General features: G+C 63.1%; 55 protein-coding genes (1 of these 55 running past the window's edge). 28 read left to right on the forward strand and 27 right to left on the reverse strand.

Annotated elements, in window-relative coordinates:
• Positions 1 to 85: 85 nt before the first annotated feature.
• From QP934_RS05245 to otsB, 3 genes are read left to right on the forward strand one after another with little or no spacing between them, the layout of a single operon-like run.
• Positions 86 to 1,528, forward strand: coding sequence for a trehalose-6-phosphate synthase (locus QP934_RS05245; RefSeq protein WP_340419067.1), 1,443 nt, complete (start codon positions 86 to 88; stop codon positions 1,526 to 1,528).
• Positions 1,525 to 2,046, forward strand: a complete 522-nt coding sequence (locus QP934_RS05250; protein WP_198492049.1) for a hypothetical protein — start codon at positions 1,525 to 1,527, stop codon at positions 2,044 to 2,046. The genes QP934_RS05245 and QP934_RS05250 overlap by 4 nt, the downstream gene beginning before the upstream one ends.
• Before the next feature lie 18 nt (positions 2,047 to 2,064).
• Positions 2,065 to 2,847, forward strand: coding sequence for a trehalose-phosphatase (otsB, locus tag QP934_RS05255; RefSeq protein WP_340419066.1), 783 nt, complete (start codon positions 2,065 to 2,067; stop codon positions 2,845 to 2,847).
• A 25-nt stretch (positions 2,848 to 2,872) separates the two neighbouring features.
• Here otsB and QP934_RS05260 read toward each other — a convergent pair whose 3' ends face one another.
• Complete coding sequence (locus tag QP934_RS05260) at positions 2,873 to 3,970, reverse strand: LacI family DNA-binding transcriptional regulator (RefSeq protein WP_337887608.1); 1,098 nt, start codon at positions 3,968 to 3,970, stop codon at positions 2,873 to 2,875.
• 50 nt (positions 3,971 to 4,020) lie between these two features.
• Here QP934_RS05260 and QP934_RS05265 point away from each other — a divergent pair, with 50 nt between their 5' ends.
• The 5 genes from QP934_RS05265 (at position 4,021) to QP934_RS05285 (ending at position 8,531) form a co-directional block, all read left to right on the forward strand.
• The gene (locus QP934_RS05265) at positions 4,021 to 5,016 is read left to right on the forward strand and encodes a metal ABC transporter solute-binding protein, Zn/Mn family (RefSeq protein ID WP_419126977.1); all 996 of its coding nucleotides are present in this window, start codon (positions 4,021 to 4,023) and stop codon (positions 5,014 to 5,016) included.
• Positions 5,016 to 5,717: a metal ABC transporter ATP-binding protein gene (locus tag QP934_RS05270; RefSeq protein ID WP_337888662.1), complete on the forward strand. Its 702-nt coding sequence runs from the start codon at positions 5,016 to 5,018 to the stop codon at positions 5,715 to 5,717. The genes QP934_RS05265 and QP934_RS05270 overlap by 1 nt, the downstream gene beginning before the upstream one ends.
• Complete coding sequence (locus QP934_RS05275; protein ID WP_419126978.1) at positions 5,695 to 6,609, forward strand: metal ABC transporter permease; 915 nt, start codon at positions 5,695 to 5,697, stop codon at positions 6,607 to 6,609. Before QP934_RS05270 ends, QP934_RS05275 begins: the two co-directional genes overlap by 23 nt.
• Before the next feature lie 11 nt (positions 6,610 to 6,620).
• Entirely contained in the window at positions 6,621 to 7,457 is an 837-nt protein-coding gene (locus QP934_RS05280; RefSeq protein ID WP_340419063.1) for a hypothetical protein, read from the forward strand.
• Between the two features lie 63 nt (positions 7,458 to 7,520).
• On the forward strand, positions 7,521 to 8,531 hold the full coding sequence (locus QP934_RS05285) for an HNH endonuclease signature motif containing protein (RefSeq protein ID WP_419126979.1): 1,011 nt from the start codon (positions 7,521 to 7,523) through the stop codon (positions 8,529 to 8,531).
• Positions 8,532 to 8,534: 3 nt separating this feature from the next.
• Here QP934_RS05285 and rlmB read toward each other — a convergent pair whose 3' ends face one another.
• The 7 genes from rlmB to QP934_RS05320 all read right to left on the reverse strand — a co-directional run bounded on the left by rlmB (position 8,535) and on the right by QP934_RS05320 (position 13,573).
• Positions 8,535 to 9,482 (reverse strand): 23S rRNA (guanosine(2251)-2'-O)-methyltransferase RlmB, encoded by a 948-nt coding sequence (gene rlmB / locus QP934_RS05290; RefSeq protein ID WP_419126980.1) that lies wholly within the window; start codon positions 9,480 to 9,482, stop codon positions 8,535 to 8,537.
• A gap of 22 nt (positions 9,483 to 9,504) precedes the next feature.
• Positions 9,505 to 10,893, reverse strand: a complete 1,389-nt coding sequence (cysS, locus tag QP934_RS05295; RefSeq protein WP_419126981.1) for a cysteine--tRNA ligase — start codon at positions 10,891 to 10,893, stop codon at positions 9,505 to 9,507.
• A gap of 45 nt (positions 10,894 to 10,938) precedes the next feature.
• Complete coding sequence (locus tag QP934_RS05300; protein ID WP_419126982.1) at positions 10,939 to 11,541, reverse strand: hypothetical protein; 603 nt, start codon at positions 11,539 to 11,541, stop codon at positions 10,939 to 10,941.
• A gap of 15 nt (positions 11,542 to 11,556) precedes the next feature.
• Entirely contained in the window at positions 11,557 to 11,697 is a 141-nt protein-coding gene (locus QP934_RS05305) for a hypothetical protein (RefSeq protein WP_161798931.1), read from the reverse strand.
• A 95-nt stretch (positions 11,698 to 11,792) separates the two neighbouring features.
• Positions 11,793 to 12,275, reverse strand: a complete 483-nt coding sequence (ispF, locus tag QP934_RS05310; RefSeq protein ID WP_198492058.1) for a 2-C-methyl-D-erythritol 2,4-cyclodiphosphate synthase — start codon at positions 12,273 to 12,275, stop codon at positions 11,793 to 11,795.
• Positions 12,268 to 13,017: a 2-C-methyl-D-erythritol 4-phosphate cytidylyltransferase gene (gene ispD, locus QP934_RS05315; RefSeq protein WP_419126983.1), complete on the reverse strand. Its 750-nt coding sequence runs from the start codon at positions 13,015 to 13,017 to the stop codon at positions 12,268 to 12,270. Before ispD ends, ispF begins: the two co-directional genes overlap by 8 nt.
• A complete protein-coding gene (locus tag QP934_RS05320) occupies positions 12,989 to 13,573 on the reverse strand; it encodes a CarD family transcriptional regulator (protein WP_005325718.1) in 585 nt (194 codons plus the stop codon). Before QP934_RS05320 ends, ispD begins: the two co-directional genes overlap by 29 nt.
• A 191-nt stretch (positions 13,574 to 13,764) precedes the next feature.
• Between QP934_RS05320 and QP934_RS05325 the strand changes: the two genes are divergently transcribed.
• Positions 13,765 to 14,349: a hypothetical protein gene (locus QP934_RS05325; RefSeq protein WP_419126984.1), complete on the forward strand. Its 585-nt coding sequence runs from the start codon at positions 13,765 to 13,767 to the stop codon at positions 14,347 to 14,349.
• A 69-nt stretch (positions 14,350 to 14,418) separates the two neighbouring features.
• Entirely contained in the window at positions 14,419 to 15,789 is a 1,371-nt protein-coding gene (gene radA, locus QP934_RS05330; protein WP_419126985.1) for a DNA repair protein RadA, read from the forward strand.
• A gap of 3 nt (positions 15,790 to 15,792) precedes the next feature.
• Here radA and QP934_RS05335 read toward each other — a convergent pair whose 3' ends face one another.
• Positions 15,793 to 16,497, reverse strand: a complete 705-nt coding sequence (locus tag QP934_RS05335) for a hypothetical protein (protein ID WP_419126986.1) — start codon at positions 16,495 to 16,497, stop codon at positions 15,793 to 15,795.
• 64 nt (positions 16,498 to 16,561) lie between these two features.
• Positions 16,562 to 17,176 (reverse strand): carbonic anhydrase, encoded by a 615-nt coding sequence (locus tag QP934_RS05340; protein ID WP_419126987.1) that lies wholly within the window; start codon positions 17,174 to 17,176, stop codon positions 16,562 to 16,564.
• 35 nt (positions 17,177 to 17,211) lie between these two features.
• On the opposite strand from QP934_RS05340, the gene QP934_RS05345 reads away from it, so the two are divergent.
• Entirely contained in the window at positions 17,212 to 18,072 is an 861-nt protein-coding gene (locus tag QP934_RS05345; protein ID WP_049377888.1) for an A/G-specific adenine glycosylase, read from the forward strand.
• A gap of 56 nt (positions 18,073 to 18,128) precedes the next feature.
• Here QP934_RS05345 and QP934_RS05350 read toward each other — a convergent pair whose 3' ends face one another.
• Positions 18,129 to 18,299 (reverse strand): DUF4236 domain-containing protein, encoded by a 171-nt coding sequence (locus tag QP934_RS05350; RefSeq protein WP_080970400.1) that lies wholly within the window; start codon positions 18,297 to 18,299, stop codon positions 18,129 to 18,131.
• Positions 18,300 to 18,372: 73 nt separating this feature from the next.
• Here QP934_RS05350 and QP934_RS05355 point away from each other — a divergent pair, with 73 nt between their 5' ends.
• A complete protein-coding gene (locus QP934_RS05355; protein WP_419126988.1) occupies positions 18,373 to 19,569 on the forward strand; it encodes a lipase family protein in 1,197 nt (398 codons plus the stop codon).
• A 92-nt stretch (positions 19,570 to 19,661) separates the two neighbouring features.
• Here the strand turns inward: QP934_RS05355 and QP934_RS05360 are convergent, their stop codons facing one another.
• Positions 19,662 to 22,424, reverse strand: a complete 2,763-nt coding sequence (locus tag QP934_RS05360) for an ATP-dependent Clp protease ATP-binding subunit (RefSeq protein WP_419126989.1) — start codon at positions 22,422 to 22,424, stop codon at positions 19,662 to 19,664.
• Between the two features lie 219 nt (positions 22,425 to 22,643).
• On the opposite strand from QP934_RS05360, the gene QP934_RS05365 reads away from it, so the two are divergent.
• Positions 22,644 to 23,828, forward strand: a complete 1,185-nt coding sequence (locus tag QP934_RS05365; RefSeq protein ID WP_419126990.1) for a serine/threonine protein kinase — start codon at positions 22,644 to 22,646, stop codon at positions 23,826 to 23,828.
• Positions 23,829 to 23,883: 55 nt separating this feature from the next.
• On the opposite strand, the gene QP934_RS05370 is transcribed toward QP934_RS05365, so the two are convergent.
• Entirely contained in the window at positions 23,884 to 25,305 is a 1,422-nt protein-coding gene (locus QP934_RS05370) for an MDR family MFS transporter (protein WP_419126991.1), read from the reverse strand.
• Positions 25,306 to 25,417: 112 nt separating this feature from the next.
• Between QP934_RS05370 and QP934_RS05375 the strand changes: the two genes are divergently transcribed.
• The 4 genes from QP934_RS05375 (at position 25,418) to crtI (ending at position 30,016) form a co-directional block, all read left to right on the forward strand.
• Complete coding sequence (locus tag QP934_RS05375) at positions 25,418 to 26,854, forward strand: GuaB1 family IMP dehydrogenase-related protein (RefSeq protein WP_049377893.1); 1,437 nt, start codon at positions 25,418 to 25,420, stop codon at positions 26,852 to 26,854.
• A 135-nt stretch (positions 26,855 to 26,989) separates the two neighbouring features.
• Positions 26,990 to 27,565 carry an Abi family protein gene (locus tag QP934_RS05380; RefSeq protein WP_419127026.1) on the forward strand — a complete coding sequence of 192 codons (576 nt, stop codon included), beginning with the start codon at positions 26,990 to 26,992 and terminating at the stop codon, positions 27,563 to 27,565.
• Positions 27,566 to 27,600: 35 nt separating this feature from the next.
• Complete coding sequence (locus QP934_RS05385) at positions 27,601 to 28,476, forward strand: phytoene/squalene synthase family protein (RefSeq protein ID WP_419126992.1); 876 nt, start codon at positions 27,601 to 27,603, stop codon at positions 28,474 to 28,476.
• 10 nt (positions 28,477 to 28,486) lie between these two features.
• Positions 28,487 to 30,016 (forward strand): phytoene desaturase family protein, encoded by a 1,530-nt coding sequence (gene crtI / locus QP934_RS05390; RefSeq protein WP_419126993.1) that lies wholly within the window; start codon positions 28,487 to 28,489, stop codon positions 30,014 to 30,016.
• Positions 30,017 to 30,077: 61 nt separating this feature from the next.
• Here crtI and lysS read toward each other — a convergent pair whose 3' ends face one another.
• On the reverse strand, positions 30,078 to 31,655 hold the full coding sequence (gene lysS, locus QP934_RS05395) for a lysine--tRNA ligase (RefSeq protein WP_005325682.1): 1,578 nt from the start codon (positions 31,653 to 31,655) through the stop codon (positions 30,078 to 30,080).
• A 189-nt stretch (positions 31,656 to 31,844) separates the two neighbouring features.
• On the opposite strand from lysS, the gene QP934_RS05400 reads away from it, so the two are divergent.
• The 6 genes from QP934_RS05400 to QP934_RS05425 all read left to right on the forward strand — a co-directional run bounded on the left by QP934_RS05400 (position 31,845) and on the right by QP934_RS05425 (position 39,722).
• Positions 31,845 to 33,947 carry a PhoX family protein gene (locus QP934_RS05400; RefSeq protein WP_419126994.1) on the forward strand — a complete coding sequence of 701 codons (2,103 nt, stop codon included), beginning with the start codon at positions 31,845 to 31,847 and terminating at the stop codon, positions 33,945 to 33,947.
• 226 nt (positions 33,948 to 34,173) lie between these two features.
• Positions 34,174 to 35,886 (forward strand): carbon starvation protein A, encoded by a 1,713-nt coding sequence (locus tag QP934_RS05405; RefSeq protein ID WP_419126995.1) that lies wholly within the window; start codon positions 34,174 to 34,176, stop codon positions 35,884 to 35,886.
• On the forward strand, positions 35,870 to 36,127 hold the full coding sequence (locus tag QP934_RS05410; RefSeq protein ID WP_198492073.1) for a cory-CC-star protein: 258 nt from the start codon (positions 35,870 to 35,872) through the stop codon (positions 36,125 to 36,127). The genes QP934_RS05405 and QP934_RS05410 overlap by 17 nt, the downstream gene beginning before the upstream one ends.
• Positions 36,118 to 37,059: an ArsA family ATPase gene (locus QP934_RS05415; RefSeq protein ID WP_419126996.1), complete on the forward strand. Its 942-nt coding sequence runs from the start codon at positions 36,118 to 36,120 to the stop codon at positions 37,057 to 37,059. Before QP934_RS05410 ends, QP934_RS05415 begins: the two co-directional genes overlap by 10 nt.
• Before the next feature lie 49 nt (positions 37,060 to 37,108).
• Positions 37,109 to 38,407 (forward strand): aminopeptidase C, encoded by a 1,299-nt coding sequence (locus QP934_RS05420; protein WP_419126997.1) that lies wholly within the window; start codon positions 37,109 to 37,111, stop codon positions 38,405 to 38,407.
• 13 nt (positions 38,408 to 38,420) lie between these two features.
• Positions 38,421 to 39,722 (forward strand): aminopeptidase C, encoded by a 1,302-nt coding sequence (locus QP934_RS05425; protein ID WP_419126998.1) that lies wholly within the window; start codon positions 38,421 to 38,423, stop codon positions 39,720 to 39,722.
• Positions 39,723 to 39,734: 12 nt separating this feature from the next.
• Here the strand turns inward: QP934_RS05425 and QP934_RS05430 are convergent, their stop codons facing one another.
• From QP934_RS05430 to dacB, 13 genes are read right to left on the reverse strand one after another with little or no spacing between them, the layout of a single operon-like run.
• Positions 39,735 to 40,355 (reverse strand): GNAT family N-acetyltransferase, encoded by a 621-nt coding sequence (locus QP934_RS05430; RefSeq protein WP_419126999.1) that lies wholly within the window; start codon positions 40,353 to 40,355, stop codon positions 39,735 to 39,737.
• A complete protein-coding gene (locus QP934_RS05435) occupies positions 40,355 to 41,257 on the reverse strand; it encodes a pantoate--beta-alanine ligase (protein WP_419127000.1) in 903 nt (300 codons plus the stop codon). The genes QP934_RS05430 and QP934_RS05435 overlap by 1 nt, the downstream gene beginning before the upstream one ends.
• Positions 41,254 to 41,928: a hypothetical protein gene (locus QP934_RS05440; protein ID WP_337888572.1), complete on the reverse strand. Its 675-nt coding sequence runs from the start codon at positions 41,926 to 41,928 to the stop codon at positions 41,254 to 41,256. Before QP934_RS05440 ends, QP934_RS05435 begins: the two co-directional genes overlap by 4 nt.
• Entirely contained in the window at positions 41,929 to 42,966 is a 1,038-nt protein-coding gene (locus QP934_RS05445) for a DUF6779 domain-containing protein (RefSeq protein WP_419127001.1), read from the reverse strand.
• 5 nt (positions 42,967 to 42,971) lie between these two features.
• A complete protein-coding gene (locus QP934_RS05450; RefSeq protein ID WP_340419038.1) occupies positions 42,972 to 43,445 on the reverse strand; it encodes a DUF3180 domain-containing protein in 474 nt (157 codons plus the stop codon).
• Complete coding sequence (gene folK / locus QP934_RS05455; RefSeq protein ID WP_419127002.1) at positions 43,442 to 43,927, reverse strand: 2-amino-4-hydroxy-6-hydroxymethyldihydropteridine diphosphokinase; 486 nt, start codon at positions 43,925 to 43,927, stop codon at positions 43,442 to 43,444. The genes QP934_RS05450 and folK overlap by 4 nt, the downstream gene beginning before the upstream one ends.
• A complete protein-coding gene (gene folB / locus QP934_RS05460) occupies positions 43,927 to 44,307 on the reverse strand; it encodes a dihydroneopterin aldolase (protein WP_049377907.1) in 381 nt (126 codons plus the stop codon). Before folB ends, folK begins: the two co-directional genes overlap by 1 nt.
• Before the next feature lie 3 nt (positions 44,308 to 44,310).
• Complete coding sequence (gene folP, locus QP934_RS05465; RefSeq protein ID WP_419127003.1) at positions 44,311 to 45,273, reverse strand: dihydropteroate synthase; 963 nt, start codon at positions 45,271 to 45,273, stop codon at positions 44,311 to 44,313.
• A gap of 37 nt (positions 45,274 to 45,310) precedes the next feature.
• Positions 45,311 to 45,904 carry a GTP cyclohydrolase I FolE gene (gene folE / locus QP934_RS05470; RefSeq protein ID WP_005325658.1) on the reverse strand — a complete coding sequence of 198 codons (594 nt, stop codon included), beginning with the start codon at positions 45,902 to 45,904 and terminating at the stop codon, positions 45,311 to 45,313.
• A complete protein-coding gene (ftsH, locus tag QP934_RS05475; RefSeq protein WP_419127004.1) occupies positions 45,904 to 48,252 on the reverse strand; it encodes an ATP-dependent zinc metalloprotease FtsH in 2,349 nt (782 codons plus the stop codon). Before ftsH ends, folE begins: the two co-directional genes overlap by 1 nt.
• Before the next feature lie 12 nt (positions 48,253 to 48,264).
• Positions 48,265 to 48,852, reverse strand: a complete 588-nt coding sequence (hpt, locus tag QP934_RS05480) for a hypoxanthine phosphoribosyltransferase (protein ID WP_198492084.1) — start codon at positions 48,850 to 48,852, stop codon at positions 48,265 to 48,267.
• A 12-nt stretch (positions 48,853 to 48,864) separates the two neighbouring features.
• Positions 48,865 to 49,812, reverse strand: a complete 948-nt coding sequence (gene tilS, locus QP934_RS05485) for a tRNA lysidine(34) synthetase TilS (protein WP_419127005.1) — start codon at positions 49,810 to 49,812, stop codon at positions 48,865 to 48,867.
• Positions 49,802 to 51,088 carry a D-alanyl-D-alanine carboxypeptidase/D-alanyl-D-alanine-endopeptidase gene (gene dacB / locus QP934_RS05490; protein ID WP_419127006.1) on the reverse strand — a complete coding sequence of 429 codons (1,287 nt, stop codon included), beginning with the start codon at positions 51,086 to 51,088 and terminating at the stop codon, positions 49,802 to 49,804. The genes tilS and dacB overlap by 11 nt, the downstream gene beginning before the upstream one ends.
• Positions 51,089 to 51,170: 82 nt before the next feature.
• Here dacB and QP934_RS05495 point away from each other — a divergent pair, with 82 nt between their 5' ends.
• The 5 genes from QP934_RS05495 to QP934_RS05515 all read left to right on the forward strand — a co-directional run.
• On the forward strand, positions 51,171 to 51,644 hold the full coding sequence (locus QP934_RS05495; RefSeq protein ID WP_086588261.1) for an inorganic diphosphatase: 474 nt from the start codon (positions 51,171 to 51,173) through the stop codon (positions 51,642 to 51,644).
• 240 nt (positions 51,645 to 51,884) lie between these two features.
• The gene (locus QP934_RS05500; protein WP_419127007.1) at positions 51,885 to 52,706 is read left to right on the forward strand and encodes an endonuclease domain-containing protein; all 822 of its coding nucleotides are present in this window, start codon (positions 51,885 to 51,887) and stop codon (positions 52,704 to 52,706) included.
• Positions 52,707 to 52,759: 53 nt separating this feature from the next.
• Entirely contained in the window at positions 52,760 to 53,056 is a 297-nt protein-coding gene (locus QP934_RS05505; protein WP_419127008.1) for a rhodanese-like domain-containing protein, read from the forward strand.
• A 37-nt stretch (positions 53,057 to 53,093) separates the two neighbouring features.
• A complete protein-coding gene (locus QP934_RS05510) occupies positions 53,094 to 53,552 on the forward strand; it encodes a MarR family winged helix-turn-helix transcriptional regulator (RefSeq protein ID WP_005325642.1) in 459 nt (152 codons plus the stop codon).
• A protein-coding gene (locus QP934_RS05515) for a Pls/PosA family non-ribosomal peptide synthetase (RefSeq protein WP_419127009.1) crosses the window boundary here: on the forward strand, positions 53,553 to 57,029 show its 5' portion. 447 nt of this gene lie beyond the right edge of the window; only the first 3,477 of its 3,924 coding nucleotides appear in the window; the start codon lies at positions 53,553 to 53,555; its stop codon lies beyond the right edge, outside the window.

Raw genomic sequence — 57,029 nt, forward strand, 5'->3', positions numbered from 1 at the left:
ATAGTGGTCAGGGTCTCGTGGGCTCGTAGATGTGTATAAGAGACAGGAAAAAGTCCACTAAGAAGTCTTAAGTTATTCTTGCACCATGAGTGAGCGTGGCAATGACTTCGTGGTGGTGGCCAACCGCCTGCCGGTAGATCTGGAGACTCGGCCTGATGGCAGCCATACCTGGACGCCCTCGCCGGGCGGTCTGGTCACCGCATTGTCTCCAGTCCTCGAATCACAACAGGGTTGCTGGGTGGGCTGGCCCGGTGTGGCCGATGCCGCACCAGAGCCTTTCCGCACCGATGCCGGCGTGCTGCTGCACCCGGTCAAGCTCACCGAGTCCGATTTCGAGGGCTTTTATGAGGGCTTTTCTAATGCCACCCTGTGGCCGCTCTACCACGATCTCATCGTCACCCCCACCTATGACCGCGATTGGTGGCACGCCTATCGCGAGGTCAACCTGCGTTTTGCAGATGAAGTAGCTGAAGTCGCCGCCGAGGGTGCCACCGTGTGGGTACAGGACTACCAGCTGCAGCTTTTACCTGGCATCCTGCGCCAGAAGCGCCCCGATCTCACCATCGGATTCTTCCTGCACATCCCCTTCCCTTCTGCCGATCTCTTCCGCCAGCTGCCCTGGCGCGAGGAGCTCGTGCGCGGCTTGCTCGGCGCGGATCTCATTGGCTTCCACTTGGAGGCCAATGCCCGCAACTTCTTGGAGCTTGCCCGCCGCCAGGGCCTCAACGTGGAAGGCGAGGCCAGCACCCGCGAGGTCACCGCGCATATTCGCCTGCCGCAGGGGCGCACCATTGGCGTGGGCGCCTTCCCCATTTCCATCGCCGCAAAGGACTTTGCCGCATTCACCGCGGAGGATGAAAGGGACGTCGCCAAGCTGCGCGAAGAACTGGGCTCACCCAAGCGCATCATCTTGGGCGTGGATCGCCTCGATTACACCAAAGGCATCCTGCAGCGGCTGACCGCCTTTGAGGAGTTACTGGACACCGGCGTGCTCGACCCGGAAGAGGTAGCACTGGTGCAGCTAGCCACGCCGTCGCGCGAGCGCCTCGACCACTACAAGGCCACCCGCTCCAAGGTGGAAGAAGCCGTTGGCCGCATCAACGGGCGCTTTGCCCGTGTGGGCCACCCGGTGGTCCACTACCAGCACCGGGGCGTGGCCAAGAGCCTCCTGCGCTGCTACTACCGCATGGCCGATGTCATGCTGGTGACCCCCTTCAAGGACGGTATGAACCTGGTGGCCAAGGAATACGTGGCCTGCCACGACGATGGCTCGGGCGCGCTGGTGCTCTCCGAGTTCGCCGGCGCGGCCGATGAGCTCAGCCAGGCCTACCTGTGCAATCCCTTCGATATCGAGTCCGTCAAGGCCGCCTTGCTCAATGCGCTCAAGGCGCTTGACGACGCCCCCTCCACCATGACCCAGCGCATGCTCACCATGCACCGGCAAGTCACCGAGCACGACGTGCAGCTATGGTCCCAGTCCTTCCTGGGCTGCCTGCGCCAAGCCGAAGAACAGGGGGCGGGCGCATGATGTCTCGCTTTCCCCGCCTGGCCGCAGCGCCCATTGCCGCAACCTGTGCCGCCGCACTACTGGCCGGCTGTGGCTCCAGCGACGAGGAACCGAAAGCCCCTGGCGATGAGCAGATCCTGGACAAACAGTGGCAGGTAGTCTCCATCAACACCACCCCGGATGCGGCCTCCACCATCCCGGAGTCCATTCCGCAGGCACCCACGTTGAGTTTTGGTGAATCCACGATGGTGGGCACCACCGGGTGCGCCCAAATGGTGGGCAAGGTGATCTATTCCGCCGATGATGAGCGCCAAAACATCCGGGAGGGCAACCGCCTCCACTTTGATGAGGTGGAGTTTGACGAGACCGCCGAAGATTGCCACGGCGCGTCCGTGTGGGCCGATAACCTGCTACGCAACCTGATTTCCGCGGACCACGATTTCCACTACACCGTCAATTCCAATAACCAGCTGGTCTTGGAACTGGTGACAGATGAGGTGGACTCGCCCTCTATCAAGCTGGTTTCCCTCGGCGGTTAGTTGCGTAGGCTGGAAGCCATGACGCTTTCAACCACCATCAAGGCCCTTGCCGCCGCCGAGCACCTCGCGGTGGTCTCGGATTTCGACGGCACGCTCTCCCCCTTCGCCACGGCTATCTATGAGGTCGAAATGAACCAGGAATCACTGAGCGCCCTGGATAAACTGGCCCACCTGCCGAATACCACCGCGGCCGTTCTCTCCGGCCGCCATCTCGAAGGTCTCCAGCGCGTGTGCCCGCTGCGCGAGCCCGTTCTCTTTGGCGGCTCCCACGGTGCCGAATCCTCCTGGGAGGAGACAGATCTGACCCCCGCGATGCGCGAGCACCTCGCCACCAAGGAAGCCGAGATTCGCGAGATCATGGAGCGCTTCCCCGGCGCGGATATCGAGGTCAAGCCCTTCCAGCGCGTGTTGCACCTGCGCGCGCTCGAGGATTCCGATCCAGAGGCTGCCGCCCAAGCTTATGAGGCCGGCCTCGCGCTCGATCCGGGCGGCTTCCCGCGCACGGCCGGCAAGTCCGTCGTGGAGTTCTCCGCCACCCAGGCCACCAAGGGCGCGTGGATTGAAAACCTGCGCGAGCGCACCGGAGCCACCGCCGTGGTCTTCTTGGGCGATGACGTCACCGACGAGGATGGCTTCCGCGCCCTGCACCAGCCACCAGACGTCGGCGTCAAGGTCGGCGAGGGCGATACGGCGGCCGTAGTGCAGCTTGCCGACGTCGACGCCGTCGCCCACTTCCTCACCGTACTCGCCGCCGCCCGCGCGGCCCATGTCGGCCGTCCCAACAACGGCGGCGCAGCCTAGCACAGCGCTGTGGAGTACAGCGCTCCTAGCGCGGCGGCGCCACCGTCCGCCCCGCCGCGAAGCTGGTCTGCAGCACGCGCCGTAGCACCGCAGTTTCGCTCGCGTCCGAACCCTCGGCGCCGGCGATGAGCTTAGCGAGCATGTGGCCGGCGGCCGCGCCTTTGGCTTTATTGGGTTGGACGATCGTCGTCAAGCCAAGGCGTTGCGCCGCATCAATGCCGTCGAAGCCGGTAACGGATAGCTCACCGGGAATGTCGATGCCCCGCTCGCGCGCATAGGTCATCACACCCAGCGCCATCGAGTCGGTGGTGCACAGGACGGCGGTGAGATCGGGGTGGGCGTCGAGAAGCAACTGCGCGGCCGCCCGCGTGGTGTGCGCATCGTTGATGTGCTGGGTGACCACGGGCACGGTCTCCGGCGCGATGCCCGCCCGCGCAAAGACGTCCATGGCCCCCATGACTCGGGCGCGCTGCACGTGCATATCGGCGCCCTGTAGCTCACCCCACGAAATGGGGCCATCGTGGCGCTCGCGTTTGAGGCGAATCGCCAGCACGCCAATCTTGCGGTGGCCGGCCTCCACCAGCGCGCGGGCGGCCGGGGCAATCGCCGCGCGGTCATCGATACCTACGAACGGCAGGCCCGAATCCGTTGGCTGATCGCAGACCACCACCGGCAGGCCGCGGCCGCGCGCCGCCTCCAAGTAGGCATCCCCCGCCGCCACAGAATAGACCACAAAGCCATCCACCGCGGCCGAGCCCACCAGGCTGGCCGCCTCCGCCTCGCCCTCCGGTCCGGCCGGGATGAGGGTGAGCGTGGTCTGCGCGCCGGCCGAGGCCTCTGCCATTCCAGCCAAGAAATCCACCGAGGCCATATCCTCGAAGGCATAAGAGAGGTGCTCGGTCAGCAGCACGCCCACCGAGCCCGCGCGACGGGTGCGCAGGCTGCGGGCCGTGGGGTCCGGCCCCGGGTACCCGCGCGCCTTCGCCGCCGCCAGGATGCGCTCGCGCGTTGCGGTCGAAAGCTGATCCGGTCGACTATAGGCATTGGATACCGTCGTGCGCGAAACACCCAGCTCGGCGGCCAGCGAGGCCAGCGTCTTGCGGGTGGGGCTGCGTTTCACCATGACCGCCAGCATACCCCGCGGCCGTATTTTCAATACATATTCAATTGACAATGGTTCCCATCAAACGCACACTGGAAACTATGCATACCTCACTTCGCGCATCCGCAGCCCTCCTCGCGGCCGGTGGCCTCTTGCTGACCGCCACCGCCTGCTCTTCCGACTCCGAGGACTCGGCCGCCGAGCCGGGCGCCCAGAAGAAAATCTCCATCGTCGCGTCCACCTCCATCTGGGCCGACGTCGCCCAAGCCGTGGCCGATACTGCCTCCGGCGTGGACATCGAGGTCAAGCCCATCGTCGAAGGCAACGGCGTCGACCCGCACCACTTCGAGCCTTCCGCGGCCGATATCGCCAAGGCCGAGGACGCGGACCTGCTCGTGGTCAACGGCGGCGGCTACGATTCCTGGATTTACCAGGCCGTCTCCGACCAGGACAACATCATCTCCGCCCTGCCGCTCACCGACCACGGCAAGCTGGCCGATGACCCCAATGTCGTGACCATCGACGCCGCCAAGGCCACCGCCAAGAAGGACCCGGAGAAGGTCACCAACATCGAGGGCAACGAGCACATCTGGTACGACCCAGCGGCGCTTGACGAGGTCGCAGGAAATATCGCTGACCAGATCAACGAGCTCAATACCGATGCTAATGCCAGCACCGAGCGCGTGGATTCCCACGTCGACCGCCTGCGCGACAAGCTCAAGGAGCTGCCGGGCGACCTCTCCTACGCGCAGACCGAGCCGATTGCGGATTACATCATGAAGTACACCTCCGGCAAGGACGTCACCCCTGAGGGCTACCGCAAGGCCACCATCTCCGAGGGCGAGCCCACCGCGGCCGACCTCGCCGCCTTCACCAAGGCGATTAAAGAGGACAAGGTAGACCTGCTTATCTTTAACCCACAGACCGAAACCGATACCGCCGGCCGCATCAAGTCCGCCGCGGAGGATGCGGACGTCTCTATCGTCGAAATCGGCGAGACCCCGCCGGATGGCAAAGAATTCTGGACCTACTATGACGAGGTCACCGATTCCCTGGGGCAGCTCTAGTGCTCATCCATTTTCATGACGCAGCGGTTGCCCCGCTGTGGTCCAGCCTTAACCTCGCCGTTGACCGCGGCGAGTTTATCGCCGTTTTGGGCCCCAATGGCGTGGGCAAATCCACCCTGCTCGGCACCATCTTGGGCACCCGCAAGCTCACGGCCGGCAGCGTCGACGTTAACTGCCGCGTGGGCTTCATCCCACAGCAGCGCATGTTCCCGGCCGACTTGCCCCTGCGCGCCCGCGACTTAGTCTCGCTCTCACTGGCACACGGCGCTTTCCGACGCCGCCGCCCGCCCCGCCGCCGCGTCGACGAGCTCCTCGCCGAGGTGGGCGCCACTGGCCTACGCGACCGCCGCGTCGGCCAGCTTTCCGGCGGCCAGCAGCAGCTCATCCGCCAAGCCCAAGCGCTGGCCAATGACCCCGAGCTCATCCTCGCCGATGAGCCGCTGCTCTCGCTCGACCCGGCGCGCCAGCAAGACACCGTGGACAAGCTGGATGCGCTGCGCCGCGAGCGTGGCACTTCCATTATCTTTGTCACCCATGGCATCAACCCCGTACTCGGGGTGACCGATAAGGTGCTCTACCTCGCCCCTGGCGGCCATACCTTCGGCACGGTGGATGAGGTCATGCGCTCCGATGTCCTTTCCGAGCTCTACGGTTCCAAGGTCAACGTTCTAAACGTCGATGGGAGGCTTATCGTTGTCTAGCTTTATGGAAGACACCCAGTACCTTCTCAGCGTGGATTTTGTGCAATCCTCGCTCATCGCCTCCGCACTGCTGGGCATCCTGTCCGGCGTGATGACCTCGCTCATCGTGCTACGCCAGATGTCTTTTTCCGTCCACGCCACCTCCGAACTCGCGCTCATGGGTGCCTCGGCCGCGCTTCTCTTCGGTCTCAACCTAGGCTTTGGCGCCGTGGCCGGTGCCATCGTCGCCGCCATTATCCTCGCCGTGCTGGGCTTTAAGGGCCAGCAAGACAGCGCCATCGGCGTGGTCATGAGCTTTGGCTTAGGCCTCTCGGTCCTGTTTTTGCACCTCTACCCTGGAAACGCGAATACCGCGATGACGCTTTTGACCGGCCAGATCGTCGGCGTATCTTCCGCCTCGGTCTGGCTTCTGGCCGCAACCACCGTAATCATCCTCGCCGCCGTCGCCATCCTATGGCGGCCCATGCTCTTCGCCTCGGCCGACCCGGTCATGGCCCAAGCGGCCGGCGTGCCCACCCGCTTCATATCCGTCGCCTTCGCCGTACTCGTAGGCTTGGCAGCCGCACAGTCGGTACAAATCGTCGGCTCGCTGCTCGTCATGGCGCTGCTCATTACCCCGGGTGCGGCGGCCGTGCAGATTACCTCCTCGCCCCTGCGCGCGGTCATGTGGGCCACCATCTTTGCTGAGGTCTCGGCCGTCGGCGGCTTTGTCTTGTCGCTCGCGCCCGGCCTGCCGGTCTCGGTTTTCGTCACCACGATTTCTTTTGTCATTTACCTGGTGTGCCGCCTCATTGGCTGGCAGCGAAATAAAAAGGCGGTGCGCGACGAGGTCGCCGCTAGGCGCTTCCACGCCGACTGCCACAGCACCGCCGAGGAGCACCACGCCGACTAGACTGGACGGCTATGCACGTACACCGCCGCACCGCGGATGTGGATGGCCGCACCCGCCGCTTCCTCGTCATCGCGCCGGATAACCCCGGCCCGCGCCCGGACCTCTTGCTCTTCTTCCACGGCTCGCTGCAGTCCGGCAGCGTGATGCGCCGCTTTACTAACGGCACCTTCGACAAGCTTGCCGACGCCACCAATACCGTCCTCGTCTACCCCGACGGCGTCGACCGCCATTTCAACGATTGCCGCAGCATCCTGCCCGTCACCGCCCGCGCGGAGAACGTGGACGACGTTGCCTTCGCCGCCTTCCTCGTCGAGGAGATGCGGCGCGAATTCGGCACCGCCCGTACCTTTGCCTGCGGCTACTCCAACGGCGGGCAGATGGTGCTCCGCTTGCTTTTCGACGCCCCCTTTAGCCTCACCCGCGCTTGCATCTTCGCCTCCACCCTGGGCGAGGGCGATAACCACGCGCCCAGCAACCCGGCCGGCTACCGGCCCACGCCGCTGCTGTTTTTCCACGGCACCGCCGACCCATACGCGCCATACGAGGGCGGGGTCGCCGGGCTGGACGCCGAGCGCACCCGCGGCCGCGTGCTTTCCGCGCCGGCCACCGCCGAGCACTTCGCACTGGCCAATGCCTGCCAGCCACCCCGCGACTACCACCCCACCGCGGATGTCACCGCCACCGCATACGACGGCGATTTCCCCGTCGAGCTGTGGACCATGAAGGGCCTCGGCCACGTGATTCCCTCTAGCATGAAAACCGACCCACGCATAGGCCCAAATACGGATTCCTTCCGCGCTGTGGATAAGGTTCGCGAGTTCTTCGGCCTCGACGACGCCCAGGCCTAGTTATCCACACCCGCACCCAACGCACCGCGCGCCGGCTTGCACCCGCACTTAACGTGTGGAGCCGTGAACGCGCTACAGAAATTCTTGACAGGCCTGGCCGCCGGCATGGACATTATCGCCGACTGCCACGGCCTTACTAAGCGCGCGCTTATCGACGCCGGCTGCCCCGACACCACCGCCGCCCGCCTCCTTGCCCTCGCCGCTACCTACTTCGGCCCCACCGCCTTTAGCCGCCTCCAGCGCGAAACCGCCGCCGCAGCCCGCACCAACGAGCACAGCCTCACCGCGCTGCTGGCCATCGAGCGCCACGCCACCAAGCTGAAAAATAAGCGCCAGGCCTGGGCGCTGCGGCGGGAGCTATGTGGGATGAAGGGGGATGCGTCGGACGTCGATAAGCAGGGGCGCAAGCGCGTGCGTGAGATTAAAGGCCCGCCGCAGCGCACACCCGGTGTCAAGCTCTATCGTCGCGCCGATGGCCCCTGGACCATGACAATTACCGGCAAATCTGCGGACATCGCGGATATGCACGCCGCGCTTGATAAGGACGCCCCGCTCGATTCGGTGCGCAAGATTTTCCAAGGCACCGCCGCAACTTCCCCGGCGGTCGTGACCACCAATGTGGTGCTGCGTCTAGACGAACTCGACCGTGTCGTCGACACCGCGGGCGATGACATCACCCTGCAGCTCACCAATGGTGCCCGAATGACCGGCGCGGACTTGGTGCGCCGCGCATTTACCGCGCACGGCTACGTCACCTTGATCCACCCCGTGAAGGGCCCGGTAAACCTGTACCGCAGCGAGCGGCTCGCCTCGCCGAAGCAGCGCACGATGGCCGCCGCGGAAAATCCCACCTGCCCGTGGCCGCAGTGCAACTGCCCCGCCGATGAGTGCCAGGTCCACCACCTCACCGCGTGGCGCCACGGCGGCGAAACAAACCTCGAAAATCTCACCATCGCCTGCCCGTATCACAATGGCGTCAACGACGATGACCCCAACGCTCCGCCGCTACGCGGCCGCCTAGCCCGGGTAAATGGCACCATTAAGTGGCTGCCGCCCTGGGCGGAAAACGGCTAGAGACTACTGGGCCGCGCGGCGCTGGCGTGCGAATTCGGAGAGCACGGAGCCGGCCGCGACGGAAGCATTGAGGGACTCGACCCAGTCCGTCATCGGGATGGACATGATGACGTCACAATTCTCGCGCACGAGGCGGGAGATGCCCTTGCCTTCGGAACCAATGACGATCACCACGGGATCCGTCGCGCCGTTATAAGTATCCAGCGTGTGCTCGCCGCCGGCATCCAGTCCGACGACCTGGTAGCCACTCTTTTGGAATTGCTGCACGGCGCGGGTGATATTCGTCGCGCGGGCAACCGGCAGGCGCGCCGCCGTGCCGGCCGAGGTACGCCACGCCACGGCGGTTACGGAGGCGGAACGGCGCTCAGGAATGATGACGCCATCGCCACCGAAGGCTGCCACGGAGCGGATGACCGCGCCGAGGTTGCGCGGGTCGGTGATGTTATCCAAGATGACGAACATGCCGGGGCGTGCGTTCTCGGCCGCACGGGCGATGAGCTCATCGACGTCGGCGTACTTATACGGCGGGATCTGCAACCCGATGCCTTGGTGCATGCCGTTTCCGGTCATGCGGTCCATCTCGTGGCGCTGCACCTCGATGATGGGGATATTGCGGGTATTGCACATGGCCACGGCCTCGGACAGCCGCTTGTCGTTGCGGGTACCGGCCACGATGTAGAGCGTGGTAGCCGGCACCTTTGCGTGCAGACACTCGATGACCGGGTTACGGCCCACGACCATCTCGGCGGTCTCCTTCTGGTGGCGGCCGGAATTGCGGCGCTCGCGTTCCAACTTGGCCTTGTGCTTGGCGTGGTAGATGCGGTCCTCTGCCTTGGGCGTCGGGCCCTTACCGGCCAAGCCCTTGCGGCGCTGGCCGCCGGAGCCCTTGGTTGCGCCCTTCTTATTGGTCTTGCGGATTCCCGCGCCACCGCGGCCGTGGGTACGTGCCATAATTTATGTCCTTTCGGAGTGCTTAACGCTGCGCCAGCGACCAGGTCGGGCCGTCTGGGGTATCGGTGATGGTGATGCCGGCGGCCGCGAGGCGGTCTCGGACGGCGTCGGCAGTAGCGAAGTCCTTGTCCGCGCGCGCCTGGGTGCGCCGCTCCAGCTCAGCTTGTACCAGCGCATCCAGCGCGGCATCCGCCCCGCTAGCTTGCGCTCCATCTTCCCACTCCAGCGGGTCAAAGCCAAGTACGTGCGCCATCGCGCGGACCTGGCCAGCCAGCGTGCGCGCCTCGGCCTCATTGCCGGTCGCGAGCGCCTTATTACCGGCTCGGACGGTGGTGTGGATTTCCGCCAAAGCTTTAGGCACACCGATGTCATCATTCATCGCGTCTGCAAAGCCCTGCGTCCACTCGCCCAGCTCTAGATCATCGAAGTGAGCGAGGAAGTCCTCGATGCGGCGGTAGCCAGCGGCGGCCTCGGTCAGCGCTGCCTCGGAATACTCCAGCACGGAGCGGTAGTGTGCCGAGCCCAGGTAGTAGCGCAGCTCTACCGGGCGCACCAGCTCCAGCATATTCGGGATCGAGAGCACGTTGCCCAACGACTTCGACATCTTCTCGCCCGACATCGTCACCCAGTGGTTGTGCATCCAGTAGTTGGCGAACTTATCGCCGGCCGCATGCGACTGCGCGATTTCGTTCTCGTGGTGCGGGAACTGCAGGTCTAGGCCGCCGCAGTGGATATCGAAATTAGAGCCCAAGTAATAGGTGGACATGGCCGAGCACTCTAGGTGCCAGCCAGGGCGGCCGTCGCCCCACGGGGTAGGCCAGCTGGGCTCGCCCGGCTTCGCGGCCTTCCACAGGGCAAAGTCCTGTGCGCCGCGCTTGGCGGAATCCTCGCCTTCGCCCTGCTCCATTTCCTCTACCTTGTTGCCGGACAGCGAACCGTAATCAGATCCTTCGGCCTTGGTCCAGGCGGCGACATCGAAGTAGACGGAGCCGTCGGCGGGGTAGGCAAAGCCGGCGTCGATAAGCCGCTGCATATAGTCGACCATCTGGGTGACAAAGCCGGTCGCACGCGGCTCAACCGAAGGCGGGATGACGCCCAGGGTGTTATAGGCCTTAGTGAACTCGCGCTCATAGGTGGACACCCACTCCCACCAGGGACGATTATTCTCGGCCGCCTTGGTGAGGATCTTGTCATCGATATCAGTGACGTTGCGCACCAGGGCTACGTCATAGCCTTGGGCGAGCAGCCAGCGGCGCAGGATGTCGAAGGCGACGCCGGAGCGCAGGTGCCCGATGTGCGGCTGGGCCTGCGGGGTGGCGCCGCACAGATAGATGGAAGCGTGGCCGGGGCGAATCGGCTCGAAATCGCGTTGGCTGCGGGTGGCTGTGTCATAAATGCGCAAAGTACTCACGCCACCCAGTCTAATTGACGCGTGCACTGGAGTCGCTGACTAGCCCTAGCTGGGATCAGCAACCACAAAACCTAGGCTTCGCAGAGTCGCGGCCGCTACGTAGGGGTTATCAGCAACTGCGGCAGCAAGCTGTGTCTCCAGCCACTCCTGACGGCTTGCGTGTAGCGCTCCCTCCCAACCAGGACGAGCATGAAATCCGCACTCTTTAAAAAGGAATGAAGAATATTCCTCTACCGAAACTCTAAACCGGCTGCCCCCGACAGGAAAATGGATGTCTTCGATCCGACCTTTCTTTCGGGAATTTTTCATACCAAAGAAATTCTTCATCAGTGCGGGGCTCAATAACCCTGCGACGCCAGAATGATGAATGTGAGCTGTAGGCGCACCCTTATTGTCGCGCTCGTATTCAAACCTCACTCCAGGCGCGGTGCCAACACGAAGTTCGAATTTGCTGGACTTGATACTCAAATCCCGTCCGTTTCGTGACGGTGTGGTGTGAAACCGGACGACAGATTCAAATAGGACGCTAAATTCCACCAGTCGTGAAAGCTCCATAGCCCCAGCGCCATAGACCAATGGGACGTGCAGGTGCAATTTGTAGACGTGGTCAAAGAATTTCTCAGTTTCCCGTTGAACCTGACTCATCATGGGAAGCTGCCCACTCTAGCTATCAAGAAGCAGTTCGACGCGACGCAGTTCGTCATAGAGGCCGCGCTCTTCTGGGGAAAGACGACCAGCGGCAGCTAGATCGCTAAGTTCCTCAGTGGTCAACGGACCACCGGCGGCATCACAAAAAACATGCATTAGTTCTTCGCGCCGCCTCCGCAAAGACCGCGTATCAGTAACACGCATTTTCAAAGTCATGCCATCCTCCTGCCACGACCTTACTTCAGCTGAGGCTAGGCGCGCCAGACGACGGCCGTGGCAACCGCCGCACGGCCCTCCTTACGGCCGGTGAAACCTAGGTGGTCCGTCGTCGTGGCAGAGACGGACACGGGGGCACCGAGGATCTCGCCCAACACAGCCTCGGCCTCTGCGCGGCGCGGGCCCATTTTGGGGGTTTGGCCGATAAGCTGCGCGGCGGCATTGCCGATGATGAACCCTTCGGATTCGAGCAATTCCCGGCATTCGCGCAGCAGTTTCGCTCCGGATACGCCGTCGTATTCGGGCCGGCCGACGCCCACGAAAGAGCCGAGGTCGCCGAGGTGGGAGGCGGATAAGAGGGCGTCGACAAGCGCGTGCGCTACCACGTCCCCATCGGAGTGGCCCTCGCAGCCATCCACGTCCTCGAAGAGCAGGCCGGCGATCCAGCAGTCCTTGCCGGCCTCGATCTGGTGGGCGTCGGTGGCGATGCCAACGCGCGGGATAATCGGGTTAGTCATGGGTCTCCTCGGTCAGGGCGTGGGCCAGGGTGAGATCGATGGGCGTGGTGATTTTGAACGCCAGGGTATCGCCCGGCACGGTCGCTACGCGCTCGCCGTGCCATTCCATGAGGCTGGCGTCATCCGTGGCGGTAAATTCGGGCTGCTGGGCCCAATAATCGAGGTTGGCCTGGCGCAGCGCGGACAGGCGGAAGGCCTGCGGGGTTTGTACGGCGCGCAGGCGGGAGCGGTCGGGCGTGCTCACCACGGCGTCGGCCGCGACTTCCTTGATGGTATCGGCCACGGGAACCACGGGCACGGCCGCGGGGGCGCCTTCGAGCACACGCTTGGCGACGTCCCGCACCATCGCCGGCGGGGTCAGCGCCCGGGCCGCATCGTGGATGAGTACCACGGCGTCATCGTCGGGGATTGCCTGGAGTCCGGCCCACACGGAATCGGCGCGCTCGCTGCCGCCGTGCACGAGGCGGATAGGCGCGGCGTTTGTAGCGCTTTTTGCGCCTGCGGTGTCGATGCGGCCGATTATGCGGGCGGCCTCGGGCTCCATGTCTGGGCTGACCAGCACAATAACCTCATCGACTACGCTGGAGGCCAGCAGCGCGCGCACGGAGCGCTCGAGGAGGGTGCGCCCGCGCAGCTCGACATAAGCCTTGGGCACCTCAGCACCGAGGCGGGTGCCCTGGCCGGCGGCCGCGATGAGCGCGATGACGCGCGGTTTAGTCTTCGTCGTCGAAGGAGAGGTCATCGAGATCGATGTCGTTGTCGATATCGGTGGTGATGGACTTATCGTCTACCAATCCGGCCGCGCGGTGGCGCTCGATGGTGGCATCGATCTCTTCCATCATGGTGTCGGCCTTCTTCTCATCAACCGGCTTGGCCAGCGCGAGCTCGCCCACCAGGATGGTGCGGGCCTTGCCCAGCATGCGCTTCTCGCCGGCCGAGAGGCCACGGTCCTGGTCGCGACGCCACAGGTCGCGAACGACCTCGGCGACCTTATTGATATCGCCGGAGGCCAAGCGCTCCTGGTTAGCCTTATAACGGCGGGACCAGTTGCCAGCCTCTTCAACGTCCTCGTCACGCAGCACGGAAAAGACCTTTTCCAGGCCCTCCTTGCCCACGACGTCGCGCACGCCGACGTTATCGGCGTTCTTGATGGGCACGCGGACGACTAGGTCGGACTGGTTGATGTGTAGCACCAGGTATTCCAGCGTCTCGCCACCCATCTCGCGGGTCTCGATATCCTCGATGACGGCCGCACCGTGGTGCGGGTAGACGACGACCTCGCCGACCTTATACTCCATTGCCACTCCTTGTTTCCCGTTTTATCCCGGTTGACTAAGGCCGTCATTTTATCACGAGCGGCCGCCCCGCCTGCGGATACCCCCGTATACCCCCACGGTCTACCCGCCCGGTTTGGGACAAACTGTGTACTTTAATGCGAAAGGGACTAGGCTAAAGCGTTGACAAGCCCTGTGATCGCAATTGATGGAGGATGCTCAACGTGCAGTCCCTGAAGTCCGCCGCCCGCCGCGGTGCCATTATTTCCGTTACCGCCGTCTCCGCTCTGGCGCTGGCTTCTTGCTCGGCGGGTCAGGTCACCCAGACCGCCGATAAGGTGGCTGCGGTCGATGGCGCTTCTGCAAGCACGGATGATAACAAGGTTGCTGTTCGCGATGTCACCATCTTGGTGGAGCCGGATGGCAGCGCAGCGTTGAAGTTTAGCGCGGTCAACCAGGGCTATGACACCGACGTCGTCTCCTTGGAGTCCGTAAAGGTCGACGGCCAGCGCGTAGAGATGGACAAGGCTCAGCCGCTGCACCGCGACCAGTCCATCATCGCGGATTCCCAGAAGAACTTGGACGCCACCACCCAGCAGGATTCCGAGAGCGTCCAGTACATCGCCACCAAGCTGAAAAACGATGACTTTGGCTATGCCGGCGACCGCCCAGTTACCTTCGAGTTCTCCAATGGTTCCGTCGACGTGGACGCCACCATTGCCGCCACCCAGATGCAGTCCGGCGAATTCGACCGCGACGTCGAGTCCGCTGAGGGCTACTCCGAGACCCCGAAGAACTAAGCCGCAGCGCTTCCGCCCCCAGCCTCCCTTTCCGGGCTGGGGGCGTTTATGTGTTTTAGGCTAGAAGCTATGGCCAAGAAATCTCGCCCCATCCATACCTGTTCCGAATGCGGCTACGTCTCGCCGAAGTGGCTGGGGCGCTGCCCCGACTGCGGGTCCTGGGGCACGTTGGAGGAAAGGGCGCCGGTGGTGGCGGGGCCGGGGACTGCGGGGGCGTCGGCAAGCAAGGGCGTAGCGCCGTCGAGCCCGGCGCAGCCGATTACCAAGATTGGGGCGCAGGCGACAAAGACGGTGCGCACCGGCATCGGCGAGCTCGACCGTGTGCTAGGAACTGGCATCGTGCCCGGCTCAGTGGTGCTCATGGCCGGCGAGCCGGGCGTGGGCAAATCCACGCTGCTGCTGGAAGTAGCCTCGCGGTGGGCCCAGCTCGGCCGTACCGTGCTCTATGCGACGGCCGAGGAATCCGCCGGCCAGGTCCGCTCCCGCGCCGAACGCACCGGCGCCCTCCAGGAATCGCTGTACTTGGCGGCCGAGTCCAACTTGGATGCGGTCTTTGGGCACGTGGATAAGCTCAAGCCGAGCCTCATCATCGTCGATTCGGTGCAGACCATGCACGCCGTGGGCGTAGAGGGCGTATCCGGTGGCGTGGCGCAATCGCGCGCGGTGACAGCCGCGTTGACCTCCCTGGCGAAGTCCACCGGCATTCCGGTGCTGCTGGTAGGCCACGTGACCAAGGATGGCAACGTGGCCGGCCCGCGCGTGTTGGAGCATCTTGTCGACGTCGTCTTAAACTTCGAGGGCGACCGCCAATCCAGCCTGCGTATGCTGCGCGGTATTAAGAATCGCTTTGGCGCCACCGACGAGGTGGGCTGCTTTGAGCAGACGGCCGGCGGCATTCGGGAAGTTGCAGACCCCTCAGGGCTCTTCCTTTCGCACCGCGGCACGACGCCGGATGGCTCGGCCGTGACGGTCGCGATGGACGGCGTGCGGCCGATCCTGGCGGAGGTGCAGGCGCTCACCGTGGACCCAGTGGCGAAGAACCCACGGCGCGTGGTGACCGGGCTAGATTCCAACCGCGTGCCGATGGTGCTCGCGGTGCTGCAGGCGCGCGCGGGCCAACGCACCAACGATAAGGATGCTTATGTCGCCACGGTGGGTGGCATGCGGATTACGGAAACCGCCACGGATCTGGCGGTGGCGCTGGCAACGTGGTCCTCGCTGCACGAGCAGCCGCTGCCGGCCAAGACGGTGGTCATCGGCGAGGTGGGCCTGGCCGGAGAGTTGCGGCCGGTGCCCAATGTGGAGCGGCGCTTGATGGAGGCCGCGCGGCTGGGCTATAAGAACGCGATTGTCCCACGCGGGGATATCGAGCCGGTCGAAGGCATGCAGGTGCGCCAAGTGGCGACGCTGGGGCAAGCCATCGCCGCGGTGTCGGGGTAGCGCCTAGCGCAGGGTGAAGTCCTGCGGCGGGGAGGAGTTATCGCCGATGACGGTGTGGGCGAAGTAGGCCCCAGGTTCGGCCACGGGGCGGTCGGTACACTCGCCCGGCTTGGAAGCCTGGCGGGACCACTCGGCCTCGAATTTCACGTCCCTGCCGGCCGGGAAAGTCTGCGAGCCGGTCTGCACGGAGGCATAGCAATCCGTATCGGACCACACGCGCTCGTTGTCGGCCATCTTATAGACCTCGAAGCGCAGCAGGTTCTTGTCTAGGTCGATCTTGCAGTCCGCGGCCGTGGGGTTGGTGACCGTCATAAAGAACTTCGGCAGCTCGCCTTCCGGCACGGAGTAGTTCAGCATGGAGGTGCGCACCTGGAGGTCCGCGAGATCGCAGGTCTTCTTGGCTGCTTCGGAGCTTGCAGGCGCAGCGCTCGACGGCTCACTTTCGGCCGCCTTGCTTTCCGATGCCCCCTCGGACGCGGCGTCTGCAGCCGTCTCCGAGGCAGCCTCGGAGGTCTCCGGGGCGGCAGAAGACGAGGTCTGCTCCGGCGTGGGCGCAGGGGCGGCGGTATCGGCCGACTCATCGCTGCTGCCCCCGAAGGCGGCCACGGCCGCCCAGATCAGCACCACGGCCAGCACGAGCACGATGATGAGCGCCGCCACGCGGCGGCGCTTGTAGATCTCTTCAGGTAGGGGCTTTTTCTGCGTCACGCTGTCAATTTTAAGCGGTGGGTGCGGGCCGGTGCGCTAAGCCGGCGCCGCGTGTCAGGCTGGGTTATTCCACCCCGAAGGTCTGCAGGGTTTCCACGCTGGAGTCCTCCAGCAGGTAGCGCGCGCCGACAACGCCCAAGGCGCCCTCGTCCAATAGGCGGCGCACGTTGGGCACGCTGGCCACCAGCTGGGCGACGGTCTGGCGGGTGTGTTCCCGCTCGACGTCGTCAGTCGTGGCCTTAGGACCTGCCACCAGGGCGGAGGCGGCGACCTTCTCGATAATGGGTCGCTGCAGGCCGGTGGGTAGATCGCCGCCGGCCACGAAACCGGTAGCCGCGCCCACCGCGCCACAAGATTGATGGCCGAGGACCACCAGCAGGTTGGGTTTGAGGGCGGCGAGGGCGTAGTCGAGGGAGGCTACGACGGCGTCGTCAAGAATGTGGCCCGCGGTGCGGATGACAAAGGCATCGCCGAAGCCGATATTGAAAACGTGCTCGATAGGGGCGCGGGAATCGGAACAGGAAATGACCACCACGCGGGGATCCTGGCCGTGGGTTAGACCCTCGCGGTTATAAATCTCGCGCACGTCGACGGTCTCGCCGTCCAGCACGCGCTGATTTCCCGCCTTAAGGGCCTCCCATACGGCCTGCGGTTCGTGGGCAACATTACGTAAAGGCATAGGCCACATTCTAATGCCCTAGACTATCTCCCACGATGGATTCGCAAGCTCTTCTTTCCTGGTTCGATGCCAATGAACGCGACCTGCCGTGGCGCCGGCCTGGCACGAGCGCGTGGGGTGTGCTGCTCAGCGAGGTCATGAGCCAGCAAACCCCGGTCGCGCGCGTGGCTCCGGTGTGGGAGGAATGGATGCGGCGCTGGCCCACCCCGGCTGACTTTGCCCAGGCCACCCGGGCGGAGGTACTGCGTGCCTGGGGCAAGCTGGGCTATCCGCGGCGTGCGCTGCGCCTGTGGGAGTGCGCGGCGGCCATTGGCGAGGGTGAAGTGCCGGCGGACGTCGATAAGCTGCTGCGCCTGCCGGGCATCGGTGACTACACCGCGCGCGCCGTGGCGTGCTTTCACTTTGGGATAAACGTGCCCGTGGTCGATACCAATGTGCGCCGGGTGTATGCGCGCGCGGAGGACGGTAGGTTCTTGGCGCCGCAGCCGTCGAAGCGGGAATTAGCGGCCGTGGCGGAGCTGTTGCCGGCCGAGAATGGGCCGCGTTTTTCGGCCGCGCTCATGGAATTGGGAGCGCTGGTGTGCACGGCGAAGAATCCTTCCTGCGAGCAGTGCCCGCTGCGCGCAAGCTGTGCGTGGCAGCTCGCTGGCCGGCCGCAGCCCAGTGCAGAGGAGCAGGCACGGGCGAAAAAGCGTGTGCAAAAATTCGTCGGCACGGACCGGCAGGTGCGCGGCAAGATTCTGGACGTGCTGCGCGCGGCGGAGCGGCCGGTGCCGCAGTCCGAGATTGACGTGGTCTGGCCCGATGCGGCACAGCGCTCCCGGGCGTTGGCTTCGCTGCTTGCCGACGGCCTCGCCGAGCAAAACGACGCCGGCCTGTTCCACCTACCCATTTAGAGGGTTAATAATGGCCGGCTATAATCGCAGGTCGCGATCCAGGGAGTGTGTTCTGGTTAACGCCAGCGGCCGCGGAAATTGAATCCGCCCGGCAGGTTCACCCACATGCCGCCGCGGGAATTAAAGGTGACCGGCCCTACCTTGGTAGACATCGACGCACCGGATCCGGAGACGTTGATCCAGCTATTCTTGCCGGTCTTTTTTCTTGAACGATACTGAAGTCCCATAAGCATTTATTTTAGCAATTCCACTTCCACCGTTCCTACTGCGCAGTAGGTTTTGGGCATGGAAAAGATTTGTATGAGACTCCTCACAATTTGTTCACTAATCCTCGGGTCGCTCCTCCTACCGCCGGCCGCGAATGCGGCAGTAACCTCGACCTGGCCTTCGCCGCACGTGCTCGATGGCGTCGGTCGCGGGCAGGTATTCACGTATGACACCACTACGGATGATGGTCGGCCGATTCAGGCCTCGGCAACCTTATACGAGCCGAATACACCGTGGCGCGGCAAAGGCGAGCGGCCCACCATCATCTTCGCGCCTGGTACCCGCGGCGCAGGCGACCAGTGCGCGCCGTCGCGTGCCGGCATGGGCCTGGGTTCGGTAGGGCTGAGCAAGGTCGGCTCCCCCACCATCAACGCGAACTACGAGTACGGCTTCTACATGGGTGCGCTCCAGCATGGTGCCCGAGTCATCGTGGCAGACCTCATCGGCCTTGGCATGCCAGGGCACCACACCTACGTCAATCACATTGAAGAAGCACACGCCATGCTTGATGCCGCCCGCTCCGGCCTAGAGCTGGCGCGCGCTCCAAAGGATGCCCCTATTGGGTTTGCGGGCTATTCGCAGGGCGGCGGAGCCTCGTTGGCCGCCGCGGAATTCGCCGATTCTTATGCACCCGAGCTGAACGTGGCCGGTACCTACTCCGGCGCCCCTCCGGCCGACCTACCAAAGGTGATGAAGGCCATCGACGGCTCCTCCATCGTCCATGTGCTGGGCTACGCCATCAACGGCTTTGCTGAGCGCGACCCCAAGTTCCGCGATGCGGTCCTAGAAGAGCTCAATCCACGCGGCATTGATTTCCTGCGTTCGGCAGCCACCAGCTGCACGGGTGACTCCATCCTCATGTGGGGCTTTAGCAATACCCGCCAACTCACCCGCACCGGGGAATCGCTATCCGAGCTCGTAGAGCGCAAGCCTGTCATCAAGGAAACCTTGCTGCGGCAGAATCAGGGCAAGCACCCGCTCAGGGGCCCAGCGATGATCGCCAGCTCGCCGCACGATGACCTCATCCCGCACGAGCAAGTTCGGTCTACAGCGGGGGCGTACTGTCAGATGGGCGGGACCGTGGACTTCATGGCCGCGCCTGGTACCGCAACGATTCCGGGCGCCGGCGCCGATCACGCGTTGCCGCTATACGTTAATATCCCGGTGGGCTTGAAGTATCTCTTTGACCGCTTCGACGGGAAACCGGCGCCGTCGAATTGTGCGGGCTAGGCGACGTCCAGAAGCTCCAAACCGCACACAACGCAAGACCACCCAGCCTCGCAGAAAGCGAGATGCTGGGTGGTCTTAACTCGTGTTCCTGTTTACATCGGCTGGCCGGCGCCTGCTGGCGGCGGGTTGTGGCCGTCGTCATCGGAGTCGGAACCGGAGCCGGACTCTAGGTCGGTTCCGGCGGCGGTGGAGCCGCCATCGCCCGGAACGTCCGGGGTGATGATGTCGGGCTCGCCGACATCGGTGGAGTCGGCGTCGTTTTCGCGCACCTCGGCGTCGTCAAGCTGTGGCTCCTCAGTATCCTCCGGCAGAGGCTTCGGGCGTGGGCTGAAGGTGAACTTCGCGCCCGTATTGTCCTTGGACTCGCCGTCCCAGCCTTCGACGTCGACGGTGATGATCTCACCGGCGCCGATTTCGCCGAAGAGGATCTTCTCGGAGAGCTGATCCTCAATCTCGCGCTGAATGGTGCGGCGCAGCGGACGAGCACCCAATACTGGGTCGAAGCCGCGCTTAGCCAGCAGGTCCTTGGCCTTCTGCGTGAGCTCGATGCCCATATCGCGCTCATCCAGCTGCTTGGCCACGCGGCCGATGAGTAGCTCGACCATCTCCACAATCTGCTCCTGGGTGAGCTGGTGGAAGACGACGATGTCATCGATACGGTTCAAGAACTCTGGGCGGAAGTGCTTCTTCAGCTCGTCGTTGACCTTCTGCTTCATCCGATCATACTGAGCATCCGCATCATTCTCGGAGGAGCCGGTAAAGCCCAAGCCCACCGGTTTCGAGATGTCCTGCGTGCCCAGGTTCGAGGTGAAGATGAGAACGGTGTTCTTGAAGTCGACGACACGCCCCTGGCCGTCGGTAAGGCGGCCATCTTCCAGCACCTGCAGGAGGGTGTTGTAGATCTCCTTGTGGGCCTTCTCGATCTCATCGAAAAGCACAACAGAGAACGGCTTGCGGCGAACCTTCTCGGTCAGCTGGCCACCCTCTTCGTAGCCAACGTATCCCGGAGGGGCACCGAAGAGGCGGGACGCGGTGAAGCGATCGTGGAACTCACCCATGTCGATCTGGATGAGGTCATCATCCGAACCGAAGAGGAAGTTAGCCAGGGACTTCGACAGCTCGGTCTTACCCACACCGGACGGGCCGGCGAAGATGAAGGAGCCGGATGGACGGCGCGGATCCTTGAGGCCTGCACGGGTGCGGCGGATGGCGCGGGAGACGGACTTGACCGCCTCGTCCTGGCCAATGATGCGCTTGTGCAGCTCCTCTTCCATGTTGAGCAGACGGTTGGATTCCTTCTCCGTCAGCTTTAGTACAGGGATGCCGGTCCAGTGCGCCAGAACCTCGGCGATCTGATCCTCGCCTACCTCGGCGATCTCCTCAAGGTCGCCAGAGCGCCATTGCTTTTCCTTCTCTGCGCGCTCCTCGCCCAGCTTGCGCTCCTTATCGCGCAGGCCGGCTGCCTTCTCAAAGTCCTGGGCATCGATGGCCGCTTCCTTTTCCTTGCGGACCTCAGCGATGCGGTCATCGACCTCACGCAGGCCCTTCGGCGCGGTCATGCGCTTGATGCGCATACGAGCGCCAGCCTCATCAAGGAGGTCAACGGCCTTATCCGGCAAGAAACGGTCATTGATGTAGCGATCCGAGAGGGAAGCTGCAGCATGCAGCGCCTCATCGGTGTAGGACACGCGGTGGTGCGCCTCGTACTTATCGCGCAGGCCCTTCAGGATCAAGAAGGTGTCATCCAGGGAAGGCTCGTCCACCTTGACTGGCTGGAAGCGGCGCTCCAGGGCCGCATCCTTCTCGATGTGCTTGCGGTATTCCTCAAGGGTCGTAGCACCGATGGTCTGCAGCTCGCCACGAGCCAGCTTCGGTTTGAGCAGCGAGGCGGCATCGATGGCGCCTTCGGCAGCACCAGCACCAACCAGGGTGTGGATCTCATCGATGAACAAGATGATGTCGCCGCGCTGGTTAATCTCCTTGAGCACCTTCTTCAGGCGTTCTTCAAAGTCACCGCGGTAACGGGAGCCAGCAACCAGGGAGCCCAAGTCGAGCGAGTAAAGCTGCTTGTCCTTAAGGGTCTCTGGAACCTTGCCATTGACGATGTCGAGCGCCAAGCCCTCGACGACGGCGGTCTTACCAACGCCCGGCTCACCGATGAGGACCGGGTTATTCTTCGTGCGGCGAGACAGCACCTGCATGATGCGCTCTACCTCGGACTCACGGCCGACGACCGGATCGAGCTTGCCGTCCTTAGCGGCCTGGGTGAGGTTGCGGCCGAACTGGTCGAGCACCAGGGAATTGGAACGCTCGCCGGAACCGCCGGAGCCACCACGGCCGCCCGCGCCGGCACCAGCACCCGCGCCGACCGGACCGGAGCCCTGGCCGTTGGAGGAACCACCCTCCTGCTGGCCGCCCTCATAACCGGACAGCAGCTGGATAACCTGCTGACGCACACGCGGCAGGTCGGCACCAAGCTTGGTCAGCACCTGGGCGGCAACGCCGTCGCCCTCACGAATGAGACCCAACAGCAAGAACTCAGTACCGATGTACTTGTGTCCCATCTGCAGGCCTTCGCGCAGGGAAAGCTCCAAGACCTTCTTGGCGCGTGGGGTAAAGGGGATGTGGCCGGTGTGTGGCTGGCTGCCCTGGCCGATGATTTCCTCGACCTCGCGGCGGACATCCTCCAGGGAGATACCCATGGATTCCAGCGCCTTGGCGGCTACGCCTTCGCCCTCATGAATAAGGCCGAGCAGGATGTGCTCGGTGCCGATGTAATTGTGGTTAAGCATGCGTGCTTCTTCCTGCGCCAAAACGATGACGCGGCGAGCACGATCGGTAAACCTCTCGAACATGATTCCCCTATACTTTCGCTTCTAATGTGATACCCACTCTAACGCGGCAGTCCGCCGATAATTTCCGGTTTTGTTCCCAGATGCCCGCAATACCGCCAGAATCCACCATATGCGCAGCTCACACGGGTGTACGCCGGTAGCGAACAGGGGCATGGGCATGTAATCTAGAATCGTTTTATCGTTCCCTGTCCCTCCCCACTATTAAAGGACGTCGCGACCGTGCCCCAGCTTCCTGAGTTCTTTGCCACCCAGCACAACCTGCACGAATTGGCCGTGTTGGATGAGGCTCCATCGTCTATCCTCTTTGCGGTCGAAGATGGAACCACACACCAGCAGCTAAGCGTGGAAATCTTCGCGCCGGAAATTACCGGTGTGGTGGACAAGTCCACGGCACTGCATGGGTTGCGCCACCCAGCCATCGCGCCGCTGGTGGGCACGGGCACCACCGCGGACGGGCAGGAATTCATCGTGCGCGAAGGGGCTTCCGGGACCCAGCTTTCTGAGCTGCCCAGTACTCTCAGCCGCGAGGAGGCTGCCGACGTCTTTGGTCCGCTGGCGGGTGCGGTGGACTTCTTAGTGTCGCGTAATCGGGCTGATTTTGCGGTGCATGGGCTAAGGGAGGCCCGGGTGGGCGTCGATAAGCAACGCCAGGTTTCAGTACTGGCTGCGGCCGGTCCGTCCGGCGAAGAGCACGGCGATGCAGTGGCGGCGTTTGAAGAGCTCATTGCCCGCAAATGCCCAGAATACAAGCCTACTGGCACGGCGGAGAGCGCCAAGGATGTGGTGGCTCAACTGCGCCCGCAGCGCGAATTCGATACAGCGCAGATTCCGCGCGTGCAGGAGCCAGAGCCGCGCCCTCAGCAGCAGTTCGCCCCGCCGCAACAACCGCAGCCGCAACCGATGGCCCAACCCATGGCACCCGCCCCGAAGAAGAAGGGCAAGGGCGGGCTCATTGCGCTCATCACGGTGCTGGCGGTGGTCGCGATTGCTGCTGCGGCCGCGCTGTGGTTCTTCCTGTCCTACCCCAGCTGGAATGATAAGGAGCAAAACCTCGCGGATGCGTATCCGGACTTGGTGGGCTCCCGCAGCGGCCAGGACGGCTTCGATGGGGCTAAGTGCTCCTCGCGCGAGCCGGAACCTGGCCAGGAGGCCAAGATTTCCTGCGTGGGCGATGGGTTCAACTACATCGTGACCTACTACCCCAGCGTGGAGGAGCGCGATGCCATGCTTCCCGACGCCGAACCGGTCGAGCTTTCCAATGATCAGTGCACCATCCAAAGCTTTGAGACCACCGCGGATGTTCCGACCTACGTGATGGCCGTGGAAGGCACCCAGTCCGCATTCCTGGTGTGGGGCGATAAGGCTGAAGAGGAGCGGCTGAACCTGCCGCTGTGCGCCTCTTAACTCGCGCCCGAAAGTTAAAGGCCCGCTGGTGCGGGCCTTTATTTTGTCCTTGTGCCTATTCCGCGGAGGGTACGCGCTTGAGGAACGGAGCGAGCACAACGACCACCAGCGAAAGCACGCCGGCAAAAAGGAAGGCCCAGTGCGCCCCGTGAGCCGTCGCGGCTGCCTCGTTCATACCTTGGGCCGCACCGGACTTGGTGCCACGGGTCAGGAACGTCATTAGGAAGGCAGTGCCGGCCGCGCCCGCCAGCTGCTGCAGGGTATTGAGAATGGCGGAGCCGTGCGAGTAGAACTCATCTGGCAGGGAGGCCAGGGACGTCGTCATCAGCGGCGTCATCATAAGCGCGATGCCCAGCGCAAAAAGGATGTGCATGCCGATGACCATCCATACCGCACTGTCCTCGTTGAGCAAGGTCATCAGCCACGTGCCCGCGGCGAGGAGGAGGGCGCCTGGGATCATAAGCGGGCGGGGCCCGTGGATGTCATAGAGACGGCCGACCATCGGCGAGATGCCGCCTTGCAGCAAACCGCCAGGCATGACGACAAGCCCGGTGACCAGGGAGCTTACCGCCAGGGAGGTCTGCAGGTAGATCGGCAGGATATTGACCACGCCGAGCAATAGCCCAAACATGAGCAGCATGCCCAGTACCGCCACGGTGAAGTTGGGAACCGTAAACGGGCGCATGTCCAAAAGAGCGCGATTGTCCTTGGCCAGGCGCAGCTGGCGGCGGGTGAAAAGCGCCAAAGTCACGAGGCCGACGATGAGAACGACGATGTCTACCAGGCCATCGCCCTCCAGCATGTTTTCCAGGGACGATACGGCGTAGACCAACCCGCCAAAGGCGATGACGGACAGGACTACGGACAGGAAATCCAGCGGGGTATCGCGCTTATCTCCCACGTTGACTAGGCGGAAATAGCCGGCGGCGCAGATGAGGCCGAGCAGCGGCACCATGGTCCAGAAGATGACATGCCAGCTAGACATGCTCAACACGAAGCCACCTACAGTGGGCCCGAGCGCCGGAGCCACGGAGATCACCACGGAGATAATACCCATCACGCTGCCGCGGCGCTGCGGCGGGACGAGGGTCATCGCCACCGTCATCAGTGTAGGGATCATCAAGGCGGTGCCGGCCGCCTGGAATACGCGCCCCACCAGCAGCACGCCGAAGGCAGGGGCAAGCGCCGCCAGCACCGTACCGGCAAGAAATACGCCCGACGATGCCAAGAAGATCTGCCGGGTGGTGAACTTATCCATGAGAAAGCCGGTGGTCGGGATGACCACGCCCATGGTGAGGAGGAAACCGGTAAGCAGCCACTGGGCAGAGGTCGCGGGGATGCCGAAGTCCGCCATGATGGTGGGCAGCGCCACCGACAGGGCGGTCTCGTTCAGGATCATCACCATCGCGCCGAGGACGAGAATGGTGAGGTTGATCTTTACCTCTGCGGAAATGTGGGGATCTGGTTTCTGAGACACCCAGACAGGATACTGAGGCCGCGGGTGCGGGGAAAGTCGAGGAGTATAGTTTTAGTGTCTTCATCCGCGCGGTGAGACCGCGCCACCCGAGCCTAAAGCGAGGTACACCCCAGTGCGTTTTCTCAACGATTCCCATCCGCCGTACGAATTGACCTACTCCGACGTATTTATGGTCCCGAGTCACTCCGAGGTGGGCTCGCGCCAGTCGGTAGACCTCACCACTGAGGACGGCACCGGGAATACCATTCCGCTCATCGTGGCCAATATGACCGCCGTGGCCGGGCGCCGCATGGCCGAGACCATCGCCCGGCGCGGCGGGCTGACTATCCTGCCACAAGACCTCTCCTTAGAAGCGGCCGCAGAAACCATCGCCTCTGTGAAGGCGGCGGACTTGGTCTATGACACCCCAATTACCGTCAAGCCGCACCACACCGTGGGCTATACCAGCAACCTTTTGCACAAGCGCGCCCATGGTGCCGCCATCGTGGTCGAGGGGGACATGCCCATCGGCATCATCACCCCGAAGGACCTGCGTGGGCAGGATAACTTCACCGCCGTCGGTCAATTGATGACCACCGACTTGGTCACGCTGCCGGTGGGCATTGACCCACAGGAGGCTTTTACCAAGCTGCGCAAAACCTCCCGCAAGTTGGCGCCGGTGGTCAACCCGGATGGCACCTTGGCCGGAATCCTCACGAGGAAGGGCGCGGTGAGGGCGAAGATGTACCGGCCGGGCGTCGACAAGCAAGGCCGCTTACACATCGGTGCTGCGGTGGGCATCAACGGCGATGTGGAAGGCCGCGCCCGCGCCCTAGCGGAGGCCGGTGCTGACGTCCTCGTCATCGATACCGCACACGGCCACCAGGAAAGCATGCTTACCGCGCTACGCAAGGTCAAGGCGCTGGAACTGGGGCTTCCCATCGCTGCCGGCAATATCGTCACGGCCGAGGGCGTGCGCGAGCTGGCCGCGGCCGGCGCGGACATTATCAAAGTCGGTGTGGGCCCGGGCGCGATGTGCACCACCCGCATGCAGACTGGCGTGGGCCGCCCGCAGTTCTCGGCCGTCCTAGAGTGTGCTGCGGCCGCCCGCGAGGTAGGCGCCCACGTTTGGGCCGACGGCGGCGTGCGCGACCCGCGCGATGTCGCCCTCGCACTTGCCGCAGGTGCCTCCAATGTCATGATCGGCTCCTGGTTCGCCGGCACCTTTGAATCCCCAGGTGACCTGCACAAGGATGCCGACGGCGCCTTTTATAAAGAATCCTTCGGTATGGCGTCGCGCCGGGCGGTGCGCGGCCGCAATTCCGATACCGAGGCCTTTGAGCGCGCCCGCCGCGAGATGTTCGAAGAGGGCATTTCTACCTCTCGCATCTACCTCGACCCCGAGCACGGCGGCGTGGAGCACCTGGTGGACCGGATTGTCTCTGGCGTGCGTTCCTCGTGTACCTACGCCGGTGCCGATTCCCTAGCCGCCTTCCGCGAACGCGCCACCGTGGGCGTGCAGTCCGCCGCCGGCTTTGCCGAGGGGCAGCCACGGGCCACGAACCGCTAAAACAATAACCCCAGTGATGTGCAGATGGCCTGCAGGGATCGCTCTGGGGCTTTCAAATGCGACACTACCATGGGAGCCATGACGCCTCAATCAGCTACCCAACGCCAGCTAATTGAATGGTTTTCAGCTCCCAGAATGAAAAGGTTTCTCGATCATCCTGACCCGGCGGCTCTTTATCTATGGAACACCCGCGTCTCGAAGGCATTCCTAGAAGATATTCAGCACGCTGAGGTACTTCTGAGGAACCACATAGACACAGGACTCTCGGCCAAATACGGCCCCGAGTGGTTTGACTCCCCAAAAATTCCTTTCACTTCCCAATCCAAGAAAGCAATAATAAAAGCCCAGAGACGCACCAATTTCAATAAGAATCGGAACACCGGAAAGGTAATCGCAGAATTAAATTTTGATTTCTGGCGATACCTGTTGACCACGACTTATCAGACGACGATATGGCCATGCCTTCACTCCACCTTTTCCTCACGGGTTTCCCGAAAGGATTTCGAGGCTCAAGTACAAATCATTTACACCTTTCGAAACAGAGCCGCCCACCATGAACCCATCGTTAGGGACTGCCGCGGCTTGGAAGAGAAGGAATTGGACAACATATCAGCAGCACTTCACAAAGTTTGTTCCTGGATCTCCCCGGAAGCGGCCTCCTGGATACTCGAGCAATCAAGAGTTCGAATGCTAAGAAGCCAGCGTCCCTAGAAGCCCTCCGATCAGCACGTGCTACGTTGACAGATATGTTGACTCGCTATGACCAAGCGGCCTCCCGCGCGGCCGCGCAGGTTATGGGGCAGTACTCCACCAGCTTCTCCCTGGCTACGCGGCTTTTGCGTGGGCGGGTGCGCGCCGATATCCGCCACCTGTATGCGGTGGTGCGCATTGCAGACGAGCTTGTCGACGGCGCCGCAGCGCAAGCCCACACCGACCCCGCCGCCGCGCTAGACGCCTACGAGCAGACCATCTTGGCCGCACCGCAACGGCGACTGCACACCGACCCGATAGTGCACGCTTATGCCATCACTGCTCGCCGCTGCGGCTTCCACCGCGAGTACCTTGCTGCCTTCTTTAACTCCATGCGTGCGGATCTCACCCAGCGCGAGTACTCCCCATCGGAACTGCAAGACTATATCTACGGCTCAGCGGAAGTCATTGGGTTATTGTGCCTGCAAATTTTCTTGGCCGAAGAGGACGTCTCCCCCGCCGACCGCGCCGCGATGGAGCGCGGTGCCCGCGCTCTAGGGTCGGCCTTTCAAAAGATTAATTTCCTGCGTGACCTGGGTGAGGATAGCTCCACTTTGGGCCGAACCTATTTTCAGCAGGCCCCATCGGGACGGATTGATGAGGCCACCAAGTCCGCGCTCATCGCAGAGATCCGCCAGGAGCTCGCCACCGCCGCGCTCACCATCGACGTGCTCCCGGCTTCCGCGCGGGTCGGTGTGAGCGCGGCGGCGGATATCTTTGCTGAGCTCACCAATCGCCTCGCCGCCACTCCGGCTACGACGCTTGCCACCACGCGAGTATCAGTGCCGAACCACACCAAGGCTTGGCTCGCGGCCCGCGCGGTGCGCCGTCGCGGCCACAGCAACCTGACCCCGCCCCTAGCCGGAGATTAAGGAGAACAACATGCACGCCGTTGTTATTGGAGCCGGCATCGCCGGCCTCGCCACCGCCGCTTTGCTCGGCCGCGAGGGCTACGAGGTGACCGTCGTGGACGCGCTGGATGAGGTAGGCGGGCGCGCCGGCAGCTTTGCGGAGGCCGGCTTTCGCTGGGATACCGGCCCGTCGTGGTACCTCATGCCCGAGGCTTTCGATCACTTCTTTGCGCTGTGCGGCACCTCCACCGAGGCAGAGCTGGATCTAGTGGACCTCTCCCCCGCCTACCGCGTCTTTCATGGCGATGCGCCGGTGGACGTGCGCTCCGGGATCGAAGAAGTCACCACGCTTTTCGAGTCACTGGAGCCCGGCGCGGGGGAGAAAGTCCGCGCGTACTTAGCGCAAGCCAGCGATACCTATGAGATGGCGCTTAAACACTTCCTTTACACCACCTTCTCCGCGCCGCTGAACCTGGTGCACCGCGATATCCGCACCCGGATTTCGCGCCTCATTGCTCTGCTGACGGTAAACCTAAAGCAGTACGTGGGCCAAACGTTTTCTGATGCCCGCCTGCGCCAAATCTTAAGCTACCCGGCGGTCTTTTTGTCCTCCGAGCCGGCCGCCGCACCGGCACTGTATTCTTTGATGAGCCACACCGACCTAGTGGAGGGCGTGCGCTACCCGCAGGGCGGTTTCGCCGCCGTGGTTCAGGCCATCTACCGGCAAGCACGGAAGTTTGGCGCCACCTTCCGCTTGGGCGAGGAGGTGACCTCCATTAAGGTTGCCAACCGGCGGGTCACGGGTGTGCGCACGAATAAGGGCGCTATCCACGCCGATATTGTGGTCTCGGCGGCTGACTTGCACCACACCGAGACCCAGCTTTTGCCGCCCCAGCTGCGCACCTACCCGGAGCGCTACTGGGGTCGGCGCAATCCGGGCCTGGGCACCGTGCTCGTTTTGGCCGGAGTGAAGGGCGAGCTGCCAGAACTAGCACACCATACGCTGCTTTTTAGCCAGGATTGGGAGCCGGATTTCCGCGCCGTCTATTCCGGTCCGGAGCCTTCCCGGCCGTTGGGTGCCTCGGAGTCCATCTACGTGTCCAAGACCTCAGCCACCGACCCGAACGTAGCGCCCGCGGGCCACGAAAACCTCTTCATTCTGGTGCCGGTGCCGGCCGCGGAGGCGCCCGGGTTCGGCAATGCCTACCACGCAGAGGAATCCGAGCGCGTTGCCGCGATTGCCGACGCCGCCCTTAACCACATCGCAGCCACGGCTGGGGTGCCGGATTTGCTAGACAGGGTCGTCGTCAAGCGCACGCTCGGCCCTGCCGATTTTGCCGAGCGCTACCATGCTTGGTCGGCCGGTTCTATTGGGCCCGCGCACACGCTGCGGCAATCGGCGTTTTTGCGCGGGCGTAATGCCTCGCGCAAGGTCGATGGACTCTATTACGCAGGAGCCACCACCGTGCCGGGCGTGGGCGTGCCGATGTGTCTGATTTCGGCCGAAAACATTATTAAGCGCCTGCGCGGCGATAAATCCGCAGGGCCACTTTCGCACTAGCCCAGGCACGGCAAAAGCCGCCAACCACGCGGACTGACGGCTAGCGATGAGCCGCTACGCGCTACTTCTGTTCCGGCTTAACCAGCGGGAAAAGCACGGTTTCGCGGATGCCCAAGCCGGTCAGGGCCATCAACAGGCGGTCCATGCCCATGCCGGTGCCAGCTGTAGGAGGCATGCCCTGCTCCATTGCGGCAAGGAAGTCTTCGTCCAACACCATGGCCTCGTCATCGCCACCGGCGGCCAGGCGGGCCTGATCCTCAAAGCGCTCGCGCTGGATAACCGGGTCCACCAGCTCGGAGTAGCCGGTTGCCAGCTCGAAGCCGCGGACGTAGAGATCCCACTTCTCGGTCACGCCCGGCTTGGAACGGTGCTGACGGGTCAGCGGGGAGGTCTCAACCGGGAAGTTCTTGACAAAGATGGGGCCTTCCAGCTGGTCTTCGCACAGGACCTCCCAGATTTCCTCCACCAGCTTGCCGTGACCCCAGCCACCGTCCTTGGGGACGTCAAGGCCGATGACGTCTGCAATGCCCTTGAGCGTCTCGACGTCGGTATCGATGGTGACCTCCGGCTGGCCCGGGAACTTGCGCTGCAGGGCCTCATTGAGGGAGGGGTACATCTCGATTTCGGGCCACTCTTCGCCGCCGAAATCGAACTCGGTGCCATCTGCCAAGGTGACGGTGGTGGAGCCAAAGACGTCGCGCGCTACGGCCTGGATGGACTCGCGCGTCATGCGGGCGCAATCGTCGTAGTCGCCCCATGCAGCGTAGGTCTCGAGCATGGCGAACTCCGGCGAGTGGGAGCGGTCCACGCCCTCATTGCGGAAGTTACGGTTGATTTCGAAGACGCGGTCAATGCCGCCGACGACGGCACGCTTCAAGTACAGCTCCGGCGCAATGCGCAGGTAGAGGTCAATATCCAGCGCATTGGAGTGGGTGATAAACGGGCGAGCGGCCGCGCCACCGTGCAGGGTCTGCAGCATCGGGGTCTCGATTTCAACGAAGTCCTGGCTTTCCAGGTAGTTACGCAGCGCGCGCATGACCTTCACGCGGATCATGGCGTTCTTGCGGGCCTCTTCGCGGATAATGAGGTCGTTATAGCGCTGACGCACACGGGTATCTTCTGCCATATCGGCAAAGGACACCGGCAGCGGGCGCAGGGACTTAGCGGCCATGGTCCACTCGGAGACCATGATGGACAGCTCGCCGCGGCGGGAAGAAATTACGCGGCCGCGCACGGAGATGAAATCGCCCAAGTCAACATCGGACTTCCACGCGTCGAGGCGCTCTTTGCCTACCTCCGCTAGGGAAAGCATGGCCTGCACCTGGGTGCCATCGCCATCTTGCAGGGTGGCAAAGCACAGCTTGCCGGTATTGCGCATAAAGATAAGGCGGCCGGCAATGGCGTGGGTTACCTCGGTTTCCTCGCCTGGGGCCAGGTAGGTCACGCCTTCTTCCGTGCCCGGCTCTTCGCCCTCCGCCACTACGCGGAAATCGTGGCGCAAATCCTTCAAAGAGATGGTGCGCTCAACGGTGACCGGGTAGGCCTCTACGCCGGATTCCAGCAGGCGATCGCGCTTCTCGCGGCGGATGCGAAGCTGCTCAGGGACATCGTTTACTTCATTATTCTTCTGCTCGCTCACGTTAGCCTAGGGTAGTCGATCCCCACCGCAGCACGCGATTTAGCCCACGCCACCCTCACCCCGGAAAAGATTTACGCATAATTCACTTCACCGTCACCTCCGCGCCAACGCACAGTTACTGAGATCTCCTTATATATATGGCTGTCCCCGTGTCTAAACAATATTTTCAACCCATTTGGAGCAGTAATAATGGCGCTTAAAGGCCGCAACCTTCTCTCTAGTCTCTTTGCCTCCTCTCGTTCCAGCCTGACCTGCACCTACAAGTGCGGTAATGCTTGCTTTGGCGAGTGCGAGAACAAGTCCAATAACCCGTACTTTGCTGACCAGTTCTCCCGCCGTACCGCGCTGCGTGCGGGCAGCCTGTCCGTCGTAACCGTGGGCGGCGGTGCTGCTTTGGCGGCCTGCTCCAATCCGGATGATGCGTCTAATGAGGCTTCTTCCTCCGAGGGCAAGGGCGGCAAAACCTCTGAGGCGAACGTTGAGCTCACCTCCGCAGAGGGCATGAAGTTCGACCCAGTACAGCCAAATGAGAAGGACGAAGTGGTCATCCCGGATGGCTACGAGCAGTCCATCCTCATTGCCTGGGGCGACCCGCTGTTTGAGGACGCGCCGGAATTCGATGACAAGAACCAGACCGCCGAGGCAGCTGAGAAGCAGTTCGGCTTCAACAATGACTTTGCGGGCCTTATCGAGCACCCGGACGATGACAACCGCCTTATCTACGTCTGCTCCCACGAGTACACCACCGAGCCGCAGATGTTCCCCAACTACGATGCGGATAACCCCACCGAGGAGCAGGCCAAGATCGGCTGGGCTGGCCACGGCCACTCCATCGTGGAGGTATCTAAGGTTGGCAAGACCGGCGAGCTCAAGCGTGAGTTCGGCCCGCTAAATCGCCGCATCACCGCCACCACCGAATTCACCCTGGTGGGCCCAGCTGCCGGCTCCGATTACGTCAAGACCTCCGCCGATAAGACCGGCAAGAAGGTCAAGGGCACCCTGAATAACTGCTCCGGCGGCATCACTCCATGGAATACCATGCTCTCTGGCGAAGAGAACTTTGACCAGTACTTCGCCCACGCCAAGCTGGATGACAAGAAGGCGCAGGAGTCCCTAGAGCGCTTCGGCATGGAAGACGGCGAGTCCCAGCGCAAGTGGGAGCGCTTTGATAAGCGCTTCGACGTCTCCAAGGAGCCGAACGAGCCGAACCGCTTTGGCTGGATCGTAGAAATCAACCCGCTGGACCCGAAGTCCACCCCGGTAAAGCACACCGCGCTGGGTCGCTTCAAGCACGAGGCCGGCAACATCCACATCGCATCCGATGGCACCGTCGTGTGCTACTCCGGCGATGACTCCCGCTTCGAGTACATCTATAAGTTCATCTCCACCAAGAAGTACAAAGAAGGCGACATCGAGCACAACCTCACCATCCTGGACCACGGCACCCTGTACGTGGCCAAGGTAGAGGGCAACTCCCCAGAGGACGAGATTGACGGCTCCGGCGTGCTGCCAGAGGATGGGGCCTTCGACGGCAAGGGCGAATGGATCAAGCTGCTGACCTCCGATACGGAGAACAACAAGTTCGAGTCCCACGTTGATGGAATGTCTGCCGAAGAGGTTGCCGTCTACACCCGTGAGGCCGCCGATAAGGTGGGCGCCACCAAGATGGACCGTCCTGAGGATATGCAGGTTCACCCAGACTCCGAGAAGGTCTACGTCGCCCTGACCAACAATAAATACCGCGGCGCTACCGGAGAGAACGCCAAGAAGAACAAGGAAGAGCCGATGGAATGGGCTCCCATCAAGGAGAACAAGAACGGCTTGGTCATGGAGATTGAAGATGACCACGCTGGCGAGAAGTTCACCTGGAACCTCTTCCTGGTCTGCGGTGACCCGAAGGAGGCCAATACCTACTTCGGCGGCTTTGACAAGGAGAAGGTATCCCCGATTTCCTGCCCGGATAACCTGGCCTTCGATAGCCACGGCAACCTATGGATCTCCACCGACGGCAACGCCCTTGAGTCCAACGATGGTCTCTACGCGGTGACCACCGAAGGCGATACCCGCGGCGAGCTCAAGTGCTTCCTTACCGTTCCGGCAGGCGCTGAGACCTGCGGCCCCATCGTCACCGATGAGCGCGTGATGGTTAACGTTCAGCACCCAGGTGAAACCGATGACGCCACCTTTGAAAAGCAAACCTCCCACTGGCCAGAGGGTGGCAAGTCCACCCCACGCCCAGCAGTGGTTGTGGTGTGGAAGAAGGACGGCAACATCGGCGTCGATAAGAAGTAAGCACCACCTGGTTTAAGCACCCGCCGCGCGGCCCTCGTTCCTCCACTGGAACTGGGGCCGCGCTGTTGTTTTTCCTGCCGGCAGCATGAGGTACTGCGCCGCCTGCGCCTTCCAAGTATAAATCCACCCGCCAGTCTCCCCCACGAGCTAATACCTATGTGAGTTATGGCATACTATCCGCACGTGTGAGACACGCCACCCACTTGCCCATGAGGAGACGCACACCATGAACTCTCTAGTCCTCGCCATCATCGGCATTGCGATGATGGGCGCCGGCTATCTGCTCTATTCCAAGTTCCTTGGAAAGGGCATTTTCCGGCTATCCCCGAACTACTCCACCCCGGCCCACACCATGGAAGACGGCGTGGACTTTGTGCCCACCAATAAATACGTCCTGTGGGGCCACCACTTCACGTCCGTGGCGGGCGCCGCGCCCATCATTGGTCCGGCCGTAGCCGTCATCTGGGGCTGGGTTCCGGCGTTTCTCTGGGTCACCCTCGGCACCGTCTTCTTTGCCGGCATACACGATTTGGGTGCGCTGTGGGCATCGCAGCGCCACAAGGGCCAGTCCATCGGTACTTTGTCCGGGCGCTACATTGGCAAACGCGGCCGCAACCTCTTCCTCATCGTGATCTTCCTGCTGCTGTTGATGGTGAATGCGGCCTTCGCCGTGGTCATTTCGAACCTGCTGGTCTCCACCCCTACGGCCGTAATCCCCACGTGGGGCGCCATCGTCGTCGCGCTGCTTATCGGCCAGGCCATCTACCGCCTGAGCTGGAACCTGCCGCTTGTCTCCATCGTAGGCGTTGTCGCGCTCTACGCGTTGATGATCATCGGTGACCGCGTGCCTGTGGTCCTACCAGATACTGTCCTGGGCATCCCCGCCAACGGCGTGTGGATCATCTTGTTATTCATCTACGCTTTCATCGCTTCGCTGCTGCCGGTGTGGGTGTTGCTGCAGCCGCGCGACTACATCAACGGCCTCCAGCTCTTTGTGGGCCTGGCCATCTTGTACGGATCCTTCCTCATTACCCGCCCTTCGCTGGCCGCACCGGCGCTGCGCGATAACGTGCCGGACGGCACCCCGGGCATCTTCCCGCTACTTTTTGTCACCATCGCCTGCGGCGCTATCTCCGGCTTCCACGGCGTGGTGGCCTCCGGCACCTCGTCCAAGCAGGTGGATAAGGAAACCGATGTGCGCTTTGTGGGGTACTTCGGCGCCGTGGGCGAGGGTCTGCTCGCACTAGGCACCATCATCGCCACCACCGCGGGCTTTAAGTCTCTGCAGCAGTGGGAAGAGATCTACTCCGAGTGGAATGCAGGCGGCGTGGAGGCTTTCGTGCACGGCGGCGGCGCGCTTATGAACGAAGGCATGGGCATTCCCACGTCCCTCTCCGGCACCATCTTGGCCACCATGGCCGTGCTCTTTGCCGCTACCACCATGGACTCGGGCGTGCGCCTGCAGCGGCTAGTGGTGCAAGAAATCGGCGAGATCATGGGCGTGCGCATCAAGGCCTTGGCCGCCACCGTCATCGCGGTGGGCTTGGCCTTCGGCCTGACCTTCTCTGCCGGCACGGATGGCTCCGGTGGCATGACCATCTGGCCACTATTCGGCACCACCAACCAGCTCATGGCGGGCCTTTCCTTGGCCATTGTGGTGGTCATCCTTACCCACCTGCGCCGGCCGACGTGGCCGGTGGTCATCCCGCTCATCTTCGTTACCGCCATGTCACTGTGGGCCGCACTACTCCAGCTGAAGTCCCTATTTACCAGCCAGAACTGGCTGCTATTCTGCATGGACGTCATCATCGTGGTCGCCGCCATCTGGGTCATTGTGGAAGCCGTTGGCGCCATTTCCCGCGCCCGCAAGGAGACTCCGCTGGAATGGTCCGATGATGACCTTGACGCTCCACTGCCCGAACATGCTCGACAAGCTTAAGGCACTTGCGGCCGGGCTCAATGAGTACTACCAGGCCCCGTATCGCGCCAGCTTTGCCAAGGCCCAGCAGCAAGAAGACGATCTCTTCTTGATGCTGGTTGCCTCGGAGGCGCTCGGCATCCCCAACCCCGCCAGCTACTACACCCTGGAACTTTTGCCGTTGGTCTATGAGGATTTCCACGCCTGGCATACCCGCATGGGAATGGATAAATCCCCGCTGGAGAATATTCAATGTTGTTAGAGACCGCACCCATCATATTCTTTGGCGGCAAGGGCGGGGTGGGTAAAACTACCCTGGCCACCGCTACCGCGCTGCGCCTGTCCCGCAATCACCGCGTCTGCCTGGTGTCCACGGACCCGGCGCATAACCTGGGGCATATTTTTGGCGCCTCGCTTGGCGACGCCCCCTCAGGCCTCACCCCTACCCTGTCCGCCATCGAGATCAACCCTGCGCGCGCGACCGAGCAACACCTAGCGCAGGTAGGGAACTCGATGCGCCGCTTTATGCCCGAACACCTGCACGGTGAGGTGAAAAAGCACCTCGACCTAGCCCGGCAATCGCCCGGCACACAAGAGGCGGCGCTATTGGAACGCATAGCGGCGCTCGTAGTGGGGGAGCCGAGCTTCGACTACCTCGTCTTCGATACCGCTCCCTCTGGGCACACTTCGCGGCTGATGGCCCTGCCGGAGATCATGGCCGCCTATACCGATGGGTTACTCTCCCGGCGCGAGAAATCCGATAAATTCGGCTCGCTGGTGCGCGGGATGTCTAGCGGCAGCGGCGCAGATAATGACCCGGTGGACCGGCGCAATCAGGAAATTCGCGCCACGCTTTTCCAGCGCCGCGAGCGCTTTGCCCAGCTGCGCACCGCGCTTACTTCCCCGCGCACCGTATTCCACATTGTGCTCACCGCCGAGCGCCTGCCCGTACTGGAATCTGCTGAGTTCCATGCGGATCTTAAGAGCAACGGTGTGCGGGTGGGATCCATGCTGGTTAACCGACGCACCCCGGCCGGCCAAGGCGAGTTCTTGGCCGCCCGGCGCGCCGCCGAGGATGAGGCGCTCGCGCTCCTGCGCACCCAGCTGCCTGATACACCAGTGCGCGAGGTTCCGTGGTTGCCGGAGGAAGTGGGGACTCCGGGGGCCGTCGGCAAGCTGGCGGCATACCTCTAGCTCCACCCGCCCGCGCCGCTGTGGGCCCGGGTCTGCTAAAACCGAAACTATGACTTTGCTCACCAACGAATACCTATCCCACTTGCGCGAGGAGGCCGCGGCCGATTCCCGGCTGCGCATCGCCCGCAACGCCATCACCAATGTCGGGGCGGCGAAAGCGGCCCTAGACCGCGACCGTATTACGGCCCTCTACCCCACCACCGAGGTCAAGCTGGATAGCTTGGGCGTATCGGACCAAAAGCGCTCGGGCCGCTGCTGGATGTTCGCGGCGCTGAACGTCTTCCGCCACCGCGCGGCCAAGGAGCTCAATGTAGATAACTTCGAGTTTTCCTTCACCTACCTGCAGTATTTTGACAAGCTAGAGCGCGCCAACCTGGTGCTCAACCAGCTGCTGGATAAAAAGGGCGCTGGATGGGACGAGCGCACCGTGGCCGCGGTACTCGATCACGCCGGCGCCGATGGCGGCTGGTGGTGCTTCTTTAGCAACCTCGTAGCCAAGTACGGTGCCGTGCCTGCCGAGGTTATGCCGGAGGTACGCTCGTCTGGAAATACCGCGGAGATGAACCGCGATCTTGCTACCGTGGTACGCCGCGCCGCCGCACAGGACGGACCGCGCGAAGAAATCCTCAGCCAGGCACGCACCGATTTCCACCGGATCCTGGCCATCCACCTGGGCACCCCGCCGGAGGAATTTACCTGGGCGTATCGCACCAAGGACGAGCAATTCGTGCGCCTGCACTCCACCCCGCGCGAGTTTGCGGAAAAGTATCTGCCGAACTTGGACGAGTACGTGGTACTGGCCGATGACCCCCGCTCCACTAACCCCAAGCATCGAGTATTCAGCAGCGCCTATGAAACCAATGTCCTGGGCGGAGCACCGCAGGAGTACGTGAACGCAACCGTGAAAGAGCTCAAGGAGACCGCCAAGCGCAGCCTAGCGGCCGGCGAGCCGGTGTGGTTTAGCTGCGATGTCAACCGCCAGTTCTCCTTCCTCAACGGCGTTTGGGATGAAGGCCTAGTGGATACTGATGGCCTCTACGGCATCGATTCCTCCATGAGCAAGGAGGAGCGTTTTACCTCCGGCGAGACCGCACCTACCCACGCGATGGTCCTCACCGGCATCGATGGTGACCGCGCCTGGCGCGTGGAAAACTCCTGGGGCTCCAAGCCACCGCGCAAGGAAGACGGCGAAGATGTGCCAGGCAAGGGCTTTGCCACCATGGCCGATGCCTGGTTTGACCAGAACGTCTTCCACATCGCCGTGCGCAAGGAGCACCTGAGCGACGAGCTGGCCGAGGCGCTTTCCACCGAACCGATTGAGCTTCCCCTCTGGGACCGGATGAACTAAGGAGAATCGAGAAATGACAGAGATTAACCCGAACGAGGTTCATGCCGCCACTGCCGAGCTCACCAGCGATGCCGCGCTGCGCCTGGTGCGCAATGGGGTGGCTCAGGAGGGCGTCGACAAGCTCAGCCTCGACCGTGAGCAACTACGCAGCCTCACCCCCGTGACCAGCCATAAGCTAGATTCCTGGGGCGTGGCCGACCAGAAGGCTTCGGGCCGCTGCTGGATTTTTGCCGGCCTCAATTCCCTGCGCGGCGGCCTGATGGACAAGGCCAAGCTCAAGGATTTTGAGCTTTCCCAGACCTATATTTACTTCTTTGACAAGCTGGAAAAGGCCAATTGGTTCCTTACCGCCATGGCTGAGCTCAAGGACCGCGATATTACGGACCGCACCGTAACCAAGCTCATGGATGATCCCATCGATGACGGCGGTCAATGGTCCATGTTCGTCGCCCTAGTGGAAAAATACGGCGTCGTGCCGCAGTACGCCATGCCGGAGACCGCGTCTTCCGAGGCCACCGCGATGCTTAACCGCAACCTGCAGACCGTGCTGCGCCGCGCCGCCCACCAGATCCGCAGCGGCGAAGAGGGCGCGCATAAGCAGGCGCTTGCCGACGTCTACCGGATCCTCACCGCCAACCTTGGCCTGCCACCCGAGGACTTTGTATGGCAGTATCGCGATAAAGACGATGAGTTCCACCGCGCGGGCACCTATACCCCACAGGAGTTTGCCCAGGAATACCTGCCTGCGGACCTAGGCGAGTACGTATGCGTGGTCAACGATCCGCGCAATGCCTATGGCGAGCTCTACACCGTGGAGTATCTGGGCAACGTGGCTGGAAAGCGCGTGACCTATTTAAACGCGCCTGTGGAGGTGCTGCGCGATGCCGCGCGTGCCTCCATCGAGGATGGTCAGCCGGTTTGGTTCGGCTGCGATACCGACCCGCAATCCGATGATGAGCACGGCGTGTGGGCCAAGCACCTGCACGATTATGAGGCCTTCTACGGCGTAGAGATGGATCTGGACAAGGCGCAGCGTTTGCGCCTGCACGAGTCCATGATGACCCACGCGATGGTCTTTACCGGCGCCGATATCGCAGACGACGGCACCGTCAATCGCTGGCGCGTGGAGAATTCCTGGGGTCCAAAGAAAGCCGATAAGGGCTTTTGGACCATGGCCGATGACTGGTTCGACGAGTTCGTCTTCGAAATCGCCGTGCACCCCTCCCGCCTGCCGGAACAATACCAAGCGGCGTTGCAGTCCGAGTCCGTGACCACCCTGCCGGCCTGGGATCCGATGGGAGCGTTGGCGCGTTAAGACTGCGGCGCGCTAAGACTGCGGCGTGCCAAGGCGGCGCACATAGAGCATGCACACCAAGTCGCGGTCCTCGTTGACCGCGATGGTGCGCTCGCCCACCTGAGTGAAACCGCGGCTGTCATAGAACTGATAAGTGCAGCCGTCATCGGTAAACAAATAGACATTCTTTCCCTCGTGACGGGCTTCGAAGGCCTCGAGCAGGGCCGTGCCCACGCCGCTCACGCCGGAATTGGGATCCGCGACGAGGAAGCCGATTTCGCCATCAATGGGGTGCTTACCCAAGTACTTGAGCAGCATGTCCTGATTGGCGGCATCGTAATCATCACGGTGCCCGCCTGGGCGCAGGTTGTTGAAGATTTCCACCGCGCGGACATAAGCCTTGCGCCACCACGGATATGGCAGCGCGGGCTTGCCCTTCATGGAGGCCATCAGCACGCCGAGGAAGCGGTCGCCATCGTAAGCGGCCAAGATATCGGTGGCCTTGGCGCGTTCTAAATCCCAAAAGTAACGGCCGTAGGCGCGCTCAAAGCGCGGGTTCTTCACAAACCAGTGCAAGTGCATGCCCTCGATAGCGAAGGAAATGGCTTGGGGCTCATCGCGCGGGTCAAGGTCGCGGATCTGGATATCGGTCATTAGTCCTCCGATGGCTGCTGGGAAGCGGTATCTTGCGCGCGCTTTAGCGCGCGTTGTTGCTCGCGCTCGAGCTCGGCCTTGGCTTCGTGCTCTTCAATATTATTAAAGCCGATTCCCAGCGGCAGGCCCACATTATCGATGAGCCGGACGCCGCCGATTGTCGCGGCGACGAGCAAGCGAGCATCACCCTCCTCGGGAGGGGTGCCGAGGTCGCGACCGCGCACCTCGAGGTAGTCCGGCTCAACGCCTGCTGCACGCAGGACTTCCGAGGCGACCTCGCGGACTTTCTCCGCACCGGCTTCGGCGGCATGCGCGCCGGCGGTCAGCGCGGCGGATAGGGCCGCTGCCTGGTCACGGGATCCGGCCGGGACGTTGGTATTGCGCAGGCTCATCACCACGCCATCGGGCATGCGCACTGCTGGCACACCCTGCACGCGCACGCCTAAGTGGAAGTCTTGGACCGCGTGGTGGATAGCGAGGAGGAGCTCATAGTCTTTTTCGCCGAGGAGGACGTCGGTAGGCGAAAGCGTCAGGATGAGCGCAAGGTACAGGGAGAGGTCCTCGCTGAGATCCGGCTCGAGGGCGCTCGCGGCGTCGACCGGAGCCACGGCGATCCGGCGGCCGTGTGGCCACAAGGAATCTGTTGAGTAATTCCAGGCAATGTCCACGCCCTCGGCGCGCAGGAGCTCAAGGTCCTCCTCGTGTGGAGACTGCAGGGCCACGACGGTAACCGCGCCGCGGATGTGCTTGGCCGCGCGCACCAGCGCGATATGGCCGGCGTGCACGCCGTTGGTCAGCGGTACGAAAGCCACCGGACGGCCAGTCTTATGAAAGGCGCTGCCAACCATACGGATGCGCTCAATCTCACTGATGACGGTGGCATTTCCCAGCTCTAGGCTCATCGGCTCTCCTCTTGTAGGGCCCACATTTCCAGCTCCTCGCGGCCGTCCACCTCTCCTAGGCGGCGGGCAACCTCCACGTAGCTGCGGCGCAGTCCGGGGTCGGTGGCACCGCGATAGGCGGCGATGATTTCTTCGGTGTCCATATCCTCACCCACCAGGGGTGGCTCTTCTGAGGGCGAGAGGAAATGAGCATCAACTGCAGCAGAGATATGCAAGCGCCGAAGCATTTCGGCGTAGTAGGCGCGGGCAGCGAAGGGGGCACGTTCGGCGTCGGAAAGCGCTACGGTTTCTGCGCGAAACTCGGCGATATTAAGTTCCACGACGGTCTCGCCCAGCTCATCCAGGGTGGTCACCGCCCAGCGCTTAAGCGTAAATGGAGCGAGCGCCGCGACAACGCAGCCGTGGGTTTCCAATGGATCCAATACCTGCACTCCGCGCGAAAGGCAGGTGTGGAAAACGATTAATCCGCGATGTACGTATGGCTCAAGCAACTCCACGGTAGCTTCCAGGCGGGAATCGCCCACGGCGATAATGAGAGTTTCGAAGGAAGAAAGCTCGGCCGGATCCGAGAGCATCTGCACCTCATGGCCGGCGCTTTCCATGGCATTGGCCAAGGTAAAGCCGGCCAGGCTCCGGCCGAACAGAGCTACCCGCATGCGTGGCGGGCGCATTTATTTATCCTTCTTTTTCTTTGCCTGGGCCAAAAGCTCGGCCACAGACACCGCGCCCTCACGCTTATCGTCGCTGCGGCGGCGGCCGCGGGAATCGGGCTCATCGGCCGCGGCGCGGTGATGCGCGCGGCCCGCCTTCTGGCGCACCGGCTCGGACTTTTCTGGGGCTACGTGCTGGCCGGACCCTGGGTACTCCGCGCGTTCATCGCGCTGTGGTGCCGGCTGCTGCGGAATGTCCTGGGTCTCATCATTGGCCTTGGTGGCAGCCTCTGGCTTGCGGTGGCTGCCATGGTGCTCGCTGGAGGCGGACGTGCGGGTATTCTTCAGGGAATCATCGCCGCCGGTATCCCAGCGCACGGCCTGGAAGCCACCAGTATTGAAGGTGGAGGCACCAGAAGGCTTGCCGGAGGTACGCTGCGCGCGGGTCTTTTCGCTGATGATGTCATTGAGCGGGTTGGACTCGGCGTGAGCCGCGGACGGCTGGTTACCCAAGCGGCCGGCGATAGCATCGGCGGACGGGGCGCCGGAAGAGGACTGGGTGAAGTCCACATTGCCTTCCTCAGAGCCAGGGCGAGCAGCGGCCGCAGTCTGGGCCTCGAGCTGCATGATGCGGCGCGCCTCGGCGTGCAGAGCGGCCGGTTCATAGGTGAAGTTCTGGCCGGAAAGATCCTCGATCTGCTTGCGGATGGAAGCCAGCTCGGTGCGGATTTCATCCAGCAGTTCCTGATCCGGCAGCGGCTGGCCATCGACTGTGCGGGCCTGCTTGAGCTCGGCGCGGTGAGCACGCTCCTGCAGCTCCAGCTTGGTCACGGACTCCTCGGCCTGGCGGCGGTAGCGCATCACTAGGAAGAAGCCAAGCACAGCGGCCCACAGGGCAGCAATGAGGGCGATCTTGAGCGCGGCGGCAGAGCCGGAAATCAGCATGACGATGCTGGCCACCACGGCCAGCCCCACGAGGACGATAAGGCCGATCTGGCCCAAGTCCGGCTTGGTCGTCTTGGCGGAAGTATTGCTAGAAGAAGAGCGCGGCTCAGTCATGCTCACTAATGTACCGCTTGAACCCCATCTGGTGGGGGCGGGGTCTCGCAGTGTCGCTCTAGCCGCAGGCCAGCCGCAGACATCGCGAGTCCACCGAGCGCGGAGGCAATGACCCCCACGAGGTCATCGGAAGCCGCCGCGAGCGTGCCGGCATTGGGGATGACGTAGACGGCAATGCCGGCATAGATGCCGCCCACGATGGAACCCGTCCATGCCGAGGCTTTTCCTACCAGCATGAACTGCGTGATGGTCATGGGGTTGAGCTGCGAATTATCCAGGCCAATGCCATGCTCATCCTCGGTGGCTTGGTCCACCTTCCAGGTCAGCGCCACACAGATGACGGCCATAAGCCACAGCGTGGCCGAGACCGTTACCGGGATTTGCAGCATGGAGCCATAAAAGCGCGTGGTGAGGATGGCCGCGGCGGCGGCAAAGAAGACCCCGGTGCCGATGAGGGCACCCAGCGAGGTCCGTGTCATAGCTCCTCCATCATGCCCAGCCGGCGAATCTCGGCGCGCTCCTTCGGGTCGAGTGCTGCTACCCGCTTGGCGACGCCCTCCCCACTCAACCTAGCACCACCATCGGCCGCCAACCACGGAATCAGCACGAAGGCACGCTCGTGGGCATAAGGATGCGGGACGATAAGCTCTGGGTCGTCGGAGGTATAGCCCTCGATATCAATGATGTCGACATCCAGCGTGCGCGGGCCCCAGTGGCGCACGCGGACACGCTCGGCAGCCTCTTCGAGCTTCTGCCCACGGCGCAGGAGTTCCTTCGGAGTCTCCTCGACGTCCACGATGAGCACCGCGTTGAGGAATTCGTCTTGGTCCGTCACGCCCCACGGCGGGGTGGCATAGACGGGCGAAGCGGCAACGATCTCGCTGGCAAACTCGTTGAATACCGTGCGCAAAAGCTCCACGCGGTCATCCATATTGGAGCCGATGGAGAGCACCGCGCGCATTAGAGAGTCCTCGCGTGCTTGCGGGAGCGGCGGGCGACCACGGCGACGTCGGCAAAAGTGCGCGGAATCGGCGCCTTCGGCTTGTGCAGGGTGACCTCCACGGCATGCAGGCCATCGAAGGTCTCCATGATGGTATCGGCCACCTCGCTGGCGACGGTCTCGATAAGGTCGCGGGCGGGGCCCTCGATGATTGTGGCGGCGACGTCGGCAAGCTCGGCGTAATTGATGGTCTTGGTCAGATCATCGGTGGCGGCGGCCTCTGCGAACTCCGACCAGCAGGTGATGTCCACGATGAAGGGTTGGCCGGTGCGCTTTTCTTCGTCGAAAACGCCGTGGTAGCCAAAGCATTCTAGGCCGGTGAGCTCGATGCGGTCTGCCATGTTTTACTCCTCAGGGTTGCGCGGTAGGGCGGTGGATTTCATGGTTCCATTGCCATCGGCACCATTGCTATAGCTGCCGCTGGCGTTGACCCCGCCCGTGTAGTCATTGCCGGCGTTCCAAGCAGCGGCCACATCGACGGCGTCGCGCGAGACAGCGACCTCGTGCACGCGCACGCCCCACGCGCCCATCTGGGCGGAAATGGCGGTCACGGCCACGGTAGCGGGATCGGCCAGCAGCGGGCTGGACTCCACGCCACGGTCCTCCCGGATGGCGGCAAGGAAGCGCTTGCGCGAGGCACCCACCAGCACCGGGAATTCAGCGTCGAGAAACTCCGGCAGAGCCTTGAGCAGCGCCCAGTTATCCTGCGGGGTTTTGGCAAAGCCCAAGCCCGGATCGAGCACGATATTATCGCGGCGTACGCCAGCCGTCAGCGCATTATTCGCCAGGCGCTCGAGGGTCTCATGCACATCGCGCACCACATCGCCACCGTGGTCGGCGCTACCGGCCGCGGAGCCAAAGGCGCCTTCCTGCAGCGTGCGCCAGTGCATCAGGCACACGGGCACGCCAGCCTCAGCCATCGCGCGATACATCTCCGGATCAGCCCGGCCACCGGAGACGTCATTAATCATGTCCACACCGGCCGCTGCCGCCGCGCGGGCCACCGAGGCCCGCATCGTATCCACGGAAGTGCGGATGCCCAGCTCGCTCAGCGCCTTAATGACGGGAACCACGCGGCGCTTTTCGATGTCCGCTTCTACCCGCACCGCACCCGGCCGGGTGGACTCACCACCGACGTCAATCATGTCCGCGCCCTGCGCCACGAGTTCGCGGGCGTGGTTGATGGCGGCATCGACGTCCAACCACTTACCGCCATCGGAGTAGGAATCCTCCGTGACGTTGACGATGCCCATCACCAGCGTGCGTTGGGCAATGGTCAGATCCGATACCGAGGTTGCCTGCTGCATGGCGTGCTCCTTCTCGCTTTCGTGGTAACCGGGGGACTTAGCTGCGAATCAGGCTGAGCACCTCGGCGCGGGAGGCGGCATTATTTTTGAAGCCGCCGCGCACCGCGGAGGTGGTCGTCGTCGCCCCCGGCTTGCGGATGCCGCGCATGGCCATGCACAAGTGCTCACACTCAATTACCACGATGACGGACTGCGCACCGAGGACCTCCACCAAGGCGTCCGCTACCTGCTGGGTAAGGCGCTCTTGGACTTGGGGGCGCTTAGCGTACATATCCGCCAAGCGGGCGAGCTTACTCAAACCGGTGACGTGGCCGTCTTTGCCCGGGATGTAGCCAATATGCGCCACGCCGTAGAACGGCACCAAGTGGTGCTCGCAGGTGGAATAGATGGGGATATCACGCACCAGAACTAATTCTTGGTGGTCCTCGGCGAAGGTTTTGTGCAGGACCTCGGTGGGGTCCTCGTGCAGGCCGGCAAAGACCTCGCGGTAGGCGCGGGCCACGCGGGCCGGGGTTTCGCGCAAGCCCTCGCGGTCAGGGTCCTCCCCTACCGCAAGGAGCAGCTCACGCACCGCTGCCTCCGCTCGGTCTTGGTCGAAGGCGGCGCGAGCGGGAATGTGATTATCAGGCATTAGTTATCTTCTTGCTTGTCGTCCTCGCGCGCATAGGGGTTCTTGCGGCGATCCTTTTCGTCCCAGCCAGGGGTAAACCACTGGCTGGTATCAGCGTCCTGCTCTGCACCGGCATCCGGCTTGTGGTGCTTTCCACCACCGGTAGCGGGGCGTGCGGCCGGACGGGCGGTTGGCTCGGAAGCCGGGGCAAACTGGGCGTCGCGAGCCTGCTGGTCAGACTGGGCCGGCGTGGAGTCCGCGGATTCCTTCGCGGGACCGCTGCCCAGCTCGCGGGCGGTATCCGGGTCGACGTAATCGCCGGCGTGCTGCCCAAAGTTGAAGCCCACCTCACCCTTCGGCTCTTCGCCGGCGAGGCGGCGCTCGCGGGCGGCCCGGGAGGCGTCAAGAAGCGTCATGCGCTTTGGCAGCTTCTCGCCGCGCTCCTTCGCCAGCTCGACCGGGGTCTTCACTGGGACGTAGCCAATCTGGCGCGGGAAGCGATCGTCTTCACCCGGGAAGACGTCGAAGGCCTCGCGCGGCTCGATGCCGTCGAAGATGCGCTCCAGGTCAGGGCGGCGCAGGGTTTCCTTCTCCAGCAGGGCCTCGGCCAACTTGTCCAGGTAGTAACGGTTATTGCGCAAGATGTCATAGGCCTGCTCGTGCGCGCGCTCGAGCAGGTAGCGCATCTGCTCATCAATCTTTGAAGCAACTTCATCGGAGTAATCGATGGAGCCGCCGCCACCCATCTGGCTGAAGGGGTCACCCTGCTCCTTGCCGTACTTTACGGTGCCCAAGTCCGGGGAGAAGCCGTACTCGGTGAGCATGGAACGAGCGATCTTGGTGGCGTTTTCAATATCGGAAGACGCACCAGTGGTCGGAGCACCGAAGACCAGCTCCTCGGCCGCTCGGCCACCCATGGCAAAGACCAACCGGGAGAAGAGCTCGTCGCGAGTGTACATGCCCTTGTCGTCTTCCTGGGAGGTCATGGCGTGGCCGCCGGTGCGGCCGCGGGCCAGGATGGTGACCTTGTACACGCGCTCAATATCCTTGAGCGCCCACGCAGAAAGCGTGTGTCCGCCCTCGTGGTAAGCGGTGACCTTCTTCTCGTGCTCGGAGATGATCTTGCCCTGGCGGCGCGGGCCGCCCACGACGCGGTCGGTGGCCTCTTCCAAGGCGTCATAGGTAATGACGTTGCCGCCGATGCGGGCGGTAAGCAAAGCGGCCTCGTTGAGTACATTGGCCAGGTCCGCGCCGGACATGCCGGCGGTGCGCTTGGCCAGCTGCGCTACGTCAACCTCTTCTGCCAGTGGCTTATTCTTTGCATGCACGCGCAGGATCTCCTCGCGGCCGGCAAGATCCGGGTTGGTGACCGGAATCTGGCGGTCGAAGCGGCCCGGGCGCAGCAGCGCCGGATCGAGGATATCCGGGCGGTTGGTGGCGGCAATGAGGATTACGCCTTCGCGGTCACCAAAGCCATCCATTTCTACCAGGAGCTGGTTGAGGGTCTGCTCGCGCTCATCGTGGCCTCCGCCGGTACCGGAACCGCGCTGGCGGCCCACGGCGTCAATCTCGTCCACGAAGATAATGCAGGGGCTATTTTCCTTCGCCTGCTTGAATAGGTCGCGCACGCGGGAGGCACCCACGCCGACGAACATTTCCACAAAGTCAGAACCGGAGATGGAATAGAACGGCACGCCGGCCTCGCCGGCCACAGCGCGGGCAAGCAAGGTTTTACCAGTACCCGGAGGGCCGTAAAGCAGCACGCCGCGCGGGATCTTGGCACCTAGTTCGTGGTAGCGGGTGGGGTCTTCCAGGAAGTCCTTGATTTCCTGCAGCTCATCCACGGCTTCGTCCGCGCCGGCCACATCCGCAAAGGTATTGGTCGGCATATCCTTGGTCAATTCCTTGGCCTTGGAACCGCCGATGCCAAACATTCCGCCAGCACCCTGCTGCATGCGAGACATGAGCCAGAAGAGCACGCCGAAGAGGATGATCATCGGCAGCAGCATGCTGAGCATGGAGCCCAAGAAGGATTCCTGCGTGACATTGGTCTGGTACTTCTCGGCGCCGGAATCCTTGACGGCGTTAAAGACCTGCTCAGAGGCGCGGGCCGGGTACTTGGCCACGATCTCCTGCACACCGTCGCGCTCGTCTACCGTGATTTCATCCTTGAGCTTGATGCGCAGGCGCTGCTCGCGGTCATCGATTTCCACCTCATCGACGTTTTTGTCTTTGAGCTGGGTCAGCGCAACCGAGGTATCCGCTTGCACGTAGCCGCGGGCATCGTTGCTAAAGAAGGTAAAGGCGTACAGCGCGATAAGGATGAGGGCCGCAATCCCGCCGTAGCGAAGAATCTTATTGTTTTTCATTACTGCGCGATTTTAGTTGGTGGTATAGACATCGGGGTGGAGGGTGCCCACGTAGGGGAGATCGCGGTAGCGTTCCGCATAGTCCAAGCCATAGCCGATGACGAATTCATTCGGGATATCAAAGCCCACATCCAGCAGATCAATATCAGCCTTGACTACTTCGGGCTTGCGCAGCAGGGTGACCACATTCAGCGAAGCCGGGCTGCGGCCTTCCAAGTTGCGGATGAGCCACGACAGGGTGAGGCCGGAATCGATGATGTCTTCCACGATGAGCACGTTGCGCCCGGCAATATCGCGGTCTAGGTCCTTCAAAATGCGCACCACACCGGAAGAAGAAGTGGAGGCGCCGTAGGAGGATACGGCCATAAACTCCAGCTCGGAGGGGATAGATAGCTTGCGCGCAAAGTCCGTGAGGAAGAATGCGGCGCCCTTGAGCACGCAGACCAACAGCAGGTCGTGCTCAGAGTCGGCATACTTTTCCGAGACCATATCCGCGAGTTCTTGGACGCGGTTTTGCAGTTCCTCTTCTCCAATGAGGATTGCTTCTACATCGTCACCGTAGCGGTTTGCGGGAACGGCGAAGTCTTTCTTGTCGTGCACGTGTGCGCTCCTTTAATGACCAGACAATAGTGCCAGTTTGCCACCTATACGGGCTACTTCCAACCTCTGCCCCACCTGCCGCGCCGATCGCACGGCCACCGGCCCTTGCCCGTGCCAGTGGGTGCACAGCTTGCCGACGTCCCCCACTGCCCTCCTTGTCACTTCTACCCCCTCACTGACCAGCCACGCCGCGATTGCCCGCCGGCGCCGCGGTTCCGCCATCGCCGCCAGCTCGGCGCAGTCGGTGGTGGGTGGGGTACGCAGGGTGGCGTCGTCAAGCGCGGCGTCACCTGCTGCTTGCGCCAGCGCTGGCACCGCGTCCCCGCCGATGATGCGGCTCAACTGCGGAATGACCTCGCGGCGCAGCGCCACGCGGCGGAAATTCGTGTCCGCATTCTGCGGATCCTGCCACGCCGAAAGGCACAGCTCCGCGCAAGCGCCCTCGGTATCGGCCCGGCGCACGTTCAGCAGCGGCCGCACCACGCGGGCGCCTTCCACCTCGCTGCGCTCGCTCATGCCGGTCACCCGCCCACGCAGCGCGCCGAGCAGCAGCGTCTCCGCCTGGTCATCGGCCGTATGCGCCACGGCTACCTCTAAGCCTTCGTCCGCGCACGCGGCGGCCAGTGCCCGATACCGCGCCGCCCGCGCGGCCGCCTCCATCGACTTCTGGCCCGTTGCGCCGGCCTCAACGTCCAGCACTCGCGCTCGCGCGCCTAGCTTTCGCGCCTGTTCAGCCGCGCGCTCGGCCTGCGCCCGCGATCCATCCTGCAACCCGTGGTCCACACACAGCGCGAGCACGTCGTGACCCTCCGCCACGAGCGCGGCCATAAGCGCCAGCGAGTCCGCGCCCCCGGACAGCCCCACCGCCACTGCGTGGTCAAGGCCAGCGGCGCGCACGCCGCGCCGACAAGCCAGAAAATGCGGCGAAACCCGCGGCCAAAAAGGCTTTTTAGAACTCATGCAGTGCAGAAGCCAACGCGTCTTGAGCCTTGCGGGCGGCCAAAATATCGCCGTCATTCACAAGGAAGGCAAAGGCATATACGCGCCCGGAATTACCCTGCGCGGTGCCGGCCAAGGCCGAGACCCCAGTCAGCGTACCCGTCTTGGCGCGCACATAGCCCTTGGCCGCGGAATCGCCGTAGCGCTCGTACAGCGTGCCATCGCCGCCGGCCACCGGCAGGTAGGACACCAGCGGGCGCAGACGCGGATCATTGACCGCGCCATTAATGAGCTGCGTCAACAGCCCGGCCGTGAGCCGATTGTCTACCGAGAGCCCGGAATTGTCCTTAATATCCACGCCGTCGACGTCGAATCCTTGCTCCCGTAAAACCTCGAGCGTGGCTTGCGTAGCGCCTTCAAAGCTCGCCTCCTTGCCGCGCGAAACCGCCAGCTCACGCGCAATGGCCTCGGCCATGACGTTATCGGTATGGCGCACCATTTCACGGGCGCGGTCCGCTAGCGGCGGCGAATCCACGCTCGCCACCTCTTGCGCGTTCTCCGCGACGGAGCCCATGCCTACCTTGCCCGCGCCGAGGCGATCGCCTAGCTGCTTAGCGACGTCCAAAGCAGGCTCATGACTCCTCGGCACATCCCCCGTCGTCGCGCCCAGGCGACCGCCGTAGAGCATGGCCGGTTCCATCGGCGCGACGAAGCCGCCGTCCACGTTCTCCGGATCCCAGCCCGGGGCCTGCGCCTCGCCGGACCACACAGAGGTATCGATGTAGACACCATCGACCTGCTCGACGTTCTTCGAAATCTGCTCGGCTAAATCATCGAGCTGTTCGTGCGTCATCCACACATCGCCCGCGGCCTTGATGACCACGTTCTTTTCGTTCGACCCGCGGTAGACCTTGGTGGTGATTTTCTCATTCTCATCCAGCGCTAACGTCGCTGCCGCAGTGGTGAGGACCTTCGTGGACGAGGCCGGGGTAAGCCGCTTATCCGCGTCGCGCTGCCACACCACGCCGCCGGTTTCGGTATCGATGACCTCGCCGCCGAACGTGGCAAGGTCCTTATTCTTAGCGAGCTCATCCAGCTTCGCGCTCAGCGCATCCAGGTCCACCTCGCCCGGCTCTGCTGCGCTCAACGGCTCCTCAGGAGCCTCGACCGCCTGCGCCTCTCCGTGCGAGAGATCGCCGTATTCGCGCTGAAGGGTAACGCCCAGCGCAGCCGTACCTCCGACCGCTGCCGCTACCACGAGCGCGGTCGCTGACCACCAAACATGCTTTGCTTTCATTGCCTTTAACCCTAGCGCGAATCCGCAACGCGCTAGACTATGGGCAGTAATTGATACCCAATCCCCCATGGAGGACATCGCTGTGAGCGTTGAAGTAACCATTGAAATCCCGAAGGGCTCCCGCAACAAGTACGAGGTTGACCACGAGTCCGGCAAGGTCTACCTCGACCGTTACCTGTTCACCCCGATGGCTTACCCGGCTGACTACGGCTTCATCGACCACACCCTGGGCGAGGATGGCGACCCGCTCGACGCCCTGGTCATCCTGCCGGAGCCGGTCTTCCCGGGCGTAGTCGTTGAGGCCCGCATCGTCGGCGTCTTCAAGATGACCGACGAGGCCGGCGGCGACGACAAGCTGCTCGCCGTCATCGATGACCCGCGCTGGGAGCGCTACCAGGACATCGACGATGTGGAGCAGCACATCAAGGATGAAATCGAGCACTTCTTCGTCCACTACAAGGACCTGGAGCCGAATAAGGAAGTCACCGGCTCCGGCTGGGGCGACAAAGCCGAGGCAGAGAAGATCCTCGACGAGGCAAAGGCTCGCTTCAAGTAAAACTTCTGGGCGCGGGCCCCGCGGGCTCCCCTTAGGGCGTTTCGATCAAATAGCACTGCGAAAGCGACTGTTTTCAAGGCCGTATTTGATCGAAACGCCCCCTTTTTGTCTTTTTCACACCAGCAAGGCCCTCCCCGCGACACAATCCCGTCCGCGCAGTACAATTCGATCACATAGCAGGCCGAAATCACCGGTCTCGGGGGACCTAATTGATCGAAATGAACGCCTAGGGGTGGGCGCATGAGAATCTTCACCACGCGCACGGCCGCGCGCCGCGCTATCGACAACCAAGCCGTGAGAATCTGCCACGGCCTCTATACCGAAGGCAAGCCCTCGCCGCGCGAACTCGCGGAAATCGTCTCCCGCCGCTGGCCCGATTCGGCGCTCGACGGCTACTCGTGCGCCCACCACTACCTCGGCCACGCTTTAAGTTTCCCACTCCATTTCCTGCGCGCGGGAACGATGGCCTCTAGTCCGCACTTCCGCAGCCGCCGCGCCCGTCCGAAGGCGCTGGGCCAGCTCAATGGCATTAACGTGTGCAATCCGCTGCAGGCCACAGAAATCATGGCGGAGGAAGACGCCGTCGCCTTCCTCGAGGCCTGCTTTGCCGGCCAGTACGGCGCCTCGCAGATGGAGGGCCACATGCTTGATTTTCAGCGCTTCCCGCAGCACACCCGACGCATCCTGGAAAACACCATCCTCGGCGCTGATAGCGTCCCCGAGCGCAACCTCACCCGCGCGCTTCGGCCCCATGTCACCGTGCACAACAACAGATACATTGGACCTTACCGCTGGGACTTACTCTTGAAGAAGCACAAGGTAGCCATAGAGGTCGATGGTTACGCCTACCACCAGGGCGAGAACCGGCAACGCTTCGAAATTGACCGTCAGAAGCTTAACGACGCCGTCCAAAGAGGCTACAAACCCCTCCACTTCACCGCCGCCACAATCGAGCACCACCTCGACGTAGCCGTAAACCAGGTACTCGCCATTATTCGGGGGAAGGGCGAGCATATAAACCCACCTTGGCAGTGGCACCACTACTGGCGGTTCCAGCGCTAGCGCTGGGACACGCGGAGCAGCATAAGGCCCTATGCGTGACTAGGGTATGAGGCATGAAAAACGTTCAACCAACTGAAGTACCAGAAGGCGCACAGCTCATTGATGTCCGCGAGAATGATGAGTGGGCAGTGGAGCGCGCGAAGGGCGCGACCCATATCCCAATGAGCGAGATTACGGGTCGCATCCAGGAAATCGATCCGGACAAGGATATTTACGTCATCTGCCACGCGGGCGGCCGCAGTATGCAGGTCTGCCAGTATCTGGAGCATGCGCTGGGCTGGGACACCATTAACGTCGATGGCGGCACGGATAAGTGGAAGGCTGCCGGGCTCGCCATCGAAACGGATTAATTGGCCTTAACCAATCTTTTGGGATTATTATGATGGTATGGCTTCCACGAATAATTCTGTAATCCCAACTGCCCTACTCGAATCACCGTCGTTCCAGCTGGAGCGCCTCCGCCGCCGCACCCGCGACGGCGTCGAGGCCGCCCTGCAGACCAAGCAGACGACGCTGCGCGAGTACTGGGTCCTTACCTGCCTGGTGGACGCGGATGCCGCGTCGCAGTCCTACCTCTCCGAGACCCTTGCCATTGATGCTTCTGACATGGTGCGTCTTATCGACGCCCTCGAGGACCGCGGCTGGGCCAAGCGCGAGCGCGATCCGAAGGATCGCCGCCGCCAGATCGTCGCGTCCACCAAGAAGGGCGCGAAGGTCCACAAGGACCTAGCGGAGCTTGTTGCCACTGCTGAGGACGAGGCCTTGGATGAGTCCACCAATAAGCAGCTCAAGCACCTGCGAAAGTTGGCCAAGTCCATCATTGCCGCAGACGAAGACGAGGCATAAATGGCGGGCCCCGAATCATTCGTCCCGCAGCAGTACCTTCTAGGTAGCGCGGCGCCGCGGCCGCGCACGCTGTGGGACATCATCACCACCACCGCGGAAATGCACCCAGATGCCGCCGCGCTGGACGACGGCGAAATCATCACCTACTCCGAGCTCATCCACGAAGTCGAGCTGTGGGCCACCGAGCTGTACGCTAATGGCGTGCGCCGGGGCGATCGCATCGGCATTCGGATGACCTCCGGCAAGCGCGAGCTCTACCTCGCCATTTTGGCGACCCTGGCGGCAGGCGCGGCCTACGTGCCTGTCGACGCCGATGACCCAGACGAGCGCGCCGAGATGGTCTTCGGCGAGGCCGATATCGATGGCGTCTTTACGGACGAGGGCTTCCGCTTCCTGCGCGACTCCGCGCGCCCGGACGCCCCCGACAGGTCCGCCGAGGAGCCGGCCGAGAACCCCAATGCCCCGCGCCCCGAAGACACCGCGTGGATCATTTTCACTTCCGGTTCTACCGGCAAGCCGAAGGGCGTGGCCGTGAGCCACCGCTCCGCGGCTGCCTTCGTGGATGCCGAGGCCAGCCTCTTTTTGGTCAATCACCCGCACGGGCCACTCGGCCCGGAGGATCGTGTGCTCGCCGGGCTGTCCGTCGCCTTCGATGCCTCCTGCGAGGAAATGTGGCTGGCCTGGGGCCACGGTGGCTGCTTAGTCCCGGCGCCGCGATCCCTGGTGCGCTCCGGCATGGATTTGGGCCCGTGGCTCATCCGCCGCGATATCACCGTCGTGTCCACCGTGCCTACCCTGGCGGGCCTGTGGCCGGCCGAGGCGCTGGATAATATCCGCCTGCTTATCGTCGGTGGCGAGGCCTGCTCGCAGGAGTTGGTGGACCGCCTGGCCACCGAGGACCGCGAGATGTGGAATACCTACGGCCCCACCGAGGCCACCGTCGTCGCCTGTGCGCAGCAGATGCTGCCGGGCCGGCCGGTGTCCATTGGCTTGCCGTTGAATGGGTGGGACCTGGTGGTCGTCGATAAGCAAGGCATGCCAGTGGAAGTGGGCGGCGTCGGCGAGCTGGTGATCGGCGGCGTGGGACTCGCGTCCTACCTGGATCCAGCCAAGGACGCGGAGAAGTACGCCCCGCTGGAGTCGATGGGCTGGCAGCGTGCGTATCGCACCGGTGACCATGTGCGCTTGGAGGAGGACGGGCTGTACTTCGTCGGCCGCGTAGATGACCAGGTGAAAATTGGCGGGCGCCGCATCGAGCTTGGCGAGGTCGAAGCCAACGTCGCGGCCCTGGATAACGTCTATAACTCGGCCGTGGCCGTACAGAAGACCCCGGGCGGCGAGTCCGTCCTGGTGGGCTATGTTTCCCTCGAGGATGAGACCAAGGGCTTCGATCATGAGGCCGCGCACGCCCGCCTGGCCGATACCATTCCGGCCGCGCTCGTCCCGCGCATCTGCGTGATGGAAGAGCTGCCGGTACGTACCTCCGGCAAGGTGGATAAGAAGGCCCTGCCATGGCCGCTGCCTGGAGTGGGCGTGGAATCAACCACGCTGACCGAGACTGAGAAGTGGCTCGCGGAACTGTGGGTAGAAACACTCGGCGTATCCGTGGAGGACGAGAACGCCGATTTCTTCTCTCTCGGCGGCACCTCATTGGCGGCCGCAACCCTCGTGGGGCATATCAGGGAGCGCTACCCCAACGTAGCGGTGCGCGACCTCTACGACCACCCGCGCTTGGGCTCGCTGGCCGAGCTCATTGCGGGAGCCGAACCGCGCCCCGCGGCTGCTGACGTCCCCATGCGCGAGGTCACCAAGGTCGGCCTTGGCACCCGCCTCGCCCAGACCCTGATTCAGATCCCCGTCATGACGCTGGCCGCCTCCAGCTGGCTAGCCTGGCTCATGTTGGGCTCCACCATCGCGGCATCGCTGGGCTTCGAGTGGGCCACGGCCTTCCCGTGGTGGTTGGTCATTGCCATGCTCGTTGTCTTTGTCACCCCAATCGGCCGCATCCCCATCGGCGGTTACGGCGCGCGTCTTATTACAGCCGGCATCAAGCCGGGCGATTACCCGCGCGGCGGTTCGACGCACCTGCGCATCTGGGCGGCCGAGCGCTGGGCTAATGCCTCCGGCGCGAGCTCCCTGGCCGGTGCCACGCGCGTGAATAACTACGCCCGCGCGCTCGGAGTCAAGGTCAAGCGCGGCGTGGATCTGCACTCCCTGCCGCCGGTGACCGGCCTGCTCACGCTGGGCAAGCACGCCGCCATCGAGCCCGAAGTGGACCTTTCCGGTTATTGGCTGGACGGCGATATCCTGCATGTGGGCGCCATCGACGTCAAGGAAGGCGCTCGCGTGGGCACGCGCTCCACGCTGCTGCCTGGCACCATGGTGGGCAAGTATGCCCACGTGGAGGCCGGTTCCACCGTTACCGGCCGCAAGAAGATCAAGGACGGCCAGCGTTGGTCGGGCTCACCTGCCAAGAAGGTGGGCCGCTCCAAGCACCGCTTCCCGTCCCATACGCCAAAGCGTCGGCCGTGGTGGGTGGCTATTTATGACGCCACCTCCGTCCTTCTCGCCATCCAGCCGGTTGTTGCGCTGGCGATAGGCGCGGCCATCGTCTTGGCCCTTGTACATTCCACAGGCGGCGATAGCTTCATCGGTGCGGTTTTCTTCGCGCCCGTCGGCGCACTGGCGGCCTTTGCCACCTATATGCTGCAGACCTGGCTGGGCGTACGCATTCTCTCGCTCGGCATTAGGCCAGGCGTGGCACCCGTGCGCTCGGTCACGGGCTGGCGTCTGTGGGCCATCGAGCGCCTCATGGACGAGGCTCGCACCAAGCTCTTTCCGCTCTATGCCTCCCAGCTGACCCCAGCATGGCTGCGCTCGCTCGGCGCGGAGATTGGCGCCAACGTGGAAATCTCCACCGCGGTCATGATCCCCAAGCTCACCGAGGTCAAAGAGGGTGCCTTCCTGGCCGATGACACCATGATCGGCGGCTACGAGCTCGGCGGCGGCTGGATGCGCACCGGCGAAACCAAGGTGGGCAAGCGCTCCTTCGTGGGTAACTCCGGCATCACCGCACCCGGCCGCAAGCTATCCAAGAACTCGCTGGTTGCCGTTCTTTCTTCTACCCCGAAGAAGACGAAGGCCGGCGCCAACTGGTGGGGCGCGCCGCCAGAGCGCATGCGCCGCGTGACCGTGGAGGTGGACTCCCCCGCTAACTCGGGTGAGGCGCTGACCTATAACCCGGGCTTGGCCGTCAAGGCCGCCCGCGGCGTGGTGGAAACCATGCGCCTTTTGGCACCGATGTTTTCTGCCATGCTGCTCGCTGCAACCCTTAGCGTGTACTACTCGCTTCTCGACGCCCTCGGCTTCCCCCTCACCTGGCTCCTCTCCGGCCTCGTACTCATGGGCATGGGTGCCGTAGCCACGGCCGTTACCGTCGCTGTGAAGTGGATCTGCGTGGGCAAGCACCGCGCGGCC

This window comes from Corynebacterium sp. MSK122, assembly GCF_030229435.2.
Classification (GTDB): Bacteria; Actinomycetota; Actinomycetes; order Mycobacteriales; family Mycobacteriaceae; genus Corynebacterium; species Corynebacterium marquesiae.

Coding starts and splice junctions, on each gene's coding strand:
- QP934_RS05245 (WP_340419067.1), top strand. CDS start 86: ATGAGTGAGCGTGGCAATGACTTCGTGGTGGTGGCCAACCGCCTGCCG.
- QP934_RS05250 (WP_198492049.1), top strand. CDS start 1,525: ATGATGTCTCGCTTTCCCCGCCTGGCCGCAGCGCCCATTGCCGCAACC.
- otsB (WP_340419066.1), top strand. CDS start 2,065: ATGACGCTTTCAACCACCATCAAGGCCCTTGCCGCCGCCGAGCACCTC.
- QP934_RS05260 (WP_337887608.1), bottom strand. CDS start 3,970: ATGGTGAAACGCAGCCCCACCCGCAAGACGCTGGCCTCGCTGGCCGCC.
- QP934_RS05265 (WP_419126977.1), top strand. CDS start 4,021: ATGGTTCCCATCAAACGCACACTGGAAACTATGCATACCTCACTTCGC.
- QP934_RS05275 (WP_419126978.1), top strand. CDS start 5,695: ATGGGAGGCTTATCGTTGTCTAGCTTTATGGAAGACACCCAGTACCTT.
- QP934_RS05280 (WP_340419063.1), top strand. CDS start 6,621: ATGCACGTACACCGCCGCACCGCGGATGTGGATGGCCGCACCCGCCGC.
- rlmB (WP_419126980.1), bottom strand. CDS start 9,482: ATGGCACGTACCCACGGCCGCGGTGGCGCGGGAATCCGCAAGACCAAT.
- QP934_RS05300 (WP_419126982.1), bottom strand. CDS start 11,541: ATGATGAGTCAGGTTCAACGGGAAACTGAGAAATTCTTTGACCACGTC.
- QP934_RS05305 (WP_161798931.1), bottom strand. CDS start 11,697: ATGCATGTTTTTTGTGATGCCGCCGGTGGTCCGTTGACCACTGAGGAA.
- ispF (WP_198492058.1), bottom strand. CDS start 12,275: ATGACTAACCCGATTATCCCGCGCGTTGGCATCGCCACCGACGCCCAC.
- ispD (WP_419126983.1), bottom strand. CDS start 13,017: ATGACCTCTCCTTCGACGACGAAGACTAAACCGCGCGTCATCGCGCTC.
- QP934_RS05320 (WP_005325718.1), bottom strand. CDS start 13,573: ATGGAGTATAAGGTCGGCGAGGTCGTCGTCTACCCGCACCACGGTGCG.
- QP934_RS05325 (WP_419126984.1), top strand. CDS start 13,765: ATGCTCAACGTGCAGTCCCTGAAGTCCGCCGCCCGCCGCGGTGCCATT.
- radA (WP_419126985.1), top strand. CDS start 14,419: ATGGCCAAGAAATCTCGCCCCATCCATACCTGTTCCGAATGCGGCTAC.
- QP934_RS05340 (WP_419126987.1), bottom strand. CDS start 17,176: ATGCCTTTACGTAATGTTGCCCACGAACCGCAGGCCGTATGGGAGGCC.
- QP934_RS05345 (WP_049377888.1), top strand. CDS start 17,212: ATGGATTCGCAAGCTCTTCTTTCCTGGTTCGATGCCAATGAACGCGAC.
- QP934_RS05350 (WP_080970400.1), bottom strand. CDS start 18,299: ATGGGACTTCAGTATCGTTCAAGAAAAAAGACCGGCAAGAATAGCTGG.
- QP934_RS05355 (WP_419126988.1), top strand. CDS start 18,373: ATGAGACTCCTCACAATTTGTTCACTAATCCTCGGGTCGCTCCTCCTA.
- QP934_RS05360 (WP_419126989.1), bottom strand. CDS start 22,424: ATGTTCGAGAGGTTTACCGATCGTGCTCGCCGCGTCATCGTTTTGGCG.
- QP934_RS05380 (WP_419127026.1), top strand. CDS start 26,990: ATGAAAAGGTTTCTCGATCATCCTGACCCGGCGGCTCTTTATCTATGG.
- QP934_RS05385 (WP_419126992.1), top strand. CDS start 27,601: ATGTTGACTCGCTATGACCAAGCGGCCTCCCGCGCGGCCGCGCAGGTT.
- crtI (WP_419126993.1), top strand. CDS start 28,487: ATGCACGCCGTTGTTATTGGAGCCGGCATCGCCGGCCTCGCCACCGCC.
- QP934_RS05400 (WP_419126994.1), top strand. CDS start 31,845: ATGGCGCTTAAAGGCCGCAACCTTCTCTCTAGTCTCTTTGCCTCCTCT.
- QP934_RS05405 (WP_419126995.1), top strand. CDS start 34,174: ATGAACTCTCTAGTCCTCGCCATCATCGGCATTGCGATGATGGGCGCC.
- QP934_RS05410 (WP_198492073.1), top strand. CDS start 35,870: ATGCTCGACAAGCTTAAGGCACTTGCGGCCGGGCTCAATGAGTACTAC.
- QP934_RS05415 (WP_419126996.1), top strand. CDS start 36,118: ATGTTGTTAGAGACCGCACCCATCATATTCTTTGGCGGCAAGGGCGGG.
- QP934_RS05420 (WP_419126997.1), top strand. CDS start 37,109: ATGACTTTGCTCACCAACGAATACCTATCCCACTTGCGCGAGGAGGCC.
- QP934_RS05425 (WP_419126998.1), top strand. CDS start 38,421: ATGACAGAGATTAACCCGAACGAGGTTCATGCCGCCACTGCCGAGCTC.
- QP934_RS05430 (WP_419126999.1), bottom strand. CDS start 40,355: ATGACCGATATCCAGATCCGCGACCTTGACCCGCGCGATGAGCCCCAA.
- QP934_RS05435 (WP_419127000.1), bottom strand. CDS start 41,257: ATGAGCCTAGAGCTGGGAAATGCCACCGTCATCAGTGAGATTGAGCGC.
- QP934_RS05440 (WP_337888572.1), bottom strand. CDS start 41,928: ATGCGCCCGCCACGCATGCGGGTAGCTCTGTTCGGCCGGAGCCTGGCC.
- QP934_RS05445 (WP_419127001.1), bottom strand. CDS start 42,966: ATGACTGAGCCGCGCTCTTCTTCTAGCAATACTTCCGCCAAGACGACC.
- QP934_RS05450 (WP_340419038.1), bottom strand. CDS start 43,445: ATGACACGGACCTCGCTGGGTGCCCTCATCGGCACCGGGGTCTTCTTT.
- folK (WP_419127002.1), bottom strand. CDS start 43,927: ATGCGCGCGGTGCTCTCCATCGGCTCCAATATGGATGACCGCGTGGAG.
- folB (WP_049377907.1), bottom strand. CDS start 44,307: ATGGCAGACCGCATCGAGCTCACCGGCCTAGAATGCTTTGGCTACCAC.
- folP (WP_419127003.1), bottom strand. CDS start 45,273: ATGCAGCAGGCAACCTCGGTATCGGATCTGACCATTGCCCAACGCACG.
- folE (WP_005325658.1), bottom strand. CDS start 45,904: ATGCCTGATAATCACATTCCCGCTCGCGCCGCCTTCGACCAAGACCGA.
- ftsH (WP_419127004.1), bottom strand. CDS start 48,252: ATGAAAAACAATAAGATTCTTCGCTACGGCGGGATTGCGGCCCTCATC.
- tilS (WP_419127005.1), bottom strand. CDS start 49,812: ATGAGTTCTAAAAAGCCTTTTTGGCCGCGGGTTTCGCCGCATTTTCTG.
- dacB (WP_419127006.1), bottom strand. CDS start 51,088: ATGAAAGCAAAGCATGTTTGGTGGTCAGCGACCGCGCTCGTGGTAGCG.
- QP934_RS05500 (WP_419127007.1), top strand. CDS start 51,885: ATGAGAATCTTCACCACGCGCACGGCCGCGCGCCGCGCTATCGACAAC.
- QP934_RS05505 (WP_419127008.1), top strand. CDS start 52,760: ATGAAAAACGTTCAACCAACTGAAGTACCAGAAGGCGCACAGCTCATT.
- QP934_RS05510 (WP_005325642.1), top strand. CDS start 53,094: ATGGCTTCCACGAATAATTCTGTAATCCCAACTGCCCTACTCGAATCA.